The organism is Alteromonas sp. 14N.309.X.WAT.G.H12, assembly GCF_036697315.1.
Lineage (GTDB): Bacteria > Pseudomonadota > Gammaproteobacteria > Enterobacterales > Alteromonadaceae > Alteromonas.
On sequence record NZ_JBAHZB010000021.1, the window covers coordinates 1 to 46530 of the forward strand.

At 43.3% G+C, this 46530-nt stretch carries 41 protein-coding genes and 2 pseudogenes; 20 read left to right on the forward strand and 23 right to left on the reverse strand.

Features of this window, described 5'->3' with window-relative positions:
• The 5 genes from V5298_RS08370 to V5298_RS08390 form a co-directional block, all read right to left on the reverse strand.
• Positions 1 to 331 (reverse strand): MFS transporter (locus tag V5298_RS08370; protein ID WP_332931009.1); only part of this gene is annotated, 331 nt, incomplete at its 3' end.
• A 66-nt stretch (positions 332 to 397) separates the two neighbouring features.
• The gene (locus V5298_RS08375; protein WP_332931010.1) at positions 398 to 982 is read right to left on the reverse strand and encodes a BON domain-containing protein; all 585 of its coding nucleotides are present in this window, start codon (positions 980 to 982) and stop codon (positions 398 to 400) included.
• A complete protein-coding gene (locus V5298_RS08380) occupies positions 979 to 1584 on the reverse strand; it encodes a phosphoheptose isomerase (RefSeq protein WP_332931011.1) in 606 nt (201 codons plus the stop codon). The genes V5298_RS08375 and V5298_RS08380 overlap by 4 nt, the downstream gene beginning before the upstream one ends.
• A 29-nt stretch (positions 1585 to 1613) precedes the next feature.
• Positions 1614 to 1961, reverse strand: a complete 348-nt coding sequence (locus V5298_RS08385; protein ID WP_332931012.1) for a YraN family protein — start codon at positions 1959 to 1961, stop codon at positions 1614 to 1616.
• 9 nt (positions 1962 to 1970) lie between these two features.
• Positions 1971 to 3965 carry a penicillin-binding protein activator gene (locus V5298_RS08390; protein WP_332931013.1) on the reverse strand — a complete coding sequence of 665 codons (1995 nt, stop codon included), beginning with the start codon at positions 3963 to 3965 and terminating at the stop codon, positions 1971 to 1973.
• A 197-nt stretch (positions 3966 to 4162) separates the two neighbouring features.
• On the opposite strand from V5298_RS08390, the gene rsmI reads away from it, so the two are divergent.
• The gene (gene rsmI / locus V5298_RS08395) at positions 4163 to 5008 is read left to right on the forward strand and encodes a 16S rRNA (cytidine(1402)-2'-O)-methyltransferase (RefSeq protein ID WP_332931014.1); all 846 of its coding nucleotides are present in this window, start codon (positions 4163 to 4165) and stop codon (positions 5006 to 5008) included.
• A 73-nt stretch (positions 5009 to 5081) separates the two neighbouring features.
• Complete coding sequence (locus V5298_RS08400) at positions 5082 to 5348, forward strand: hypothetical protein (protein ID WP_332931015.1); 267 nt, start codon at positions 5082 to 5084, stop codon at positions 5346 to 5348.
• A gap of 6 nt (positions 5349 to 5354) precedes the next feature.
• On the opposite strand, the gene nspC is transcribed toward V5298_RS08400, so the two are convergent.
• The 6 genes from nspC to aceK form a co-directional block, all read right to left on the reverse strand.
• The gene (nspC, locus tag V5298_RS08405) at positions 5355 to 6485 is read right to left on the reverse strand and encodes a carboxynorspermidine decarboxylase (protein WP_332931016.1); all 1131 of its coding nucleotides are present in this window, start codon (positions 6483 to 6485) and stop codon (positions 5355 to 5357) included.
• A 15-nt stretch (positions 6486 to 6500) separates the two neighbouring features.
• The gene (locus V5298_RS08410; protein WP_332931017.1) at positions 6501 to 7703 is read right to left on the reverse strand and encodes a saccharopine dehydrogenase family protein; all 1203 of its coding nucleotides are present in this window, start codon (positions 7701 to 7703) and stop codon (positions 6501 to 6503) included.
• A 93-nt stretch (positions 7704 to 7796) separates the two neighbouring features.
• The gene (locus tag V5298_RS08415) at positions 7797 to 8198 is read right to left on the reverse strand and encodes a hypothetical protein (protein ID WP_332931018.1); all 402 of its coding nucleotides are present in this window, start codon (positions 8196 to 8198) and stop codon (positions 7797 to 7799) included.
• A gap of 79 nt (positions 8199 to 8277) precedes the next feature.
• Complete coding sequence (locus V5298_RS08420; RefSeq protein WP_332931019.1) at positions 8278 to 9174, reverse strand: 1-aminocyclopropane-1-carboxylate deaminase/D-cysteine desulfhydrase; 897 nt, start codon at positions 9172 to 9174, stop codon at positions 8278 to 8280.
• A gap of 132 nt (positions 9175 to 9306) precedes the next feature.
• Entirely contained in the window at positions 9307 to 9990 is a 684-nt protein-coding gene (locus V5298_RS08425; protein WP_332931020.1) for a response regulator transcription factor, read from the reverse strand.
• A 133-nt stretch (positions 9991 to 10123) separates the two neighbouring features.
• The gene (gene aceK, locus V5298_RS08430; RefSeq protein ID WP_416351160.1) at positions 10124 to 11857 is read right to left on the reverse strand and encodes a bifunctional isocitrate dehydrogenase kinase/phosphatase; all 1734 of its coding nucleotides are present in this window, start codon (positions 11855 to 11857) and stop codon (positions 10124 to 10126) included.
• A 416-nt stretch (positions 11858 to 12273) separates the two neighbouring features.
• Between aceK and V5298_RS08435 the strand changes: the two genes are divergently transcribed.
• Positions 12274 to 14850 (forward strand): TonB-dependent receptor, encoded by a 2577-nt coding sequence (locus V5298_RS08435; protein WP_332931021.1) that lies wholly within the window; start codon positions 12274 to 12276, stop codon positions 14848 to 14850.
• A gap of 226 nt (positions 14851 to 15076) precedes the next feature.
• A complete protein-coding gene (locus V5298_RS08440) occupies positions 15077 to 15970 on the forward strand; it encodes a response regulator (RefSeq protein WP_332931022.1) in 894 nt (297 codons plus the stop codon).
• Between the two features lie 50 nt (positions 15971 to 16020).
• Here V5298_RS08440 and V5298_RS08445 read toward each other — a convergent pair whose 3' ends face one another.
• The 7 genes and pseudogenes from V5298_RS08445 to V5298_RS08475 all read right to left on the reverse strand — a co-directional run.
• Entirely contained in the window at positions 16021 to 19401 is a 3381-nt protein-coding gene (locus V5298_RS08445; protein WP_332931023.1) for a hybrid sensor histidine kinase/response regulator, read from the reverse strand.
• Positions 19402 to 19774: 373 nt separating this feature from the next.
• Positions 19775 to 20923 (reverse strand): L-threonine dehydrogenase, encoded by a 1149-nt coding sequence (gene yiaY, locus V5298_RS08450; RefSeq protein ID WP_332931024.1) that lies wholly within the window; start codon positions 20921 to 20923, stop codon positions 19775 to 19777.
• A gap of 152 nt (positions 20924 to 21075) precedes the next feature.
• On the reverse strand, positions 21076 to 21669 hold the full coding sequence (locus tag V5298_RS08455) for a class I SAM-dependent methyltransferase (RefSeq protein ID WP_332931025.1): 594 nt from the start codon (positions 21667 to 21669) through the stop codon (positions 21076 to 21078).
• 151 nt (positions 21670 to 21820) lie between these two features.
• Complete coding sequence (locus V5298_RS08460) at positions 21821 to 22033, reverse strand: hypothetical protein (RefSeq protein ID WP_332931026.1); 213 nt, start codon at positions 22031 to 22033, stop codon at positions 21821 to 21823.
• 217 nt (positions 22034 to 22250) lie between these two features.
• On the reverse strand, positions 22251 to 22715 hold the full coding sequence (locus tag V5298_RS08465) for a hypothetical protein (protein WP_332931027.1): 465 nt from the start codon (positions 22713 to 22715) through the stop codon (positions 22251 to 22253).
• A 400-nt stretch (positions 22716 to 23115) separates the two neighbouring features.
• Positions 23116 to 23751, reverse strand: coding sequence for an acyltransferase family protein (locus tag V5298_RS08470; RefSeq protein ID WP_332931047.1), 636 nt, complete (start codon positions 23749 to 23751; stop codon positions 23116 to 23118).
• A 472-nt stretch (positions 23752 to 24223) separates the two neighbouring features.
• Positions 24224 to 24889, reverse strand: a pseudogene (locus tag V5298_RS08475) (integrase core domain-containing protein); the annotation flags it as partial.
• A gap of 468 nt (positions 24890 to 25357) precedes the next feature.
• On the opposite strand from V5298_RS08475, the gene V5298_RS08480 reads away from it, so the two are divergent.
• The 9 genes from V5298_RS08480 (at position 25358) to V5298_RS08515 (ending at position 33563) form a co-directional block, all read left to right on the forward strand.
• The gene (locus tag V5298_RS08480; RefSeq protein ID WP_332931028.1) at positions 25358 to 26407 is read left to right on the forward strand and encodes a radical SAM/SPASM domain-containing protein; all 1050 of its coding nucleotides are present in this window, start codon (positions 25358 to 25360) and stop codon (positions 26405 to 26407) included.
• 4 nt (positions 26408 to 26411) lie between these two features.
• Positions 26412 to 27293, forward strand: a complete 882-nt coding sequence (locus V5298_RS08485) for an ATP-binding cassette domain-containing protein (protein WP_332931029.1) — start codon at positions 26412 to 26414, stop codon at positions 27291 to 27293.
• 7 nt (positions 27294 to 27300) lie between these two features.
• Complete coding sequence (locus V5298_RS08490) at positions 27301 to 28089, forward strand: hypothetical protein (RefSeq protein ID WP_332931030.1); 789 nt, start codon at positions 27301 to 27303, stop codon at positions 28087 to 28089.
• A 52-nt stretch (positions 28090 to 28141) separates the two neighbouring features.
• Positions 28142 to 28390: a DUF5808 domain-containing protein gene (locus V5298_RS21035; protein ID WP_416351161.1), complete on the forward strand. Its 249-nt coding sequence runs from the start codon at positions 28142 to 28144 to the stop codon at positions 28388 to 28390.
• A gap of 8 nt (positions 28391 to 28398) precedes the next feature.
• Positions 28399 to 28773 carry a hypothetical protein gene (locus V5298_RS08495; protein ID WP_332931031.1) on the forward strand — a complete coding sequence of 125 codons (375 nt, stop codon included), beginning with the start codon at positions 28399 to 28401 and terminating at the stop codon, positions 28771 to 28773.
• 660 nt (positions 28774 to 29433) lie between these two features.
• The gene (locus V5298_RS08500; RefSeq protein WP_332931032.1) at positions 29434 to 30582 is read left to right on the forward strand and encodes an efflux RND transporter periplasmic adaptor subunit; all 1149 of its coding nucleotides are present in this window, start codon (positions 29434 to 29436) and stop codon (positions 30580 to 30582) included.
• Between the two features lie 9 nt (positions 30583 to 30591).
• On the forward strand, positions 30592 to 31263 hold the full coding sequence (locus V5298_RS08505) for an ABC transporter ATP-binding protein (protein ID WP_332931033.1): 672 nt from the start codon (positions 30592 to 30594) through the stop codon (positions 31261 to 31263).
• Positions 31253 to 32485 (forward strand): ABC transporter permease, encoded by a 1233-nt coding sequence (locus V5298_RS08510; RefSeq protein ID WP_332931034.1) that lies wholly within the window; start codon positions 31253 to 31255, stop codon positions 32483 to 32485. Before V5298_RS08505 ends, V5298_RS08510 begins: the two co-directional genes overlap by 11 nt.
• 400 nt (positions 32486 to 32885) lie before the next feature.
• Positions 32886 to 33563 (forward strand): hypothetical protein, encoded by a 678-nt coding sequence (locus V5298_RS08515; protein ID WP_332931035.1) that lies wholly within the window; start codon positions 32886 to 32888, stop codon positions 33561 to 33563.
• Between the two features lie 55 nt (positions 33564 to 33618).
• On the opposite strand, the gene V5298_RS08520 is transcribed toward V5298_RS08515, so the two are convergent.
• Positions 33619 to 34110: an acyltransferase family protein gene (locus V5298_RS08520; protein ID WP_332931036.1), complete on the reverse strand. Its 492-nt coding sequence runs from the start codon at positions 34108 to 34110 to the stop codon at positions 33619 to 33621.
• Between the two features lie 804 nt (positions 34111 to 34914).
• Between V5298_RS08520 and thrA the strand changes: the two genes are divergently transcribed.
• Genes thrA through ung form a run of 4 tightly spaced genes read left to right on the forward strand, consistent with a single transcriptional unit; the run spans position 34915 to position 40297 of the window.
• Positions 34915 to 37380 carry a bifunctional aspartate kinase/homoserine dehydrogenase I gene (gene thrA / locus V5298_RS08525; protein ID WP_332931037.1) on the forward strand — a complete coding sequence of 822 codons (2466 nt, stop codon included), beginning with the start codon at positions 34915 to 34917 and terminating at the stop codon, positions 37378 to 37380.
• Positions 37381 to 37391: 11 nt separating this feature from the next.
• Positions 37392 to 38348: a homoserine kinase gene (thrB, locus tag V5298_RS08530; protein WP_332931038.1), complete on the forward strand. Its 957-nt coding sequence runs from the start codon at positions 37392 to 37394 to the stop codon at positions 38346 to 38348.
• Between the two features lie 12 nt (positions 38349 to 38360).
• A complete protein-coding gene (thrC, locus tag V5298_RS08535; RefSeq protein ID WP_332931039.1) occupies positions 38361 to 39644 on the forward strand; it encodes a threonine synthase in 1284 nt (427 codons plus the stop codon).
• Positions 39641 to 40297, forward strand: a complete 657-nt coding sequence (gene ung, locus V5298_RS08540; protein WP_332931040.1) for a uracil-DNA glycosylase — start codon at positions 39641 to 39643, stop codon at positions 40295 to 40297. The genes thrC and ung overlap by 4 nt, the downstream gene beginning before the upstream one ends.
• Before the next feature lie 121 nt (positions 40298 to 40418).
• Here the strand turns inward: ung and V5298_RS08545 are convergent, their stop codons facing one another.
• The 3 genes from V5298_RS08545 to tal all read right to left on the reverse strand — a co-directional run bounded on the left by V5298_RS08545 (position 40419) and on the right by tal (position 43469).
• Positions 40419 to 40598 (reverse strand): DUF3545 family protein, encoded by a 180-nt coding sequence (locus V5298_RS08545; protein WP_216030392.1) that lies wholly within the window; start codon positions 40596 to 40598, stop codon positions 40419 to 40421.
• Between the two features lie 229 nt (positions 40599 to 40827).
• The gene (gene pgi / locus V5298_RS08550) at positions 40828 to 42477 is read right to left on the reverse strand and encodes a glucose-6-phosphate isomerase (RefSeq protein ID WP_332931041.1); all 1650 of its coding nucleotides are present in this window, start codon (positions 42475 to 42477) and stop codon (positions 40828 to 40830) included.
• 32 nt (positions 42478 to 42509) lie between these two features.
• Positions 42510 to 43469, reverse strand: a complete 960-nt coding sequence (gene tal / locus V5298_RS08555; protein ID WP_332931042.1) for a transaldolase — start codon at positions 43467 to 43469, stop codon at positions 42510 to 42512.
• Positions 43470 to 43733: 264 nt separating this feature from the next.
• Between tal and yaaA the strand changes: the two genes are divergently transcribed.
• The 3 genes from yaaA (at position 43734) to glsB (ending at position 46266) form a co-directional block, all read left to right on the forward strand.
• Positions 43734 to 44507, forward strand: a complete 774-nt coding sequence (gene yaaA / locus V5298_RS08560) for a peroxide stress protein YaaA (protein ID WP_332931043.1) — start codon at positions 43734 to 43736, stop codon at positions 44505 to 44507.
• A 115-nt stretch (positions 44508 to 44622) separates the two neighbouring features.
• Positions 44623 to 45252, forward strand: a complete 630-nt coding sequence (locus V5298_RS08565) for a glutathione S-transferase family protein (RefSeq protein WP_332931044.1) — start codon at positions 44623 to 44625, stop codon at positions 45250 to 45252.
• A 105-nt stretch (positions 45253 to 45357) separates the two neighbouring features.
• Entirely contained in the window at positions 45358 to 46266 is a 909-nt protein-coding gene (gene glsB / locus V5298_RS08570; RefSeq protein WP_332931045.1) for a glutaminase B, read from the forward strand.
• Between the two features lie 132 nt (positions 46267 to 46398).
• On the opposite strand, the pseudogene V5298_RS08575 reads toward glsB, so the two are convergent.
• Positions 46399 to 46530 (reverse strand): annotated as a pseudogene (locus tag V5298_RS08575) (NADP-dependent oxidoreductase); the annotation flags it as partial.

Below are 46530 nucleotides of genomic sequence, written 5' to 3' on the forward strand. Positions count from 1 at the left end.
CACCTATGCCTTGTAAAACCCGTGATGCGGTAAATGTGTATAAATTGGCGCTGGCCGCACAACATACTGAGGCAATCACAAATACACATATCGCGGCGCAAAAGAGGTTCTTCGAGCCGAATCTGTCTGCGGCCCAGCCGCTGATTGGAATAAATACCGTTACGGCCACAAGGTAGGCCGAAATACCGACGGATAAGTGGGCGGCGGCGACATCAAAATCCCGGGCAATAATAGGTAATGCGGTACTGATTACCGTTGCATCCAGGATTTCCATAAATAATGTGGCGGCAACCAACAAGGTGATGGCCGTGCGCCGATGAAGTTTAATCATGGGACTCTTTATATTGTATACGTACTGTGTGTTACAAGGTGGTAAAGGATAATCTAAGGAGGTTGTCTATATGATCTCAAAGGCTCTGATCACCCGCTTTACACCGTTGATATTCCGCGCTATTTCTACCGCGTACGTGCCTTCTTGATTGGTTACCCGTCCCATCAGAAACACCTCACTATCCTGAACAATCACTTTCACCTGTAGTGAGGGAACACGCTCATCCGCTACCAGGTTGGTTTTGACTTTAGATGCCAGCCAGATATCCGTTGCTTGAGCACTTGCGTCAATGGGCATTTTCAGTCTGAGTTGGTTGTGTATTTTGGTGATGTAGTCAACTTTTTCAACTGCAGCGACAGCCTCGTCAATTAATGCTTGGCTAGGGGCTTGACCGGTTATGAGGGCAACGCCATTGTAAACATCAATTTCTAAGTTTGCGCTTTTTTTGAGGGCATCACTTTTTGACCATTGATAGGCAACCTGGCCTTCTGCTGTTTGATCATCAAGCTGCGTACCCACGGTACGACGATCTTTGGCAACTTTTGCGGTTAGTGCGCCTGCGGCACCCACCGCCACCAACGCACAGCCATTCAAATTAATCAGCGCAACAACAGCAATGAACACAGAAAGGGCGTGTTTCTTGTTTATCATAACGGGAAGTCATCTCCATGATCTGCTGGAAAAAGGCTATCATCAATACATTCGCATAAATTGTGAATAACAAGTAGATGAGCTTCTTGTATTCGCGCTGTACGGTTAGACGGTACACGAATTTCCACATCATGTTCGCTGAGGAAGCCTGCCATTTCACCACCATCTTTGCCGGTTAATGCCACAATCGTCATGTCTCGGGACAAGGCGGCTTCTACCGCGGCAATGATATTGCGGGAGTTTCCACTACTGGAAATGGCAAGTAAAATATCACCGGGTTGACCAAAGGCGCGAACCTGCTTGGCAAATACATCGTCAAAACTGGCATCGTTGGCAATGGAGGTAATAGTTGAGGTATCGGTGGTTAACGCAATTGCAGGCAAACTGGGCCGATCCCGTTCAAAACGATTGAGCAATTCCGATGAAAAACGCTGGGCTTCTGCTGCAGAACCTCCGTTGCCGCAAGACAAAATCTTATTGCCGCGAATAAGTGCTTCCACCATCATATACGCCGCTTTCTCAATACTTTCAGGCAATATCTCAATGGCGGCGATTTTGGTCTGAATACTTTCGGTGAAGTTCGCTTTGATTTTTTCTATCATTGTAATTTACTGGTTATGACATGGGCTAATTAAACGTTTTTCAACCATGTTAATTGGTCTGAGTCTAATGCTACCACATCTATACGCATCCGTGTGTGTAATGGGTTAAGACCTTGAGCCATAAGAAAATGCTCGAAGGTACGGCGGACTTTGCTGAGTTTGGCGGGGGTGACAAAATCCACCGCCCGACCAAAGCCATCATCTTCACGAAATTTTACTTCTACACACACCCAGGTCTCGGCATTTCGCATAACAAGATCCAATTCTCCTGTTTTGGCGGTGTAATTGGCACAATGAAAACTCAGTCCTTGCCCTTGCAAATAGTGCTTTGCTCGCAATTCTGCTTGATTGCCTATTTCCTTGGCCGTTGCTCCCATTGCTGGCTCCTACAATGGCGAAGGCGTGTGGGTGTTTTGGGTTAAGGTAACCGGACGCACGCTTTGATTGTGGATCACCGCCTGGGGCAGTTTGCGAACAATGTTCCCCTGTTTATCGATATGCAAGGTACCGGTTAAGGCTTGAAACTCTGTTTGGGATAAGGTCATTAAAACCGGCACAGTGGGCAATAAATTGTAGGCATCAACACCAAAGGCAAACATACGGGACATCTGGGTATTGCGTCTTGGCCATAAATTATCCACCGACGCTTTAAAGTCTGTCCATTGATTGTCTGGCATCATCCAGGGCATATCCAGGAAACGTACATTTTGCAGATCGCGCCACTGATTTTTCGTATCGTCGTAGGCGATGGAGCGGGAGGTCGCAAAAACCGGCACGGTTTTACCATTAAAGGGGCTTAAACTGGCTTCCACCATTGGATTGAGTAATTCGGTTTGCGCCGGTGACGCAAACACGATAATGGCATCTACATCCCGGCGATTGCGGGGCACGTTATATAACTTTTCATTTTGCATGTATTCGATTTGACGAATGCGCTCACGGCTTTGGGCCACGCCTAACGCTTCTGTAATACCGGTTTTTAAGCTGTTGCTATCAGTGAAATCCACGGTTACCAGTTTCACCTTGTCGGTGTGCGCTCTGTGGGCATTGAGAGCTTGCCACTGGGCGTCAAAAGCGTCTTTCATTCGTTGGTTAATACTGTTTTGTGCTGACACCACAATGGGGGTAGCAAAACCCTGATGGAAAATATATTGGGCCAGTTGCCGGGCTTCGTCTTCCGGTGCCAAGGCATAAAAGGCATGGGCCTTGACGGCGGTGCTTGATGGGGCCGGATTGGCCGCCATGACCGTATCTTTGATATTGTAGTGATTGAGGTTGAGCTGTGTTGGTTGTGAGCTCACATCTTCATTGGTATCACTACGATTTAATGCCAGAAAGGTGGTCGTTGGGGGAACATAAGGGGCAATGGCATCCACATTTTCTTTTAACAGTGGGCCGATGATCCATTGATATCCTGAGATAGCCTCAACCAGAGCGTTGGTGTCCTTGCCAACGGTATCGAAAAAGGTCAGCGTCGTGGGGTGTTGCAGGGGTTGCTCTGCCAGCTTTTGATAATAGGCGGCTAACATGCCCGCTTTGATGGTGCGCCCCGTATCGCCGAGTTTGCCACTTAGGGGTAACAGAACCAGAATGTCATCTGGGGTTTTATCCGCTAAGGTGATGCGAGATTGGATATCCTCAGGCAGGTTTTCCACCAAGGGATGGCCTCGATAAACATGTTTAAAGGTATCGATTTGTTGTTGGAAACGTACTTTGTCTAGCCCAGAAGTTTGGGCAATGTTATACAGCGCAAGATAGGGCTCTAAGGCTGGAAATTGCTGTTCTGCCGCCTGACGCTGTTGCGCATCGGCTTTATTGACCCAGGCCCAAATCTGTTTGCTGGCTTCGCTATCGTCATTATCTCGCGCGATAAGGGTATTGGCCGCGGCCAGCCATTGCTGTTGGCGCACATAAAGGGTTTCTTGCGCTTCGAGTTGCTGTTGCTTAATTTTATCATTCTCGGCCAACGGACTAAGCAGACTCAATAAGGTTTCGTCATCGGCATTAGGATCGTGCAAATAAGACTGCACAATATACAGATCCAAGCGTTGGGTCTGCGCTGCTGACAAAGAGGATTTTTTTAGCGCAAACAGGAGTTGCTGGGCGCGAATCGGGTTTTCTTGTTCCAAGTAGAGTTGGGCGGCATCCAGCAAATAGTCATTCCGTTTAAGTTCATTGCGTTCGCTTTGCCATACACTTTGGGCTTTTTCCACTAACGCCTCGGGCGTCGTTGTGACGGGCACCGTTATTTCTTGCTGTTTTACCGGCTGAGGTTTGCTTATCTCAGTGGGTTTAGGTGTGGTTCCACACCCAGTAATTAACAGTGTTATTGTTACTAAACTTAACCTAGCAACAGGTGAAATAAAAACAGACAAATTCACAAAGGATTCCTTTTACGGTCAGACTTGGTCAGTTTAACGAATACAGGCAGAAAATCTACGCTTGCGTCGTTAAACTGTACGTGTGTCATGGTACACTCGATTTATGCATCGACGGCTATGTGCCAAGTCAACATCGACATTGAGTATGACAGTGATAATACCTCACAATGGGATGATTTTTTGAAGGATATGAATTAATGGTCGAGACAGCGACACTTTTTATTGTGCCAACCCCAATCGGTAATCTTGATGACATGTCCAGTCGCGCTATTGAAACACTGAAAAGCGTCAGTTGGATTGCGGCGGAAGATACCCGTCATACTCAACGTTTGTTACAACATTTTTCGATTAATACCCGGGCATTATCGTTGCATGAACACAATGAGAGTAAGCGTACCGCCATGCTTTGTCAGCGTCTTAAAGACGGTGAAAGTATTGCCTTGGTGAGTGATGCCGGTACACCGCTTATCAGTGATCCTGGGTTTGTTTTGGTGCGCCGTTGTCGGGAAGAAGGGATTAACATAGTGGCCTTGCCCGGCCCCTGTGCTTTTGTCACAGCGTTAAGTGCGTCGGGTTTGGCAACGGATAAATTCATTTTTGAAGGTTTTTTGCCGCCTAAAACCGGCGCCAGAAAACAAGTGTTGTTGCCATTAAAAGAACGGGAATATACCACGGTCTTTTATGAAGCACCGCGCCGTATACTGGGTACCGTAAGTGATATCTGTGATACCTTGGGTGAGGGGCGACATATTGTTATTGCAAAGGAATTGACGAAAACCTTTGAAACTTACGTTGATGGCACCGCCACAGAAGTCATGGCATGGTTAGCCGAGGATCCGGTGAGACAAAAAGGTGAATTTGTGCTTATGATATCTGGGGTAAAAGGGGAAGAAAAAGCCGTACCTGCAGAAGCCATGGATCTGTTGATTACATTAAAAGCCGCGTTACCATTGAAAAAAGCCGCTGCAATCGTGGCGGAACATTATTCGTTAAAGAAAAATACCTTATATCAGGCGGGGCTTGAACATACTGAATCCAGCTAGCGCCCTAAACACGAGCAAGGTGTGCTGTGTTCGGGCCTCAAGTTTGTATTAGTTCGTAATTTAAGGAATATCTGTGTTAGAAAAACAGCTTTCCATAGAAATCGCCAAAGGTACCTGGATGCTGGATGTTGTTGCTGAGAGTAACGACGATGGCGTTTATGATTTGGTCTATCCTAAAAAAGAAACCCTTGTACATGTTAAAGAAGATCACATGTACGGTTTGGAATACAACATCAGTGCACCGGAGGGGACGACCTTTAAAATCATCCTCGATGGTGAGTTGCTGTTAGATGGGCGTGTAGGTGATACGGGCATATGCCGTGGCAGCTGTGTGATCTAAGGGCGCCTAAGATAAACGCCCTGCAAAATCATCAAAGGTGAATTGACGAATCAATTCGAAATCACCGTTTTTTCGTAATATCCCAATACTTGGATGTTCTACACCATTAAAAAAGGTGGTTTTCACCATGGTGTAGTGCATCATGTCTTCAAACTGCAAGCGGTGGCCAGGTTGCAGGGGCGTATCAAATGAGTAGACATCGATGACGTCACCGGCGAGACAAGAATTGCCGCCTAATCGGTAGTTATAGGCCTTTTCATCGGCCATGCCCGCATGCAAAACTGCTGGGCGATAAGGCATTTCCAGTACATCTGGCATGTGAGCTGTGGCTGAGATATCTAAAATCGCAATCTTGCCTTCATTCTCCACGATGTCCACCACTTCGGCGATGAGGGGGCCGGTATCCCAAGCCACGGCAGAACCGGGTTCGAGGATCACGTCTAAATGGGGATAGCGGGCCTTAAATTGGGTCAATGTGGTGATGAGATGTTGTACATCGTAGCCTTGCCGCGTCATTAGGTGGCCGCCACCTAAATTTAACCATTTCATGTGTGGCAGGTACTGACCAAAACGCGCTTCAATGGCCTCAAGGGTGCGGGCGGTGGCATAGGAGTCACATTCGCACAAATTGTGGCAGTGCAAACCTTCTATGCCGGTGAGATCCACTGATGCCAGTTCACTGGCACGGATCCCTAGACGGGAACCTGGCGCAGCCGGATCATACAGGGGCGTTTCCGCTTCCTGATGCTCCGGGTTGATACGCAACCCCATGGAGATCCCCGCTAACGCTTCGCGGTGCTGGTGCCACTGATTAATGCTATTAAAAGAAATATGGTTGACCAGATGCTTTAACTCGGCAATGTCTTTATCTTTATAGGCGGGCGCGTAGGCATGCACCTCCTTACCCATTTTGGCCGCTAGCTTGGCTTCCCAAACCGAACTGGCAGTGGCGCCATGCAGGTAAGGTTTAATGATATTAAAACTGGACCACATGGAAAATCCTTTAAGCGCAAGAATAATGCGCACGCCAGATTCGTCCTGTACCCGTTTCATCAAGGTTAAATTGTGGATCAGCTTTTCTTCTTCCAATACGTAACAAGGAGAAGGGATATCGCGACGCCGTGTTAAATCAGTCAACCTTTACGTCTCCGCTTAGCGTTTAAAAGGGCTTTGGTCGCATTCAAGCACGTGCCATGGCAAACCGTGTTTATTGAGTTCATCCATAAAGGGATCAGGATCGAATTGTTCCATATTCCACACACCTGGCGCTTTCCATTTACCTTGCAGCATCATCATCGCCCCAATCATGGCGGGTACACCTGTGGTGTAAGAGACGGCCTGAGCGCCCACTTCTTCATTACATATTGCATGATCGCAGTTGTTGTAAATAAAGATGGTTTTCTCTTTTCCGTCCTTGATTCCGGTAATGTATGTGCCGATACAAGTCATGCCTGTATAGCCTTCGGCCAGAGAGCCTGGGTTTGGCAATACCGCCTTTAAGAACTCTAAAGGAACGATTTTTTGTCCCTGAAACTCCACCGGTTTAATGCTGGTCATGCCAATACCTTCCAACACCTTAAGGTGATTTAGATAGGCATCACCAAAGGTCATCCAGAAACGGGCGCGCTTAATGGTTGGGAAATGTTTTACTATGGATTCGAGTTCTTCGTGAAACATTAAATAAGAAGCCCGTACGCCGATATTCTGATAATCCAGATCTTCGCGCACACTTAAGGGATCGGTTTCTTTCCATTCGCCATTTTCCCAATAGCGGCCACGCTGGGTAATTTCACGAATATTGATTTCAGGGTTGAAGTTAGTTGCAAAGGCCTGACCGTGATCACCGCCATTGCAGTCAACAATATCCAAGTAATGAATTTCGTCGAAATAATGTTTTGCCGCATACGCGGTATACACATTGGTGACGCCCGGATCAAAGCCTGAACCGAGTAATGCCATGATACCGGCGTCTTTAAATTTATTTTGGTAAGCCCATTGCCAGCTGTACTCAAACTTTGCCACATCTTTTGGCTCGTAGTTTGCCGTATCCAGATAGTCGGTTTTGGTGGCCAGACAGGCATCCATAATAGGAAGATCCTGATATGGCAGGGCTAGGTTGATGACCAGATCAGGGGTAACATCGTTAATCAGTTTTTCCACAGCGCTGGCATCGTCAGCGTCTACGGCATAGACGGCTTTGACCCGATCTGCACCGACTTCTTGCTGTAACGCTTCGCATTTTGAAATGGTTCTGCTAGCAAGATAGATTTCGTCAAAATACTCGGGTAAACGAGCACATTTTTTCACTGTGACAGCGGCCACACCGCCGGCACCAATTATGAGAACGCGAGACATAGTTTTTGATTCCGAACCGTTAGGTAAATTTTGGCTGAATGCTAGCAGAGATCAGCATTTTGGCAAGCAAAGTTGTAGGTTAAAGATGAAAATTTAACCCGGAATAGGGGGAGACACCACGATTTTTTTGCCTACCCGAAAATAGGGATACAGCAGCATGGTTTCTTCGCCCTTGGGATCAGAGGCATTAATGGCAATGGCATTAAGCTGTTTATGTCTGTCGGTGGTGACGGTGGCGGCATAAACTAATACGCTGTAACTTTGGGTATCCGTGGTGGTATCTATGATGCGCCATTGCAGTTGTTCGATAAGGTAGCTCTCGTTTTGCTCACCACTGTGATCATCGGCAAATAAACAGCCGATGCGCCCCTCTTCATAAATGGCGGCAAAAGGATAGAGTGCACTGCAGTGCGGAAGCAAAAGCTCACACAAATTCAGTGACCGGCCCACCAACAACTGCAAAGGTTCAGGCAGGTTTTGTGGATTAGTAATCAAAGCATGTCCCCTAAAAAGAAACCATCAGAGACGAGGTTCATCGCCTATTTTATTGTAACGGGAAAAAAACACGGGTAGATCAACTCTGTCTTGCTCCTTGCATACCACCGGTATGAAGTAACAGTATACGGCTTTTGTTTGCAAAATATCCATCTTGAAGCATTTGTTTCACGGCATACATTAGTTTTCCTGAATAAACAGGTTCAATAGGGATCTTGTAGCGTGTTGTAAATGTCTGACAAAATGCTGTGAGTGGCGCTGACGCTTTTGCGTAGCCGCCCCCATGAAACTGATGTTCTATGCGCCAATGGGTATTTGTGCAGTCCGATGGCAGCAACTGACTAACCAGATCTTCAAGATACCCCTGACCTTTTAACACGGCAATACCCGTTGCGCTTTGTTGTGGTTTCAGTGCGGTAATTAACCCCGCCAGTGTGGCACCGCTGCCCACAGGAGCCAGGACATGATCGAAGGGATGAGGGGTTTCTTGCAGTAGCTCAGCCACCCCTTTTATTGCCGGTGCATGGCTACCACCTTCCGGCACAATATAGGCAGTAGGATAGCACTGCTGTAAGTGGGAAAGATAATCAGCATCGGCACGTTTTTGGTAGGTGAGTTTGTCCACAAACTGGATGTGGGTGCCCCAAGCTCGAAGATCCTTGAGCATGGGCGTCAACCCGTGGGAATAGTTCCCCCGCACAATAGCCGTCATGGTGAGCTGGTTGCGCATGCACAAATAGGCGCAGGCATGAAGATGATTGGAATAGCCACCGCCAAAGCTGATGATATGGTTACAGTTCGCGGGTAACTGATTAAAGGTATATTTTAATTTGCGCCATTTGTTGCCGGAAATAATCGGATGAATGAGATCGTCACGTTTAATATGCAAGGTGACCTTGTCGGCGCCGGGCCAATCAGGAGAAAAAGGCATCACAGGAGAGGGTAGGGTTAGATTAAGTGCAGAGGCTGACAGCATGGATATATTGGCTCTTTAATGGGCGAAAACGGCATAAGACTATTATGACATTCAACGGTCGATTTTATCGACATGAAGGTACATTAATAACCTCCAATGGGTCACCATGATAAGTCCATGACGGCTCTTTAGCTATTGATCAGGGGTGTCTATGATGCGATACCCGGTGCCTCGCACTGTTTCGATAAGGGGGATGTTAAAGGTGCGATCCACTTTTTGACGCAAGCGGCTGATATGCACATCAATGAGGTTGGTTTGGGGGTCAAAGTGATAATTCCACACCCGCTCTAACAACATGCTTCGGGATACCACCTGGCCACGATTTCGAAGCAGGCACTCTAAAAGTTGAAATTCTTTTGCCTGCAGGGCTAATTCTGTGCCGCCCCGGGTCACTTTTCGTTGCTGCAAATCTAACGTGAGATCGCCCACCCTCAAGGTATTTTCACGGGCCGAACTTGCACTGCGCTGTAACAACTGGTCTATGGTGATCAGTAGATCTTTACTGCCAACGGGCTGACAAAGGTAATCAGTGGTATCAGAATACAAATGTAAGAGATTTTCATCCGAAGGTGGGGCTGAGCCAAGCAATAACACCGGAAGCGCTTTATTTTCCTTTCGAATATGTTCAAGCACCGTTAGCCCGTCTATTTCCGGTAGCTTCATGTTAATAATGACCAAATCGAATTGCGCTTTGAGGGCCAGCGCCAAGGCGTTTTTACCATCACCTTTTACACAAGTGTTGTGCCCAGCGGTTTGCAGAGCAGCGCTCAGGTAAGTCGCAACGGTTTGATCGTCTTCAACAATTAGTACTTTCATAATGACAGCTCTGTTACCTCAATGTAATTAAGCAGTGGAACCAATTTTCCTAATGCTTAGGTACGGTAATGGGGCTGAAAAATGATCACATTCTTTGTAAAAAGCGCCGATGCTTTACAATTATCTTACCTGCTTAATTTTTTGTAGGGCGAGCAAAGCGCTTATCCGGATTGTAGGGCGTGAAATCCGTTATCTCGCCTTTTGCCGCGATATGCTGTACCGACTTCCAATATTCTGGTGTCATCAGATCGCCATGGAGTTCTTTGAGTATGTCTTTGAATTGCTTTTTACCCACAATAAAGTGTTCGAATTGTTCGGGAAACACATCATTGGGCGCCACTGACAGGGTATCAAGGGCATAGGGATCATCGGATTTCGGCAAGGCGCGGAAATTGCGCTCTTTCATCAGGCAAATTTCGTCATAATCATAAAAAATAATCCGGCCATGACGGGTAATGCCAAAGTTTTTGTGCAGCATATCGCCGGGGAAAATATTCGCTAAAGCAATTTGTTTTATACACAGGCCCAGTTCATCGATGGCGTTGCGTATTTTATCGGCATCCGTTTCTTGTTGAAGATACAGATTGAGTGGTGTCATCTTGCGTTCAATATACAGGTGCTTGATGATCAACGCGTCGTCGGTGATCACTAAACTGGATGCGCAGGTTTCTTTTAATTCCTGCAACAGCTCGGGGGCAATTCGATCTAAGGGAAAGCGGAAGTTAACATACTCGTGGGTATCGGCCATTCGCCCCACACGATCAGACATCTTGACCAGTTTGTAGCAATCCTTCACATGCTGGCGGGTGATCTTTTTACTTTCGGCAAAGGCATCCTTAATGATTTTAAACACCACGCCGTAGGAAGGAAGATGAAACACCATCATCACCAGACCACGAATACCGGGTGCTCGCTCAAATTGATCACTACTATTGTCCAAATGCTCCAGAAAATTTCGATAAAAAACGGTTTTCCCGTGTTTGTGGTGACCAAGAGACATATACAGTTCGAAGTGTTTCTTGTTCGGCATGAGTTCCTGTAAAAAGGACGCCACTTCCACTGGGTGTTGGGTATCAGCCATAAAATAACTACGGGCAAAACCAAAAATCACCGATAGATCTTTTCGCTCAGTCAGTAATGCATCGATGTATATGGCATTGTTTTCGTTGGTATGCAGGGAAATGACGAACGGTAACGTTTCATCGGGCATGCAAATGCGCCCAATTAAATAGGCCGATTTCCCCCGATAAAACACCGGTTTTAACATCTCTACACTATAAACACGGGCAAGTTGCTGTGTGTTTAAGCGGCGCCGTAAGGCGGTTTCTAAGTGCGCCATGTCTCGGGCTTTATCTTCAAAGGGAGCTTTAAAGCGATATATTTCGAAAATGGCCGCGTACATTTGGGCAACGGTGTGATTGGTGTCAAACCGATTCACCACCTTGTCCCGATCCCGGCCGGGCAAGAAACAGCGACTGGGCAACACAAACATCACGCTGTTATCGATAGACTTGTGACGAAATAGTCGACCAATGATGGAGTTATAAAAGGTTTCTGCTAGTTCAAATTGGGGATGGGCACCAAGCAATAAACTGTAAGCGTCTTTCATGGCTCGCCAAAATGCGGGATTTTGCTGGTGGATTTCAACCTGATGGTAAATGTCGGCGGTGGCTTTTGACACACAGGTTTCATAAATATTAATGCGGTCTGTGGACGCTTGCTGCGTTGCGCTCCATTCGCCGTTTTCAAACCGTTGCTGCGCTCCTCGCGTGATGCGGGTAAACCAGCGGTAACTTTTATCAAAATGAGTAAGTATTTGAAAAGCTATTTTTTTAGCCAATCGGGTATCGGTCATCGCCATTTCCATTAAAACGCCTCATGCCAACCCTATCACATGGAAAAATACAGAGAAGTCATTGTAATGAATGATGACTATAACAAAGGATCCGAGGAAGGGAAAAAGTCTATAAAAGGAACGTCTATTTAAGGTACAGCAGGTCCTATTTTGTAGATATTGGCAGGTAAATTAAACGCGGGAAGCCGTATAAGAAGGCTAAAGAATGTAATAAGTAATTAAATTTTAGACTTGTAGACGTCTAATACTTTGTGATTTACTGTTGACCAGACAGTCAGTCAAGGCTGCAATATCAAAATAATAACAAACCCTATAAAGGGCTTTATATCAGTAGCTTAACGCCAGAAAAGACAAGCTATTAGTCAGATTGTGGTGAAAACAATCCGACAAAAAAGATAAAAACACTTAAATCACTCAGGAACATTCTCATGCAACACGACAAATGCAAAAATTCCGCATTTAAACTGTCATTGATTGCGGCCGCTGTTATTGGCCTTCCGCTCTCATTTGTGTCTTCTTCCGCGTTTTCTCAGACAGATTCAACGGCCATTGCCGATGACGATTTGGAAAAAATTCAGGTTGTTGGTTCCCGCCGCGTGGGACGCACGGTAAACGATTCACCCGTACCTATCGATATTATTGATGCCTCATCTATTCAGGCAACGGGTTTGACCGAAACCAATATGATCCTCAATTCGCTGCTGCCTAGCTTTAACTTTCCTCAGCCTTCTGTAACCGACGGTACGGACCATGTGCGTCCGGCGCAATTACGTGGCTTAGCCCCCGATCATACCTTGGTGTTGATTAACGGTAAGCGTCGTCATACCAGTGCGCTGGTGAACCTAAATGGTTCAGTGGGACGGGGTTCATCTGCAGTGGATCTCAATGCGATCCCTGCCAATGCTATCAAGCGCATTGAAGTGCTTCGTGATGGTGCGGCGGCGCAGTATGGTTCTGATGCCATCGCCGGGGTCATTAACATCGTACTTAAAGATGCCAGCGAAGGCGGCGAAGTGTCTGCCACTTATGGCGCAAACGTTACCACTATGGATGGCGTGCCAGACTTAAAAGGCGTAAGCATTGATGATAATGGCGATCTTGCTTTTGAAACCGGCTCTGATCGCGAGCTCACCGATGGCCAAACACTAACCTTGCGTGGCAATATCGGGTTTGAATGGGGCGATGACGGTTTTGTGAATGTGTCTGCTGAGTACCGTGATCGGGGTGAAGCAAACCGCGCCGACTTTGATAGTCGGGAATTTTATGATCGTGATGAAAATGGCGATCTGGATCCCAGAGAATTGACAGTTAACCGGTATAACCATGTGTACGGTAACGGTGAAGTCGAAGACTTCGCACTGTTTGTTAATGCGGGTAAAGCGGTAAGCGACAGTACTGAATTTTATGCAACAGCAGGGGCGAGTAAACGAAACTCTCTAGGCGGTGGTTTTTATCGTCTTCCTAAAGACGACAGAAACATATTGTCTATTTATCCTGACGGCTTCTTACCTTATATCAAAACGGATATTGCCGATATGTCGGTACTTACCGGCTTAAAAGGGTATGGCGATGTTTGGAATTACGATATTTCTATAACCCACGGTCAAAATGCGCTGGAATACAGCGTGGTTAACAGCCTCAATACCTCTTTGGGTGCCGATAGCCCAACGAGCTTTGATGCCGGTGAATTAAAATATGAAATGACAGTGGTGAATGCTGATGCCTCCCGTTTGGTGGACACCGGAATTTTCTACAGCGATATGAACTTTGCCATGGGGGCAGAATATCGTCACGAAGGTTATGAAATCGTAGCGGGTGAAGAGAGCTCCTATATTCAAGGCGATTATGGTTTAGGCGGCGCCGTCAGAGAAGACGAAGACGATGACTTAGGGGCTGCGGGATCCCAGGTTTTCCCTGGTTTTACCCCAGAATCTGCAGGTAAAAACACCCGTCACAATTACAGCCTTTACGTGGACTTAGAAGCCGATGTACTGGAGAACTGGAACGTGGCTGTGGCAGGCCGGTTTGAAGATTATTCTGACTTTGGCAGTACCTTTAATTGGAAAATGTCCCATCGGGTGACTTTAACCGAAGAATTTGCGCTGCGGGCGTCTGTGTCCACAGGCTTTAGAGCTCCGTCGTTACAACAGCAATATTTTACGTCTATTGCCACCGTCTTTGGTTCCGACGGTGAGCCGGTTGAAACCGGTACTTTTGCGCCTTCTAGTGACGTTGCCCTGGCATTAGGTAGCCCTGGTCTGGATGCGGAAGAATCAAATAACTACAGTGCCGGTTTTACTTACTCGCCGAATGCGGATTTCAACCTGACGGTAGATTTCTATCGCATTGATATTGATGATCGCATCGTGTTGTCCAACAACTTATCTGGTGATGCCATTGAGGAACTTCTTGCTGGCACCGGTGCTACCAGTGCTCGCTTTTTCTTAAATGCCATCGATTCTCGTACACAAGGTGTGGATATTGTTTCAACTTACACCTTACGTACCCAGGAATATGGTGCGTTTAACTTTAATGCAGGGATTAACTTCAACGACAACGAAGTGACAGACATCATCGATGCACCAGCTATTTTGGCAGAAGCAGGGGTTGACCAAAGTAACTTATTTGATGATGTGGAATTACGTCGATTTGAAACCAGTTCACCGGATAACAAGATTAACCTTGGGGTAACCTGGTCATACGATCGTTATACCACCACTTTGCGTACCACTCGATATGGAGAAGTGGAAGATCCTTCCTCCATTGAAGCGCGCAATGAAATCGTACCGGCTGAATGGATCACCGATTTGGATCTACGGGTAGCGCTAATTGACGGCTTATCCTTATCTGTTGGTGCCAACAACCTCTTTGATGTTTATCCTGAAGCGACCCGTAATCTGGTCGACGAGGTGACAACCTTCTCGACCATTTTCCCTTACTCAGGCTTCTCGCCATTCGGCTTCACCGGCCGTTACGTGTATGGCAAGGTAACTTATACGTTTTAATCATCTGATGTAAGGTTTTCATCAATACAAACCAGCCGAGACATGAGTCATCTGTCTCGGCTTTTTTATTTTTTAAAAACTTATTTTGCACTAAGCTAAACATAGGAAATACAACAAACTCGTGAAATACGTAAAATGCCCCATACTCCATAGTGTTTATTTACGGTATGGTGTAGGGATGACAAATGGATAAAACAGTAACGCGCTGTTCAATTTTTGAGTGCCTATGTATACGGTTTTAGTTGTCGATGACTCACCAGATTCACTTAGCCTGATAAACGATATTCTTGAAAAAGAAGGGATCAGTACCCTGGTGGCCCTAGAAGGGAATCAGGCCATCACCATAGCAGAACAAATCCGCCCGGATATTATTTTACTCGACGCCATGATGCCTAAATTGGATGGCTTTGAGACTTGCACCCGCCTAAAACAAAATCGTGAGTTACAGCATATTCCTGTGGTATTTATGACAGGGTTGACGGATTCCCAAAGCACCTTAAAAGGGCTGAATGCCGGTGGCGTGGATTACATCGTTAAGCCGGTCAACCCCGAGGAATTAATAGCTCGGATAAAAATTCACGCGAACAACGCGCAGATCACATCCAGTGCCCAACAAGCTCTCGATTCTATAGGCCAGAATCTTTTTGCTGTTAATAAAAGCGGCGAATTATTGTGGGCAACCCCCCAAACCCATGATTTTCTGTCTAATATTCCCCAAGCCGATGATTGGTTTAATGAGGTGATGATCCCGGCAGTAAGAAACATTTTGGCTGATGTTGCGTTACAAAGTCATGCTCAAGGGGTGATGTATGACGGTGGGAGCTGTGAGCTTGCGTTGGTATCGCGCCGAGTTAATGGCGATTGTACTTTTAGAATTAATGAAGCGGTGGAAAAAGTGTCGGGCGAGGAAAAACTTCGTATTCAGTTAAGCTTAACCACCCGTGAATCAGAAGTGCTGTATTGGTTATCTAACGGTAAAACCAATAAAGAAATAGCACAAATTCTCGAGATCGGTGCCCGTACGGTGAACAAACACTTAGAGCAGGTATTTGCCAAATTAGGTGTGGAAAATCGAACCACGGCGGCGGGTATTGCAATCCGTGCTTTGACGACACAATAGTCGAGCCTTTGCCTTTAGACAATACCGGAAGCCCATTACAGGCCGATACCTTAGGTGCCACCATTTTCTTTTATCAGAGTATCTAATTTTTCTATGACTTTTCTAAATTGAATTTGACTGGCCAGCTGCTTGAGTTCCTTTTGGGTGTGGGTTGGCAGATGAAAGTTCTTATCAATATCATTGAGCTTGGTCATAAAGCCCGATAAATAGCCAATTTCTGCCATGGACTTAAGGGTTTGATACTGATTCCGTCCCGCCTTGGGCTTGTTGGGCATGGTGGTAACGGGCACTGCTTCGTCATTATTATTGTGTTCTTTCCACTCAATATCTAACCAATTAGCTACTTTGTTAAGCAAGCTGGCAATATCAAAGGGCTTGGTTAAATAGTCGTTGTGATTTTTCTGGGCACTGTTTTCAACATCAAGGTCTCGTACATTGGCTGAAACAATAATAATGGGCAGTTTGTACCCCTCTTTTCGGACCATTTCGGCACCTTGCCAGCCACTGATATTTGGCATTTTTAAGTCCAGTAACAGCAAATCTATTGTATCTTTACGCAGCATTTGCAGACCTTGTTCCACAGAAGCTGCGGTATGCACCTCAAACCCCACAGAGCGCAGAATATCCTGCACTAATTGACGTTGGCTTGCTTCATCATCTATTGAAAGAATGGTTTTTCGTGGACCATGGTAATCATAGATCAGCTTGTCATTTAACACTGGCGTACGGTGACTCGAACGTAATCGAGGTAACATAAGGCTGAGTTTAAATTGACAGCCTTTACCGATCTCACTTATCAGTTCTATTTCACCGCCCATCAGTTCAGCTAGGGCTCTGGAAATGGTAAGTCCCAATCCCGTACCGGGGATAGATGAGTTAGGTTCTTGAATCCGTTCAAAGGGATTAAACACGGTTTGCTGATCTTTAGGAGCAATACCTGGCCCCGTATCTTTGACAATAAATTGTGCCACTTCGTTTCGGTAGCGAATAAGAAAAGACACAGAGCCCGTTTGGGTAAATTTCACCGCATTGGATAGCAGGTTAATGAGTATCTGGCGCAGGCGTTGTTTATCGCCGAGCACCACATCGGGAAGGGGGGTTTCAAGGGTACAGATAAATTGTAATTCTTTAGATACCGCTTGAGATTCGAACATGTCCACCAGTTGTTCTATAACCTGAGGAAGTTGAATTTCTTCTCGATCAACAGCCAATCGCCCAGCTTCCAGCTTGGATACTTCCAGTACACTTTCAATAAGATCGCCGAGGTGTTCACCATTTCGCTTCATGATTTGCAATGAGGTGCGGGCGTTGTCTGGAAGACGGGCATCGCTGGCTAATAATTGGGTATAGCCCAGTAACACGTTAAGGGGGGTTCTCAGTTCATGACTTAACCCTGCCAGATACCGACTCTTGGCTTTGTTGGCGGATTCGGCCTCATCTTTAGCCAGTTGATAAGCTAATGAGGTTTTTTCATGGGCAGAAACTTCTCGGGCTAGGGCTTTGGTTTGGGCCCGTAATTCGCTTAATGCGGCTTGGTTACTCAGTCGAACCAAGGTAAATAACCAACTTACTACGCCAACAATGATAAGTAGGGAAAAGAATATTTTAGACAAGGTGGCAGCAAAAACGGCCCGTAAATCTGGTGTCGACATGGGGATCTGGCAGTAAATCAAAAATAAAATCGCTGCGGAAATACCACTTAATAAGGTGGTGAGTGCCAGCGTGGGAAGTATGGGGGGAGTAAGATTTCTAAGGGTATGAAGATTAAGATAGCGACTAAATAATTGTAATATCTGCGCCGTTAAGGTGGCATTTTCACGACATTTATCACCACATCGTGTGTCCAGGGTACAACAAAGAGAACAAATGGGTTGAGTGTAGGCAGGGCAAAAACTCATATCTTCTCTATCAAAAGTATTTTCACAGATGCAGCATGGATATTGGTGCTCGACAAGCGGGTGGTTGGTCTGGTTGTCAACCAGATAAAACCGTCCTTGGGTGAGCCATGCAACAAGGGGCGCGCAGATGAAGGGAATAAAAAAGGCGACGTAAGAGCTCATGGCCTGCATCAAGGTCCCCATTAAGCCAAGGTGTGCGCTAAACCCAGCCGCCGAGGCAACAAACATGGAAATGGTTCCCACGGGGTTGATGTCATACAGTTTAGAGCGTTTAAATTCGATCCCTGGTGGACTCAGTCCAAGAGATTTGTTTATGAGCAAATCTGCAGCAACGGAGCTGAGCCAAGACAGTACCAAGACCGAGTATATTTGTAACACGCTTTCAACGGTCTGATAGAGTCCCAGCTCCATTAATAGCAAGGCAATTAAGATATTAAATATCATCCATACCACTCGGCCCGGGTGATTGCGGGTAATACGGCTAAAAACGTTAGACCAAGCCAATGAGCCTGCATAAGCATTGGCCACATTGAATTTTAATTGGGATAGAATGACAAAGGTGGCAGCGATGGCGATGCTGATTGTGGTGTTATTAAACAAATACCCAAAGGCAGACTGATACATGTGGGCAGGATCGCTGGCTAGTTCTCGGGACACCCCTTGTTCGATGGCAAAAAAAGCTAAAAACGATCCTAAAAAAAGTTTCCCTGCGCCAAAAATGATCCAGCCCGGCCCTGCTAATATTACCGCTACCCACCATTTTGCGGGGTTGGAAGCCAGAGATTTAGGTGGTAAAAAGCGTAACACAGCAACTTGTTCGCCAATTTGCGCAACTAGCGAAAGCAATACTGCAGAAGCGGCACCAAAAAGTAGTATGTCAAAGTCTCGACCTTGATCGCCGGCGTCACCGCTAAAGCTCATCCAATCGTTCAAACTTGAGTCAGGATGATTAAATACATACAGCAAAGGGATAAGTTGAAGCACTATCCATATGGGCTGGGTTAACATCTGGAAACGACTGATATAAGTCATTCCGTGAGTGACCAGGGGCATGACCATCAACGCACTGATGGCATAGCTAATATACAAGGGAATATCTAGGAGCAGCTCGATGGCCATAGCCATAATGGCGGCTTCTAAGGCGAAGAATACCAACGTGAATGACGCATAGACCAGTGACGTAACGGTGGAGCCGATATAGCCAAACCCAGCCCCGCGGCTTAATAGGTCAATGTCAACGCCGTAACGGGCGGCGTAAAAACTAATGGGCGCGCCAGTGATAAATATCACCGCCATAAGTGCCAAGATCGCCCACGCCGTATTAATAAAACCGTAATTTAAAGTAATAGCGCCACCTATGGCTTCAAGCACCATAAAAGACACGATCCCCAACGCCGTCGTTGCAATACGTGACGAAGACCATTTGCGAGCTCGAAAGGCGGTAAAACGCAGTGCGAAGTCTTCCATCGTTTCGTTGGCTACCAGTTTGTTGTAGGTACGTCGACGGGCAGATATTTTTGCTTTGGCTTGCATAGAAAGCGAGGTTCCTGAATTTGAAGAGCGTGGGGTTTTTTGTTTATTAATCGTGTAAAACGGGCACCGTGGTAAGTGGAGCTTACCTGCAAATGACGCATGACACTATGGGGATAAAGCGAGCACCATCTACGTAATTTAACGCATTCTTTTATTTTGATGATAGGCCATAGTAAAGATTAACTAAGTGTGCCACATACATCATTACATTGGGCAATAAATTAATCGAAGTAAATTTACGCCTTACTGGCTGCATTGGTGGTAAAAATAGGGCTGCGGCAGGTGAAGCGCCTGCGCAACAAGCACAAATAAAAACGCCACCACCTAATGCATAGGCTGTGGCGTTTTTTGTAGTTAGAGCGATTAAATTTGATTACATGGCGGCTTTAAATATCGCTACCACTTCCTCGTGAGTCGGCTGAATTGGGTTGGTTAAACCACAGGCATCCTGCATTGCATTTTCCGCTAAAGTGTCAAAGTCTTCTTCTTTGGCGCCAAGCTCTTTTAAACCAGAGGGAATATTAATGCTTTGAGACAGTTTGCGAATAGCTGCAATTGCCGCTTCGGCACCTTCTTTATCAGATAAGGCTTCTACCGTCACACCCAGGGCTTTAGCCACATCTTTAAGTCGAGGCGCAGCTTCTTTGGCGTTAAAGGCTTCTACATGAGGTAATAACACGGCGTTACACACGCCATGGGGTAAGTCATAGAAACCGCCTAATTGATGGGCCATGGCATGGACATAACCTAGTGACGCATTGTTAAATGCCATACCGGCAAGGAACTGTGCATAGGCCATTTGTTCACGGGCTTGCATGTTGCTGCCGTTGTGAACCGCTTCATGAAGGTTATCGCGAATGAGTTCAATGGCTTTGATAGCACAGGCATCGGTAATGGGATCCGCTGCGGTTGATACATAAGCTTCAACAGCATGGGTGAGGGCATCCATCCCCGTAGCCGCAGTCAAAGACGGTGGCATACCGGCCATCAGGCTAGGATCGTTTACTGATAACAAGGGCGTAACGTTTTGGTCCACAATGGCCATTTTTATATGGCGCTCTTGATCGGTGATAATACAAAAACGGGTCATCTCAGACGCCGTGCCCGCTGTGGTATTGATACTGATCAGGGGCAGTTGGGGTTTTTTCGAGACATCCACACCCTCGTAATCACTGATGTGGCCGCCATTGGTGGCAACCAATGCAATGCCTTTGGCGCAATCGTGGGCAGAGCCACCGCCTAAAGAAATCACACAATCACATTTATTGGTGTGCAATACATCTAAGCCTGCATTGACGTTCTCTACTGTGGGGTTGGGTTGAACGCCATCATACAGATAATGTTTGATTTTCTGTTGATCTAATAACCCTTGAACCTGCGCGGTAACACCCAGTTGTGTCATCCCCGGATCGGTGACAATTAAAGCTTGGGTAAAACCGTAATCCGCGATCTGTTGAATGGCATCATTGAGGGCGTTTTCGCCCATAATGTTAACGGCGGGAATATAAAATGTGTTGCTCATGACATGGTCCTCACTGAGAGATTAGAAATGAAACTCTGCTATTTGGAATGGCAGTGGCCCACATTCTAAACCGCTCAGTAAAAAGCATATTGCTTTGGATCAAAAGACTATGCGTTGTCGTCTTATTTTCTTACGATTTGAGGCTAACCAGTTTATTTATTGTGCTTTTTCTGACCGATAAACTGAACAACCGACGCAATACCCGTATGAAATTTCCCTTCATGTATTTCTCTATCCAGCTCCTGTAAAAGTAGGGGGTGTAAATTGGGAAACTCGTTTTCGATTTTCTGTTTTGACATAAGCATGTCAATATTGTTCGGTCCGCCCGTTTCTTTGCCCAATTGATCTTCAGAGTAAGCTTCAAGCAGCAGGATCCCGCCAGGTTTCAGGCTGCGCTCAAGTAAGGGATATAGTCGTTGACGAATGGCTGGTGGCAGATGGGCAGAAATCGATATAATGGCCCCATAGTGATTTTCTTTCGGCGTAAACTCAGCAAGATCCGCCACTTCAGTGTGAATGTTAACGCCCTTTGATTGGGCCAATTGTTGGGCTTTTTGGAGGCCCACCTCAGAACCGTCTACACCGAGTACGTCTAATCCGCCGGTGGCGAGGAAAACCGCATTTCTGCCTTCTCCTTCGGCGATAGATAACACCGGGCCATTTAATTTATCAGCATGTTTGGCTAAAAAGGTATTGGGTTCAGTGCCGTAAACATACTCTTTGTCAGCATATCGTTCGTCCCACATAAGAAAGTTTATCCTATAGATTAATGAATAAAATGTTCCATTGCTTATAGTGTGCGAAACCGGCTGTACATTATGGTGTATTCACGGGTTAACTAAGGGCAATTGAGCCAGCGAGGGCTTAAGTTGGACTAAAAACCAAGCCCGAACTCGGCTAGTCTACCACCTTACAGGAAGTATTCCAGTTATCGCATATATCTTTCACTTGTTGAAATACGGCAGGATCGGCGGTGGATTTTAACCTTAATTGGAACCGTGCCTCTGTGGTGACAAGGCTTTTATAATCAGGTAAAGAATAGAAGTGTGACAAGAAGACAGTTTGTTCCTCTTGGCACTTAAAAAAAGGGGATAAAATTTCAATTTTCATAAGACTTCTCTAACACAACGGGGGAACCTAGGTGAATTGTCCATCAACAAGGTAAGTTGATGGCCAAAGAGGTAAACCGCGCCTGACCCAAAATGGCGAATAACCTGTAGCCATTGATTGTGATAGATGAAGCATTCAGTATGCACGTTAGTGCGGCAAGTTCAGGCGCTTTTTCGTTGTGAAAAGACACGCCTGAACGATGAAATGCACAACGCGCTTACGGCTGATATGGCAGTGAAGATTGATGCAAGATAATGCGAACCTTGCCATCTTCACATTCTTTAAATACAAAGCTTTTGTTCACAAAAATGTGACTGTCGTCTTCTCCGATAAAATGCACGTTACATTGCACAATGGCTAAGTCGCCGTGCAGAATAAACTCTTCTTTACTGTACCAAACCTTCACCCAAGGCTTAAGTTTGAAACCTTTATCGTCGGGAAATTCACTATTGCCACCTACAAAATAAGAAAGTGCCCCTTCTTTTGTGGGGCGGAACGTTTGCTGGCCAAAGGTTAGCGTAGGCTTAAACAACACACGCCCGTTGTCATAATCATAACTCTCTGATAGCACCTGAAGGGAAAATGCTTGTACATCACCTCCTTCAGAATGCACTTCTCCTACCTTTACCACATTGTCGCACCAGGTTTGTAGTGCGTTATGCACCATTTCATTAGTAAACATAAGGTATACCTATCTCCTTTAAGCGCATTGAACAGTCGGGTTTCATTCACATAACCTAACGGTAAAGCGTTTTCATCTTTAACATACAAACATTGGCAATGAGGCTGCTCCCCATTCTCTTTGTTAAATATGGATGATAATGTCGCAAAGTACAGTTTTGTTACGTGATATTATTGCGTTAACAGCCTAAATACTTTGGTAAAGATAGCAACCTTGGTTGGCGATAGTTTTTATCTATTAGTATCGGCATCGCTTAGAGAAAGGGTAGGGGCCGACTTATCGGCTCCTGCCCTGTGTTTGTTAAAGGGAGTTCTTGATTAGCGTACGCAGCGGACCATATTATAAGTACGCATTTGGTCACCTTGAGATCGGACTAATCCTCTAATTAGGTACTCTACGGTTAAAAAAATCGTCCTAACTTCCATGTCCGTTTTAGCAGTTCTGCGAACGTAAAACTCACGATGAGTCCGGTTATGCTCAAAAGAAGGATTTTCGGGAATGACCCAATTGCTATTGAATGGTATTGAATTGTTAGCCAAACAATAACGGGGGCATGGATGACATAAACAGCGAAGGTACGAGATGAAATCCAGTGTGTTATTTTATTATCGAAATCACATTTCATCTTAAACCACGCCAACATCCCTAAAGCCAATCCTAAACCAGTAAATTGCTCCCACAGAGCAGCAGAAAACGCGTGTAAACTCCAGCCGCTAAAATAAAGGATAGGTCCGTGTTCTCCGGGAATTCCGCTATCCGATGGTCCGCCACCAATTATCAAAATAACGCCAAGAAGCAATGGGCCACCAAACAAAGTAATCAAGCCGATATTTTTGGCAATTCTACTTTCTATCAATGTGTTCAATCTGTCGTTTCTTGCGAATAAAATGCCTAGGGTAAAGAGCGCAAGGTATTGAGGAAAATAAGAGAATTGGAAATTGAGCACACTTTCTCCAATTGGAAAAAACATCGAGTAATGGCCGTAACCAGTGATAGCACAAGGGCAAGAATAAGGAATGCGCTGAGGGATGGGGATGCTATAAAATTGGTAAAAACCTTTGTATGAAGGTGCTTACGTAGCGCGACATAGCCAATACTAAATATCAAAAGTGCCAATACAAACCACAAAGGACCCATTTCGGTTTTATCCGATCAAAAATGACGTTTTTCCGAAATCACTGATCGGAATCCCGAAATCTTCTTCTTTTCCTTACTAAATCAATTGGTAAGCTCATCTTCATCACTTTATGAAGGAATGAGCAGCCATGGCGAGAAAGAGAACCGATATGAGAAAGATTAAAGACGTCCAGCGTCTCAAATTTGAAGTAGGATTAAGCCATCGAGATGTAGTGGCATAGTGAATTTGGCCACCTGATTAGAGCTGCTATGATAGCAGGATAACAAAGTTAGGTGACAAGATGGCAAAGAAGAAAGGCCCGAATTTCAGTGCTGAATTCAGACTCACAAGCCTGATCGTCCGCTCCTTTGACTATTTGTGCACTTCGCTTTTAATGAGACAGTGTTGAATTAGAGTTTTCTAGTTTTGCTCGGTAAGCTGCAGGAGGAAGGTTACCCAGACTTTCATGTGTTCTTTCTTCGTTATAATCAAGTCGCCAGAACCAGGCCATTTCTCTTACCTAATTGAGATTTTCAAACAAGTAAGCATCAAGGAACTCTCTGCGCAATGAACCGTTAAAGCGTTCAACAAAGCCATTTTGCTGTGGCTTACCTGGCTGGGTATATACAAGTTCAATATCATTGGTTTCACACCAATCCATCAGAGTCGAAGAAATTAGCGCTGGGCCATTATCCATACGCAGCTGGGTATGTAATCCTTGCTCAGCCTTAAGTTGTTCTAACACGCGTACGACACGGCCAGCGGGTAAAGACGTATCGACCTCTATAGCAAGGTACTCCCGCGTGCATTCATCGACCACACTCAGTGCTCTGAAACGTTTGCCGCAATATAACGTGTCATGCATAAAGTCCAACGCCCATTGATGATTGGTCGGATCCAGCACTTCTAAAGGCTTGGATATTTGCTTGGGTAGTACCCATTTAGTTCTGCGCACCAAGTTCAATCCCGTTTGGCAGTAAACACGAGAGACGCGTTTGTGGTTGAAGGGAAAGCCCTTGAACCGCATTCGGCCAAAACACTGCAAGAAGCCTGCTCGATTCAAATATTAATTAAAGAATTAGTAAAGAAGATTGACGAGAGGGATTGTAACGATTTAAAAAAATAAAACCATTCAATACTTATGGAAAATAAATGGAGAGCTTACTGAAGATCATTTAAAGTACTTTAGTGATAACGACATCTCACAATCATTACTTCAATCAGTTGTCCTAAATTCTGAGGAAAAAGACGCTATATTAGAAGTAGGTAGGTTAATTTCCTCTGGAATGCCAGAAGATCTACAACCAATTATGGCGGCTGAAGCAATAGTAGTATTCGAATTTGCAATAGCTATAGCAGTAGTAGCCGTAGGAGTATTGGTAGTAGTCGCAGGACAGGCTGAAAGATAGAATTCACCAGTCAGGGTAAAGAATACAATAATCATAATTATTTATAGATTATTTTTTAGAGTAATATCTAATGTAGTAAATAATCAATTACTCAATATTAGTAAAGGAATACAATAATGTTCCCAAGACTCTTGTCTATTTTTTTAGATTATAAATGCAACTTCAGCTGTGAACACTGCAGTGTGGGTAGTAGCCCCAAAATATCTATGCCAATGCCCCGTGAAATTATGGTTCATGGAATAATGGAATTTAGTAAATTACCAGAAGCCAAAGTTATAGGATTTACCGGAGGTGAGGCAACTCTATCCAAAGAAAACCTTTTACATGGAATTGAATTAATCTCAAAACTCAACCTCACAAGTAGACTTGTTACCAATGGTTGGTGGGCTAAGAACCGACAAAAAGCAAGAAGTTTTATTAAGGAACTAAAAGCAGCAGGTTTAAATGAACTGAATACTAGCTATGATCAATTTCATAGTCCATTCATGGGCGTAGATCCAATATTGAATTTAGTAGAGGAAGGGTTAAAACAAGGATTAACTGTAGCTCTATCTGTGGTGGGCTCTGAGGAATCACATTTCAATGGGTATAAATTAAAAGAATTAATCGCCGAAAGATTAGGATGTGAAGTGAAAGGTCTACCAAAAAAATTCTTTCTGATTGAAGATAGACCCGCCCCTATAGGTTCTGGAAGTAACTTAGATGTATCTAAAATGGAAGCAAATAGTGCTATTGATTTAGGTTGCATGGAAATATTAAAAACACTTTCACTCCACCCCAATGGAGATTTAAAAGCCTGTTGTGGTCATACTGTATTTTATTCTCAAGACCTTATATTAGGTAATATATTAAGACAGAAATTTAGTGACATAGTAAAAGTTTCAGAAAAAAATATAGCTTATTGGCTTATTCATACTCTTGGCCCAGCTAAAATACTTGAAGAATTAGGGGTGGAAGGGAAGTACTCCCATATATGTCATGCATGCAATGTGCTATTAAATCAACATCGCGAAAAATTTATAATATATTTGAAAGATAATAAATCAAAGTTATTTTATGAAAAAATAATAATGAACGGAAGCGTGAAAAGTTTAGCGAAACAAGTGATAGAAAATAAAGAAGAGGTGAAGAAAAAGGTAATAGATAATCAATTACACAAAGCATGATAAAATGACAGAGAGATGGATTACTGGTTTGATCAAAATAAACTCGTTAGATATTGGCTATAAAAAAAACATAGTTTCTAGAAATATTAATTTAGAAATAGGAACGGGTATATCTTTATTTTTTGGTAAAAATGGCACTGGAAAAACAACTTTTTTTAGAACCCTAACAGGAATAATGTTACCGTTGAATGGAAATATTTATTATGATGGGGACAAATTAAGAGACGGTTCAATCGTTAAAGATGATATTTCGATACTGACACATAAAAGTGGCTTATACTCAAACCTGACTATAAGAGAAAATTTAGATTATTGGAAGTCATTCTATAGAAATAATTTGAGTACAATTACAGAAGCACTTCTAAGAGAGTTTGATTTAAACAACATTACTGACAGAGTCGTAAGAACATTAAGTAAAGGACAAACACAAAAGCTAGCGATAATAAGAAGTCTAATACCTAATGTGAAATATATTTTTTTAGATGAACCACTTAACGGACTCGATGTAAAGTCAAAAATAAAGTTTTCAGAGATACTGTACGAATTAAAAAAAAACAAAACAATTTTAATATCCACACATGGATTTTCAGATTTTGATATAGAAAACTCAAATAAATTTATATTTTATAATCAAACCATAGAACCTTATGGCAAAGTCGTATCTGAAATTTGGGGAGACTCAATATACATAGAAATAACCATGGGAAATAAAATACCTCAAGAAGTGCTGAAGGAATTTAACATCGATGAAATTGGAGAATGCACTTATTCATGCAGCTTTGAATCCAAGGTTATGAAGGATAAATTTTATAATAAAATTAATGGTTTAGATATAATATCAGTAAAAACCACTGAAAATCAGTTAAAGTCAATTTTATCGGATTGAAATTTTAATGAGCAACTTAATTAAACTTATAGTTAATAGAGTACTAAAAGAAAATTGGAAGGGCCTTATACTTTCTCCAATTATGTATGCTTTCTTATTTAGTTTGATTGTATTGATTTCAGCAGCATCGCCTGAGCTATTGACAGGAATTACAAGATCTTCACTTGAAAAATCGAGAGAGCAACTTTTTGACGCCAGTAAAAATATAGAACTATGGCAAGTATTTGTGATGGTTCAAGGGATGTTTTTTCTCGCTGTAATAACTTCAATAAATGCATTTAACATTTCTACATACACAATCAAAGAAGAGTTGAGGAACAACACAATTGAAGTTTACCTAGCATCTAGATTAAGTGTGAAAAAGGTGGGGCTTAGTATCGCACTAGCTAATTCTCTTCTATCCATAACCCAATATGTTTTTTTAACTATATTTTCTATGCTGCCATGTTTAATCTATCTAATTTTGTGGAGCGATACTGAATTTGCGCCATTAACATTCGTGATTACCTTTTCATTTCCGTGTCTAATTGGGCTATTTGTTTCAATTAATGTCTCATATATATGTTTATATTATCCGTCAATATTAACATCGGAGCTCTCGCTCGGATATAGAGTTTTGAGAGCATTGGCTTTAGCCCCATCAATAATAGTACTTACAATTATAACAGCTATACCTCAAATTCAGCCAATTATACTTGCAGTCTCAATATCAAGCCTAACAATCTTAATAATGATAGTGCTAACTTGGAACATGGATCTCGCTCTCAATAGAAGTGTAATATTAAATAGTAATTAATGGAAAAATAATGAAAGTAGACATAGTCGAATTGATATCAGACCACTGGCAGATGATTAGTTTTATAGTAATATTTATTTACCTGATCATTGAATTATATTTGGTAAATAAAATTAAGGTTGACAGAAAACACCCAATATTCAATTATATATATTTTGACTCAGAAGATCTAAGGATTTTTGTGCCCAAGAAAAGTGGGTTGGGCTATACATTCAACTTTGCTCACTTGATCTGTAGAATATCTACTTATTTTATATTATCTATTTTAATAACCGGGATATATGTATTGATAGGGAGGTAGAAATTAATATGAAAATTGGATTTATTGACGAAAACTTCAATGAGTTGAAAGCATCTATAGAGGCGGAAATATTATTAGAAAATGGCTGTGAAGAAGTACAACTCGTATCCATAGGCAACGTAATAAATTTTTTAGAAAAAAACAAATCAAAGAATATCGACACTGTCGTTTTCAATGATATAAACTATACGATGATAGGCCTCGATAATTTACAAGCATTGTTCGAGTATCTTTATAATAATTCAATTTCTGTTGATTTTATCAAATATAGATTTATGGCAAGCGGTGACAAAGCAAGGTTACTCATCAATCTACTACAAAAAACTTCTAAAAATGAAAATCAAATATTATCATTACTCGGTAGGAAATTACGAAGATGCTAATTAGTAACTTGATAATACTTACCCAGCCTGTAAAATTTTTTTTTAATTTCGATAATAAATCAACTTCAAACGCCTTAGCCAATATAACTATCTTGATAACATTAACATTTTTATCCACATACATATTCTACAACAGTATGAGTGAAGATGGTTTTGTTCTATTTGAGTTAAAAAAATTAGACAGCGAACTCTCAAGCATGTCTAATGAAATAGAGAATGGACTCAGGTCTATATATAATGTTGCTCCACTTCTTTATGGATTACAGTCTTCAATTTCATTTCTGGCTTCTATAGTGTTTCTAAGTCTTTATAACTTTCTATTACTATTCAGAGTAACAAAAGTCAATTATCTATCTTGGTTCAAAATAATCACCTACTGTTCTGTTCCTCTATACTTAAAGAACATTGGAATAATAGCTCTAGTTTTTATTTCCCACAATTCAACACCAACGAATAAGACTTTAAATTTTTCTTCATTACAGAATATACTGAACGGAAATTACCCATTTGATGGGATAGATATATTCGATGTATGGTTTATGACTTTGTATATGCTATCTTCTTATATTATGTTAAATAATTCAGGGAAACTTAAGAGTGTATTAATTATGATCCCCTCATTTCCAGTGCTTTTTTATTTTGGATGGAATTACTAATTCGATGACAACTATGTTATTCAGATTATCCATTTTAATCATAGCTTTTACTATTGTTATTTATTTGAACTTAGATAACTCAAATTATAAACTAATAGATGTAAGTATTAAAAAACCTGAAATGGGTTGGTTGAGTAACGGTGTTGAATCGTCCTGTAACCTTAAATTCGGAAATGAGATTGAAGTGGCTACTGAAGTAACGGGACGAGTTGAATCTATAAATGCAACAGAAGGAGAGTTCGTTAAAAAAGGAACACCAATATTACAATTAGATTATACATCTATAAGTAATAGCATAAATCAACTATCATTAGACAAAGAAATCCTAGAAATAGAATTACAGACGGCCTCTATTGAGTTATCAGAACTTAATAGAGAGAAAAATAGACTTATGAGTTTTATCAAAGATAACTACGTTGCAGAGGTAGACTTAGAGAAACTTGAATCAAATATTCAAGTCAAAATTAATCAAATAAAAACACTAAAAATGCAAATTGAGAAGAACAAGTTAAACCAGCTTATAAAACGATGGGAATTACAAAAATACACCTTCGAAGCACCTATGGACGGAGTGATTACTGAGTTGTTTGCACGGAAGGGGGAAACAGTTATTCCTGGACTTAGGAATTTCGATAGTTCATTAGTATTTAAAATTGTTGATGAAAGGAAATACAAAGCTATAGCTAATGTAAACGAGGTAGATATATCAAACATAACCGTTGGACAAGAGGTACTTATTTACCCAGCTTCGATAACAGATGATATTGATGCATTTAAAGGTATAGTATTGAATATAGATAAGGAACCTCAAAAACTATTAAATAATCTCGTTTATAAAGTAGAAATAGAACTTAAAAATATAGATAAGAAACTTTTTTTCTATGGAATGAGCTGTCGAGCGGAGTTTTTAAACAGAGATACTCATAAACATGGTTTTTTATTACCGATTAATTTGGTAAAAAATGATAATAAGGGTAATTTTGTTTGGGTTATTCGAGATAACAAATCTTTAAAAAAATATATTGAAATTGGAGAGCGTGATAATTTTTTTCAGTTAACATTAACTAGTTTAAAGGGTGACGTCCTAATAATTGGCCCAAATGAAAGCTTGGAGCGACTTGAGGACGGAAAAGATGTTAATGTACTAGATTAGGTATTTTCTATGCTTATACAAATATCAAATGGCAACAAAAATTATACACATGAGCGATTAGAAAGTAAGGTTTTAACTAATACCAATATCAAAATAAATAGCGGTGAGTTTGTTGGGATTATTGGTGATTCTGGGTCTGGAAAAACAACGTTATTAAATATTTTAGGCCTACTAGATGATCTGACCTCAGGTAAGTATTTTTACAATGGAATAGATACAAGTACGTTAAAGAATTCTGACCTGGATAAAATTAGAAACACACAATTTGGCTTTGTATTTCAGTCTTTCTATTTACTAAGTCGATTAACAGTAATTGAAAATGTATGTTTACCGCTTCGGTATTGCTATAAGAAAAAATCAGAAAGAATCAGCCTAGGCCTCCAGATTTTGGAAAAACTCAACATATTAGGAAAGTCCTATATGTATCCGAGTCAATTATCAGGCGGTCAAATTCAGAGAGTAGCTATAGCTAGGGCTTTAGTAAATAATCCATCGGTCATCTTCGCTGATGAGCCAACTGGTAATTTAGATAGTAAAAATTCATTTGCAGTCATGAAATTATTAAAAAAAATACATGAAAGTGGACATACGGTAATCGTCGTTACACACGATCTCAAATTAACATCTTATTTCACCAAAATATTCAAAGTAATGGATGGAAAAATAATTGATGAAATTTAATGCCAACTGTATCTTGTTTCCAGTGGTAAGTGGTATTGAAACATCAATAAACTCTCTGAAACTTAATTTATTTTCCACTATATTAACTACATCAGGAATTGCTGTAGGAATATTTTCGGTAATAGTCATTGTTGCTGTCCTAAACTCCCTAGGTGAATTTGTTACTAGTAAACTTGATTCACTAAGTATGAATGGGATTACTATCAAAGCTAAGACATCTGACGAAGATAAGTTGTTGGGAATAAATAATGCTCTAAGTTATCAACTTGTTAATGAAATCAAAGCCGCTCTCCCAGAAATTGAGAACATAACACCAGTAACGGCCGATCCGATAATGGTTCTTGCTCGATTCAAGGATATTTCCGTTCAGACTTCTTTAGTTGGTACTACTCACGGCTATTTGGAACTAGCAGGCTTGTCTACAGACTATGGTTTTTTCTTTTCAGAAGAAGACAATATTAAAAATCGCAATGTAGTATTCATTGGTGCATCACTCGCAGATAAACTTAAATTTAGTAAATCAATGTTGGGGCAATTTATAGCTTTAAATAATCAATGGTATAGGGTTATCGGCATAGCCCAATCCAAAGGTGACTTGTTTGGACTTGACCAAGACAACTTTCTGGTGGTTCCCCTAACCTCCATTTCATCCCTGTTTAATAGAAATTACGGCGATAGGTTAAATGTTTTGTTAAATATTAGTAATAGTGGATTTACTAAGCAATCAGTAGAAGACAGATTTCATCGCTACTTTAGAAGAAATCAGAATGAGATAGAGTTTGATATTACTAGTTCAAATAGCATTACTAAGAGTTTTGATGAAATTACGAGAGTAAGTACGGTCGGTGCAACTGTAGTTGTAGGGATCAGTATTTTCGTAGGTGGAATCGGGGTTATGAATGTAATGCTTCTTAGCGTGGGTGAAAGAACGCACGAATTTGGAATTAAGAAGTCTATGGGAGCACCATTTAGTTTTATATTTATAGAAATATTGACGGAATCAGTCATCATTTGTTGTTTCGGTGCCACAATAGGGGCACTAAGTGCAATGCTAGTTATTTTCTTTATCGACCTAGCTTTACCCTTCCATATAACTGTATCTTACTTAGTATTGTTATTATGTTTTTTATTCATAATATTAATCGGAGTGATTTTTGGTGTTACGCCAGCTTATAAAGCTGCAGAATTAAATCCATCCGTTGCAATAAAAAGTAAAGTTTAATTCTTTAGACGATTATATTAAGTTTGATTTTTACTTCCTGGGGATCTCAATTAAGATAAAATTTAGTGGTCGATACTGGGACAGTTTTACATTGCCGGTGAGAACTAGCCTCTTTTCTGCCAGCTTCGATGATTCACAAGGATATGACTCGATAAAAGTTAGAGGACCTTTATGGCAATTGTTACCGTGGTGATGAAGCGCACGAAATTCAAAACTTCACGTTTTGTGACGCCATGCTACAAGCACTTATCGCCGACCCTGGGTCTCTGCTACCTATGACACACTAATAGGCCGCTACATCGAAACTACCCGTTTATCCGGTTTCCTTGATGCCTACCTAGTGGATGTGGTTAAAACAGGACGCGTAGTAACTGCAATCTTTTCTGGAGAAAAAAGGGAAATGGTTAATTACACCATTCTTGCTCATGATAACTTTAACGATGAATGGAAACTGATGACCCTTGATAGCGCAAATATCTCTATCTGTGATTCACGTCCCCCCTTATCAATTGAACATGTCCAAAACGCCATTGCTTTCGTTAAGTCAGAAGAAGAAAGAAAACGCCAGTTAGAACTCGATAGGGTACAAAAAGAAAATGAATCCTTTGAACAATTTGCCGCTCACATCGATGAACATATGCCTCATGGAACTAAAGCCGTTATCATCGCTGAAAGGGTAGGGAACGACTCTAACTCTCTCGAAGATTACTATGGCTCTATATCTCTTGATTGTGTGATCGTAGGTTGGTCTTCCCATAATCGTAACCTTTTCCCTGAAATGCGGAAAGCGGCTAAACGCTTTGCCCCTGTTGAACATTTAGCTGAACTTCCTAAAGACATGGAACACAAACGCTCCTATGGCTCTAAACGTGCATTCCTTAAAGAGTCCTCTAATGAATATGCTGACGGATGGATGGTTTATAAAATAAACCTCTTTGACGCCGGCGCTCGATACATTCCTCAATCTGCCCAGATTTGCCCCGCGCTGTTACCTGATGCTGATGTAAATACCAACCAGCCTGTTCAGGTTCATGCCCGGTCAAGTTCTGGTTTCTCTGTGAAGGATTTACTTATCTAACCTGTTGCGGGGGTGTCCTTTTCTTGCACTCCCTCATTTTTGCGTCACGTTAGGCTTAGTTGTGTTGTTTGGAGTTTTTATGAATTGTTCCGCTTCCGCTTAGTACTTGACCAGACATAACATAGTGAATATATATCGAGGTATCTGATCTCAGGGGATAAGCTGCTGTGCCGCCCATAAACTTAAAAATGATTAAAGGCTGCACGATAAACATGTACAGTAGTGCGGGAACGCCCAGCCTACTCAATCGCTCAATAACGAATTTTTGCGCACCATGTCGGTCAATCGCCCCCGGGACCATAGCTCCTGCAATAAAGAACAATACCCCCATGAAAAATGATTGCAGATGGAATATAAAAAAAATGTAGGGGAGTTTGTCGGTGAGAGTGCCCTCTGGTCCGTCTTTGATATACCAATCACCCACGTGACTGTAGGTTATACAACAGTGAAAGTGGACTACAAGAAGGACGATGGTGGCACGTAAATTATCCACCCACGCCATTCTATCGATTTTGTTATTCTTTATTATTTTATCTGTAGCCGACAAAATCGTTATCCTTAGGTCAGATTAAAGCTTATAAATATGCAGGTCAGAATTCAGGATGCGTTATAGCCTATACATATTTTTAAACAAGGTTACAGCAAGGGGTAGGCCAGAATATAACGTTTATTTTTCAATGTATTACGATTTCCCTATGGGTGCTAATGAGGTATTTCACTAACAATGGGTTAGGTTAACCAAATTGTCGCGGTTTTTGTTCCGTCATCAGCAGTGAACTTTCTAATCATGACGTATTTGTCCCAATGTCTTTACTTAAAAAACAATGTCCCTATGGGCTGTACCTTTTGGTGGGTAAACAGACCATAAAATGCGGGTTAAAGTATGTCCAAGTTGTGATAAAATGCCCCGCGAAAAAAATAACAATAATAAAAACGAACGATTATCAGAACCTTATGTTAGGCGTTAGAGTGCGCTAACATTTATTTTTGATGAAAAAACGCCCAGCGACAGAGAAAATATATATCAAAAGGTTGGTGCGGTTTATAAGTAAACCTATGAAAGGCAAAGCAATCCCATACGTAATGGGGCTAATGCCTAAAATAGTAATGGTCATTTTTATACAGAAATAACAAAATGCCGGTTGACAGATAGACGTCTATACGGCAAATTGTCGGTATGAAAATGATTATTCGCATTACCAGCATGACGATTATTACCACCTCGAAGAGGGCGGTCGCTGGTTAGTGCGCATTTGCAAACAAACACTAAAAGCCCGCCCTTCACAAGAGCGGGTTTTTTTTTACACAATTTAGCGTTGTTAAAACAAAATAATACCGAAAGGAGCATTACATGAAAGTCTTAAAGTTTGGTGGATCTTCTCTGGCCGACGCAACTCGCTATATGCGCGTCACCGAGATTTGCATGACCACCCACCAAACCGAGGGCGCAGCTGTAGTGCTCTCAGCCCCCAAAGGGGTAACCAACGCGTTATCTTTGCTATGTGAACAAGCGGCTCAAGGCGATGACTTTCAGCCTCTTTTTCAAAAATTAACCGATACGGTACAGGGCATCGCCGACGAACTGAACACAACCTTGGACAATTTTGCCCATAAGGATGTGTCAGCTTTTATCGATTCTCTGTTAACTACGCTGAAGCAACAATTAGAAGGCATTAAACTGTTAGGTTGTGCCCCTGACAACGTGGCAGCGGGTATTCTAAGTGTGGGTGAATACATTAGCGTTAATTTATTTAGTGCTATTTTGCAAAGCAAAAACGTAACCAATCAAATTATAGATCCCGTTGAATACGTGTTAGCTGAAGGTGACTACCTCGACAGCATTGCCGATGTGGCGTTAAGTAAAGCTCGCTTTAGCGAAGTGCAAAGCGATGGCTCTCGATTATTGATTATGCCAGGCTTTGTGGCTGCCAATGAAGTGGGTGAAAAAGTGACCTTGGGGCGTAACGGTTCCGATTATTCTGCGGCAATCCTTGCGGCCTGTATTAATGCCGATTGCTGCGAAATATGGACAGACGTTGATGGCGTTTATAATGCCGATCCTAATCAGGTGGAAGGCGCGGTACTGCTCGACAAACTAACCTATCAAGAAGCCATGGAGCTATCTTACTTTGGTGCGAAAGTGCTGCACCCCAAAACCATTGGCCCTATCGCCCAACACCATATTCCTTGTTTAATTCGCAACACACTTAATCCGGCGGCACCGGGTACGTTAATTAGTGATGAAGCGAGCGAGAAATGGACCTCCGTTAAAGGGATTTCCCAGTTAGATGATGTCACCATGTTTAATGTGGCAGGCCCAGGTTTAAAAGGCATGGTGGGCATGGCTAGCCGCGTGTTCGGCGTAATGAGCAATGCCAACATTTCTATTAGCCTTATTACCCAATCGAGTTCAGAATACAGCATCAGTTTTTGTATCCTAGAAAAGGATGCACAGCGAGCATTGCACCTGCTTGAAGATGCATTCGCGCTAGAACTGCAAAACAAGTTGCTAGACCCCATAGAAGTACGCAATAGCCTAGCCATTGTGACTTTGGTTGGCGATGGTATGCGTCATACCAAAGGGTTAGCAGCTCGGTTTTTCGCCGCACTTGCCCAAGCGCGAGTGAATAATGTGGCTATTGCACAAGGCTCCTCAGAACGTTCTATCTCTACCGTAGTGGAAGCGGACAAAGCGAAAAAAGCGGTACGCGTTATCCACCAAAACTTCTTTTCCGATCGTCATACCATTGATGTCTTTTTAATTGGTAGCGGTAATGTTGGCACCGAGTTGCTAAGTCAGATCGCGCGCCAGCAAGACACGCTGCTAAAACGTAATATTCAGCTACGGGTTTATGGTATTGCCAATAGCCGTAAGTTGCTACTTAACGCCAAAGGCATTGACGTTAGCGGAAATTGGCAGGCAGAGCTCGATAGCGCAAAGGAAGTGATGACGCTGAGTCGTTTAAAAGCCTTCGTCAATGAAAACTGCTTGGTGAACCCGGTTATCGTTGATTGCACCAGTCATGAGGCCATTGCGTCACAATATGTGGACATGATGGAGAAGGGTTTCCATGTGGTTACTCCCAATAAAAAAGCCAATACCGACACTATGGCGTATTATCGCCAGTTACGTAAAACCACCCAAACTACCAATCGTCAGTATTTTTATGAAACGACAGTAGGTGCGGGCTTACCGGTTATCGACAACCTGCAAAAACTGTTCGCAGCCGGTGACGTATTGCATCAGTTTGAAGGTATTTTATCTGGTAGCTTATCTTATGTATTTGGTAAGTTGGAAGAGGGGATGACTCTTTCACAGGCGACTATAGCTGCCAAAGAAAATGGCTATACAGAACCTGATCCTAGAGACGATTTAAGTGGTATGGATGTGGCTCGTAAGCTATTGATTATGGCCCGCGAAGCCGGTTTGTCGCTGGAGCTCTCTGACATCGAAATTGAATCTGTGCTACCGGAAGGTTTCGCCCAAGGTGCGTCTATTGATGAATTTATGAATAAATTGCCTGAGCTGGATGCGGCCTTTAGCGAGCGCGTAAACGCGGCGAAAGCAAACGACTGCGTGTTACGTTATATTGGCAGTATTGATGGTGAAAAATGTAAAGTGACCATTAAGGCCGTGCCGCTAGCTCACCCTCTTGCGGCGGTTAAAGATGGTGAAAATGCGCTGGCAATTAGCAGCGATTATTACCAACCTATTCCTTATGTCATCCGTGGTTACGGTGCGGGCGGTACCGTTACTGCTGCCGGTGTGTTTGCCGATATTCTGCGTACCATGCCGTGGAAGCAGGTCGCGTTGTAAGAGGAAGTAGAATGAAAACAACACGTGTATACGCGCCGGCGTCAATCGGCAATGTGAGTTTAGGGTTTGATGTGCTGGGGGCGGCGTTAACTCCGGTAGACGGTACGGAATTAGGTGATGTGGTTGAGGTTAAAGAGGCCGATGTTTTTGGCTTAACCGTATCGGGCCCATTTGCCCATAAATTACCGCCAGGTGAAGACAATAATATCGTTACCCTGTGTTACGCCCATTTTATGGAAGAAATGGTAAAACTTGGTAAGCCTGTTCATCATGTTGCCATGACATTGTATAAGAATCTGCCCATAGGCAGTGGATTAGGCTCCAGTGCCAGTTCTATTGTTGCTGCCTTCCAAGCATTAAATGTGCATTTTGATCGCCCCTTTGATGACAATCAACTATTGTTGATGATGGGGGAATTAGAAGGGCAAATCAGTGGCAGCATTCACTACGACAATGTGGCTCCCTGTTTCCTTGGTGGTATGACATTGATGACTGGTGATAAAGATCAGGTGACGGTTTCGTTGCCGGTATCACCGTCTTGGTATTGGGTGATTTGTTATTCTGGTATCAGTGTGTCGACTTCAGCAGCAAGAGATATACTGCCAAAAGAAGTGGATATGGCAACCGCCCTGACATTTGGTCGTCAATTGGGGGTTTTTGTTCATGCCTTACATAGCCAGGATTTTACCTTGGCTGCTAGCGTAATGAATGATGTGATAGCAGAGCCTTACCGCAAATCTCTGTTACCTGGGTTCGACGAAGCCCGCAGTTTTAGTATGGCGCAGGGTGGATTAGCATTCGGCATTTCCGGTTCTGGTCCAACGGTATTTGCCGTATGTGATAATGCCGAGAACGCCGAGTTTATACGTGAATGGCTGCAAGCCAACTATGTACAGAATGAAGATGGTTTTAGCCACGTTTGCCGTATTCCTCAAAAGGGTACGGTAGAACAGCAAGTGAAAGAATAAAGGTATCCCAAAGTGGAATTAGTTAATTTAAAAGTAGCATCTGACACCGCGTCTTTTGCCCAAGCGGTAAAACGTGGGCTCGGTCAGAATCAAGGATTGTACTTTCCTACCAATGTGCCCAAACTGGCGGATGTGGAAAGTTTGTTGGAAAAGCCCTTTGTTGAACGCAGCATTGACGTATTAACCGCGTTAATTGGTGATGAGTTAGGCGAGGGTACCATTGAAAGTATCGTTAATGATGCATTCACGTTCCCGGCACCGGTTGTTAGCGTTAGCGATAAGGTTGCAACGCTAGAACTGTTCCACGGTCCAACACTGGCGTTTAAAGATTTCGGTGGCCGTTTTATGGCGCAAACACTGGCTAGGATCAGCAAAGGTGAACCAATCACTATTTTAACTGCTACCTCCGGAGATACCGGTGCCGCGGTTGCCCATGCTTTCCACGGAATCGAAAACATCAATGTGGTTATTTTGTTCCCTAAAGGCAAAATAAGCCAGTTGCAGGAAAAGCTGTTTACTACTTTGGGCGACAACATTCATACCGTGGCCATTGAAAGTGATTTTGATGCCTGCCAAGCCATGGTAAAACATGCTTTTGATGATCCTGATGTACGAGAAGGACTACACCTTAATTCGGCGAATTCCATTAATATTAGTCGCTTGTTGGCGCAGGTTTGCTATTACTTTGAGGCCGTTAGCCAATTAACCCCCAAGCAGCGAGAAGAGCTGGTTATTTCGGTGCCTAGTGGTAATTTCGGTAATCTCACCGCAGGGATGATTGCCAAAGCCATGGGCTTGCCCATTAAACGTTTCGTAGCGGCTACCAATTTGAACGATACGGTGCCTCGCTATTTAAAAACCGGCGAGTGGGATCCGAAAGCCACGGTGGCTACTATGTCTAATGCCATGGATGTCAGTCAGCCAAACAACTGGCCGCGCATCGAAGCCTTAATTGAAAGAGGCTACTTGGATAAATCTTGTCTGCGTGGTGAATGTGTGGATGAAGAATATACCCAACTTGCCATGCGTCAATTGGCGCAACTAGGCTATACCAGCGAGCCGCATGCAGCGATTGCTTATCGCGCATTAAGCCACGACTTGGCTGATAATGAATATGGCTTGTTCCTAGGCACGGCGCACCCAGCTAAATTCCGTGAAACCGTGGAAAATGTGCTTGGACAGCCCTTAAGTCTACCTCAGCCATTGGTTGAGTGCTCAAGTAAAGAAAGCCAAGCAGTGCCATTACCGGCTGATTACGAGGCATTAAAGGCGCATATGTTCTCTATTTTAAAATGAGTTCATGGCAGGATGTGCTGAGCCTCGAAAAGGCTCAGCCGTACTTTCAATCGCTACTGCAAAAGGTGTATGACGCCCGTCAACGCACTGTGGTGTATCCTCCCGAAGAGGACGTCTTCAAGGCATTTACCTTGACGCCCTTAGAGCAGGTGAAAGTGGTGATTTTAGGCCAAGATCCTTACCATGGGCCGAATCAGGCCCACGGCCTTTGTTTTTCGGTAAAACCCGGGGTAAAAATACCGCCTTCCTTAAGAAACATCTATAAAGAGCTAGCCGCCGATATACCGGGGTTTAGTGTGCCTGATCACGGAAATCTTACTTCGTGGGCAGAGCAGGGGGTATTAATGCTAAATACGGTATTAACGGTAGAGCAGGGAAAAGCCAATAGCCATGCTACTTATGGTTGGGAGCGGTTTACTGATGCAGTTATCCAAAGCCTCAATACGCAAAAGCAAAACCTCGTGTTTTTACTGTGGGGAGGTCATGCGCAGAAAAAAGGTGCGCAAATAGATCGCCAACGTCATTTAGTATTAAATGCGCCTCATCCTTCTCCGTTATCTGCCCATAGAGGTTTTTTTGGCTGTAAGCATTTCAGCCAAACCAATCAGTGGCTAACAGAGCATCATCAACAGGCTATTCACTGGCAGGTGTAATACGTACACCACGAACTGTGTGACCTAATAAGACAACAGGTACACACCCATTCGCTGCCAATAAAACAGCAAAGCAGAACAAACGAAAACGGCCACCCGCTAAGGGTGGCCGTTTTACATTTTATCTTTCCATTGTTTCGAGTTCGTATTCGAACCCACAATCAATTTCTGCCAGTTCTTTTTCTAGACGGAAGCGGTCTTGCAGTGCTTCGATTTCTCTCCATTTTCGTTTTTTCTTACTTTTGGTTTTAGCCGGAGTTTCTTCAATATTTAACATCGCAAACAGATCTGACTTATCCACTAGGATCTCCTTTTATACCACTAACAACAAGTGCCAGAATTGAATATTACTCATCCATCTGGTTACTTTTGTATCACAGCCGACACAAGAATAAAATAATAAAATTAACTTTTTATTAACAATATGTGACGATTGGATGACAATTCGTGGATTTGCCCAATGAAAACGGCCAGTAAAAACCGGCCGTTTGTCAGATGCACTGTTTTGGCATAAAGCCAAAGATTAATCCTTAATCTGGTGCATTGGCGTTTCTGAAGCGGCGAATGAGTTGTTGGGTAGAGGCATCGAAATTGTCATCGTTGACTTTACCCTGAATTCCGTCAAGAACTTGATTTCCAAGTACTTTTCCTAATTCAACACCCCATTGATCAAAGGAATTCACCTGCCAGATAACGCCCTGGACAAATACCTTATGTTCATACATTGCAACCAACGCGCCAAGTGTGAACGGATCGAGCTTATCGAACATAATGGTGTTGCTAGGTTTGTTGCCCGGCATGGTTTTATGCTGCGCCAGCGCTTTGCGCTCGTCTTCGGCAAGACCTTTACCGTCTAAGTCTGCGTAGCACTCTGCAAAGGTTTTCCCTTGCATTAATGCTTGGGTTTGACCAAAGCAGTTTGAGGCAAGCATGGCATGATGGGTATCATCCTGATTAGGCACATTAAGCGGCAGCATAAAGTCAGCAGGAATGATGGAGGTGCCCTGGTGGATGAGCTGATGGAAGCTGTGCTGTCCATTGGTGCCTTCGCTACCCCAAATAATGGGGCCGGTTTGCCAGTTGACGACGTTGCCGTCCATGGTGACCTGCTTACCGTTACTTTCCATGTCCAGCTGTTGCACATAGGCAGGTAGGCCACGAAGATAATGGTAGTAAGGCAATAACACATGAGACTGGGCATCAAAGAAGTTGCGATACCACACCCCCAACACCGCTAAAATAACCGGAAGGTTGCTTTCAAAGGGGGTCTCGCAAAAATGCTTATCCATGGCATGAGCGCCATCTAGCAGACCTTTAAAGTTTTCAAAGCCCAAGGCCAGACAAATTGGCAAACCAATGGCAGACCATAAGGAATAACGTCCGCCTACCCAGTCCCACATGGGGAAGATGTTTTCTTCGGCAATACCAAACTCTGTGGCGGCTTTTACATTGGAAGAGACTGCAACGAAGTGCTTAGCGATGTCTTCTTGCTTACCACCTTGTTTAAGGAACCAGGCTTTTGCACTAAGGGTATTTTGCAAGGTTTCCTGAGTGGTGAAGGATTTAGACGACATCACAATTAAGGTTTCTTCATGATCGACACTGGCAAGCACATCATGAATGTGACAACCATCCACGTTGGCAACAAAGTGCACTTTTACCGCGTCATGGGTATAAGGTTTCAGTGCTTCGGTCATGATTTTTGGACCTAAGAACGAACCACCAATCCCAATGGCTACCACTTGCTTTATGGACTTGCCGGTGTAGCCTTTATGGGCGCCAGAATGGATCGATTGGGTAAAGGCTTCCATTTTTTCCAGTGTGGCTAAGACTTCTGGCATGACATCTTTGCCATCCACCATAACAGGCTTGCCACTAAAGTTACGTAACGCCGTGTGTAATACCGCCCGTTTTTCGGTGGTATTAATGGTGCTGCCGTTAAACATGGCATCACGGTGGGCGTCAACACCTTGGGCTTTCGCCAAAGAAAATAAAGCCGTCAGAACGTCTTTGGTGACGCGGTTTTTCGAGTAATCTAAAAAGATACCGCACCCTTGTGCTTGCATAGCTTCAGCGCGGGAGGGATCGGCGTCGAACCAATCGCGCATATGGGTTTGTTTGACGTCTTCGGCTAGTTTTGAAAGGTCTGCCCAGGCAGATTGTTGTGTTACATCACTCATAATTTTTCCTGCATTTAAAACAGAACTGGCCTTTACAGGCCCAGTTTTTCTTTCAACATGGTTTCCAGTTTCACCTGGTCAGCGGCGAAGTTGCGAATGCCTTCGGCAAGCTTTTGTGTTGCCATGGGATCTTCGTTCATATCCCAACGGAATGTACCTTCATCCAGTCTTTCTTCAGGGGTAGCAGACGCACCGTTATCTTTTAATTTAACGGGAAGTGGCGCTGTGGTATTTTTCAATTCCTCTAAAAGCTGCGGGCTAATGGTCAGACGGTCACAACCGGCCAACGCTTGGATCTCGCCAATATTCCGGAAGCTTGCACCCATGACCACAGTGTTAAAACCATGCTCTTTGTAGTAATTGTAGATACGGGACACTGATATCACGCCAGGATCTTCTTCAGGGGCATAGTCTTTGATATCGGTATTCGCTTTGTACCAATCCAGAATTCGACCTACGAAAGGTGAAATAAGGAATACGCCAGCTTCTGCACATGCGCGGGCTTGGGCGAAACTAAATAATAACGTTAGGTTACATTGGATCCCACGTTGTTCTAAAATCTCAGCGGCTTTAATACCTTCCCAAGTAGAGGCGATTTTGATCAGAATACGGGACTTATCGATACCTTCATCGTTATACAGTTCAACTAACCGTTCCGCTTTTTTTATGGTAGCTTCAGTGTTAAATGACAAGCGCGCATCTACTTCGGTGGAAATGCGACCAGGGATCAGCGCCGATATTTCTTTTCCTATGGTAACTGCCAACTTGTCAGAGGCGTCGATAAGTTGCTGCGCCGGATCTTGAGATTGCAGCTTTGCCCACGCAACGGCATCGTCAATGTACCCTGCATACTCTGGAATACTCGCTGCTTTGAGCATGAGTGATGGATTCGTAGTGGCATCTACCGGTTGGTATTTCTTTATCGCTTCTATATCGCCGGTGTCAGCAACGACAGTTGTTATTTCACGCAAAGCGTCTAATTGATTGCTCATCGTTTCTCTCTGAATAGGTGACCTAATTAAACGAATAACACACAGCCAGCAAGGTACAGCCCGCCAGGTTGTGCGTTTACAGAATATGATGGTTGTAATATTTTTAACAACCACAATGTAGGGTTTGTATGTCTGGCAGTTAAACCAGATCGATTTTGCTAATTTTATAACAGACTGGCGGTATAAATAACACCGTAATGCGCTAAATACTGCAATCTAATTGATGGTTACACAGCAGTTTGTTATCCAACAAAGGAGTTTTACATGTTAGTTGTGGTCTCACCGGCAAAGAATCTTGATTATACCTCGCCGGTTCCCGTGGAAAAGGCAACCCAACCCGTATTGTTGGATGATGCTGCTGCGTTAGCAGAACATTGCCGCTCCCTTTCGCCGGCCGATTTAGCATCGTTGATGAAAATCAGTGACAAACTGGCCACGTTAAACGCCAATCGCTTTAATGCGTTCTCCACACCGTTCACGAAAGAGAACGCCCGTCAGGCGATATTTGCCTTTAATGGTGATGTTTATACTGGCCTAGATGCGGCGACGTTAAGTGACGACGCATTAGCGTATGCCCAGTCCCATTTACGTATTCTTTCCGGCTTATACGGTGTTTTACGGCCCCTAGATCTTATGCAGCCATATCGCTTGGAAATGGGGACGAAACTGGCTAACAGCAAAGGGAAAAATCTGTACGAATATTGGGGCAACACCATTACTACCGAGTTAAACAAAGCCCTTAGCCAACAGGGCGATAATGTGCTGGTGAATTTAGCCTCCAATGAATACTTTAAGTCGGTTAAGCCTAAATCCCTTGATGGCATGATTGTTACGCCTGTGTTTAAAGATCAGAAAAATGGTCAATATAAGGTCATCAGCTTCTTCGCGAAAAAAGCGCGGGGTCTTATGGCCCGTTACATTATGGAGCATCAAACTGAAGATGTGGCAGGGTTAAAGCAATTTAACGAAGCCGGATATGAATTTTCTGAAGAACAAAGCTCCGACAGCGAACTGGTGTTTTTGCGGGATGAAGTCTAACCGCTGAGATATGCCGTTTAGGTATATAAGTATTTGTATCAAAGTAATATTATGACGGTGGTATTGTCTCTTTTTTTTGGGGTTGAGGCGATGCCTAAATTTTTGGAGATGATTTATGTACACGTTATATGGCTTCCCTCGTACTCGCTCGGTTCGTGTGGCCTGGGCTTTGGAAGAGCTGGGATTACCTTACGATTACAAATGCATTAACCTCAAAGAAGGCGAGCAGCGTTCAGCAACATTTCTAGCCTTAAATCCGGCAGGGAAAATCCCTACTTTGCTCACTGACCACGGGCCAATGAGTGAATCTGCTGCCATTGTAACCTGGCTGATGGACAAACATGGTCAGCAGGAATTTACGCCAGTGTTGGGCTCAGCCGAACGTATGCTGTATGAGCAAGGGATGCACTTTTTGGTGACGGAGTTAGAACAAACGCTGTGGAATAACGAAAAACATCAGTTTGTTCTGCCCGAGGAATATCGCTTACCTAAAATGAAGGAAGTCACGGAATATGAATTTAAAATCGCAATGAAAACCTTTTCCGCCCTATTAGGGGATAAAGACTATTTAACGGGAAACTTGTTTTCTGGCGTCGATATTGTGGGGGGCCACCTTCTTTCATGGGCAAGAGGCAGTAAAATGGAATTTGGCTACGATAACTTAAAAGCCTACGCAGAAAGAGTGTTATCGCGCCGGGCTTATCGCGCTGCTTGGCAAAATGAAGTCGCCCATTCAAAGGGGTAGTAAGTAAATTAGCAATGTGCCTAGGGTACATTGCTGTCTATTGGAAACTCATCATCATTTATTTTTTACGGTACTTGTCAGCAGGTAGCGTTAAGGCGTTGTTGTATGCAATCTTTGCTCGATGCAATTTATGAGGAAATTAAGCCCATGCTTGGGCAGGGGAAGGTGGCAGATTATATTCCTGCGCTAGCCAGTGTCGACCCTTTTCAGTTTGGTATTGCTATTTGTGATAATAATGGCGAGATCACCCAGGTGGGAAATGCCAATACGGCGTTTTCAATACAAAGTATTTCCAAAGTGTTTAACCTTGTTCTGGCGATGACCCATTACGACGATAATTTATGGCAGCGGGTTGGCTGTGAGCCATCGGGATTGCCCTTCAACTCCCTTGTGCAACTGGAATATGAAAATGGCATTCCTCGAAACCCTTTCATCAACGCAGGTGCATTACTTATCAGCGATATAGTGCAATCTCGTTTTGCCTCCCCCCAGTTAGCCATGCGGGATTTTGTACGTACCTTGTCGGGAAACACGGAAATTCATTCTAACCCGGTGGTGGCAGACTCAGAGTATGCTCATCGTGACCGAAATGCGGCCATGGCTTACTTGATGCGGGATTACAAAAATTTCGACAACGAAGTGGAAGATGTACTGAGCAGTTACTTTTTTAACTGTGCGCTAGAAATGAGTTGTGTGGATTTAGCCCGAGCCATTAACTTTCTTGCCAACCGAGGCTATTCCTTGATGGCACAAAAGCAAATTTTAACCCCAGATCAGTCTCGACAGGTCAATGCCCTTTTGGCAACCAGTGGTATGTATGATGAAGCGGGTAGTTTTGCCTTTAACGTGGGGTTGCCCGGTAAAAGTGGTGTTGGTGGCGGGATCGTTGCTGTGGTGCCCGGACGATTTTCTATCTGCGTATTTTCACCGGCATTAAATAAAGTGGGTAATTCAGTATTGGGAGTGGCTGCGCTGGAATCGTTAAGTAAACGCATTGGTTGGTCGGTTTATTAGAGGGCGATTTAGTGGGCCTGTCTTTAATGCCCATTGGCAGGTTGTCTCACGGGATTTTAGCCTGCGGTGATAGAAACCTCGCAAGAATTTAACCCGGCGCACTGGCGGCCGGGTTATGGCTGTCATTAGGCGTTACAGTTTTACCATTAACTTGCCTTTATTTTTCCCTGCAAACAGCATATTTAACCCTGAAGCGGCATTTTCTAGCCCTTCAATGGCGTGGGCTCGGTATTTAATTTTTCCTTGCTGCACATAGGGGGAGAG

Bases quoted from the DNA above. Each gene is read 5' to 3' on its own strand.
- V5298_RS08465 (WP_332931027.1), bottom strand. From the start codon at position 22,715: ATGTTTACTAATGAAATGGTGCATAACGCACTACAAACCTGGTGCGAC.
- glsB (WP_332931045.1), top strand. From the start codon at position 45,358: ATGCAATCTTTGCTCGATGCAATTTATGAGGAAATTAAGCCCATGCTT.
- V5298_RS08425 (WP_332931020.1), bottom strand. From the start codon at position 9,990: ATGAAAGTACTAATTGTTGAAGACGATCAAACCGTTGCGACTTACCTG.
- rsmI (WP_332931014.1), top strand. From the start codon at position 4,163: ATGGTCGAGACAGCGACACTTTTTATTGTGCCAACCCCAATCGGTAAT.
- V5298_RS08515 (WP_332931035.1), top strand. From the start codon at position 32,886: ATGGTTAATTACACCATTCTTGCTCATGATAACTTTAACGATGAATGG.
- V5298_RS08455 (WP_332931025.1), bottom strand. From the start codon at position 21,669: ATGTGGGACGAACGATATGCTGACAAAGAGTATGTTTACGGCACTGAA.
- V5298_RS08375 (WP_332931010.1), bottom strand. From the start codon at position 982: ATGATAAACAAGAAACACGCCCTTTCTGTGTTCATTGCTGTTGTTGCG.
- V5298_RS08500 (WP_332931032.1), top strand. From the start codon at position 29,434: ATGACAACTATGTTATTCAGATTATCCATTTTAATCATAGCTTTTACT.
- tal (WP_332931042.1), bottom strand. From the start codon at position 43,469: ATGAGCAATCAATTAGACGCTTTGCGTGAAATAACAACTGTCGTTGCT.
- V5298_RS08480 (WP_332931028.1), top strand. From the start codon at position 25,358: ATGTTCCCAAGACTCTTGTCTATTTTTTTAGATTATAAATGCAACTTC.
- V5298_RS08435 (WP_332931021.1), top strand. From the start codon at position 12,274: ATGCAACACGACAAATGCAAAAATTCCGCATTTAAACTGTCATTGATT.
- V5298_RS08490 (WP_332931030.1), top strand. From the start codon at position 27,301: ATGAGCAACTTAATTAAACTTATAGTTAATAGAGTACTAAAAGAAAAT.
- V5298_RS08485 (WP_332931029.1), top strand. From the start codon at position 26,412: ATGACAGAGAGATGGATTACTGGTTTGATCAAAATAAACTCGTTAGAT.
- pgi (WP_332931041.1), bottom strand. From the start codon at position 42,477: ATGAGTGATGTAACACAACAATCTGCCTGGGCAGACCTTTCAAAACTA.
- V5298_RS21035 (WP_416351161.1), top strand. From the start codon at position 28,142: ATGATTAGTTTTATAGTAATATTTATTTACCTGATCATTGAATTATAT.
- V5298_RS08460 (WP_332931026.1), bottom strand. From the start codon at position 22,033: ATGAAAATTGAAATTTTATCCCCTTTTTTTAAGTGCCAAGAGGAACAA.
- yaaA (WP_332931043.1), top strand. From the start codon at position 43,734: ATGTTAGTTGTGGTCTCACCGGCAAAGAATCTTGATTATACCTCGCCG.
- thrA (WP_332931037.1), top strand. From the start codon at position 34,915: ATGAAAGTCTTAAAGTTTGGTGGATCTTCTCTGGCCGACGCAACTCGC.
- V5298_RS08505 (WP_332931033.1), top strand. From the start codon at position 30,592: ATGCTTATACAAATATCAAATGGCAACAAAAATTATACACATGAGCGA.
- V5298_RS08565 (WP_332931044.1), top strand. From the start codon at position 44,623: ATGTACACGTTATATGGCTTCCCTCGTACTCGCTCGGTTCGTGTGGCC.
- ung (WP_332931040.1), top strand. From the start codon at position 39,641: ATGAGTTCATGGCAGGATGTGCTGAGCCTCGAAAAGGCTCAGCCGTAC.
- V5298_RS08445 (WP_332931023.1), bottom strand. From the start codon at position 19,401: ATGCAAGCCAAAGCAAAAATATCTGCCCGTCGACGTACCTACAACAAA.
- V5298_RS08410 (WP_332931017.1), bottom strand. From the start codon at position 7,703: ATGTCTCGCGTTCTCATAATTGGTGCCGGCGGTGTGGCCGCTGTCACA.
- yiaY (WP_332931024.1), bottom strand. From the start codon at position 20,923: ATGAGCAACACATTTTATATTCCCGCCGTTAACATTATGGGCGAAAAC.
- V5298_RS08385 (WP_332931012.1), bottom strand. From the start codon at position 1,961: ATGGGAGCAACGGCCAAGGAAATAGGCAATCAAGCAGAATTGCGAGCA.
- thrB (WP_332931038.1), top strand. From the start codon at position 37,392: ATGAAAACAACACGTGTATACGCGCCGGCGTCAATCGGCAATGTGAGT.
- V5298_RS08440 (WP_332931022.1), top strand. From the start codon at position 15,077: ATGTATACGGTTTTAGTTGTCGATGACTCACCAGATTCACTTAGCCTG.
- V5298_RS08380 (WP_332931011.1), bottom strand. From the start codon at position 1,584: ATGATAGAAAAAATCAAAGCGAACTTCACCGAAAGTATTCAGACCAAA.
- V5298_RS08495 (WP_332931031.1), top strand. From the start codon at position 28,399: ATGAAAATTGGATTTATTGACGAAAACTTCAATGAGTTGAAAGCATCT.
- aceK (WP_416351160.1), bottom strand. From the start codon at position 11,857: ATGGAAATGGCGATGACCGATACCCGATTGGCTAAAAAAATAGCTTTT.
- V5298_RS08510 (WP_332931034.1), top strand. From the start codon at position 31,253: ATGAAATTTAATGCCAACTGTATCTTGTTTCCAGTGGTAAGTGGTATT.
- V5298_RS08420 (WP_332931019.1), bottom strand. From the start codon at position 9,174: ATGCTGTCAGCCTCTGCACTTAATCTAACCCTACCCTCTCCTGTGATG.